Raw genomic sequence first — 57,671 nt, forward strand, 5'->3', positions numbered from 1 at the left:
TTCCTCCCCCCCCCCCCCCCCCCCCCAAGGCCCCGGTACAGCGAAGGACCCCCGGATCCCAGGGATCTCGGGGGTCCTTCTCCGTGCCGGCCGCCGGAGGGGCCGCGGTGCGGGTTCCGGTTTACAGGAACTCCGCGAGCTCCTTCTCCAGGAGACGCTTGGGCTTGGCGCCGATGATCTGCTTGACGACCTCGCCGTCCTTGTAGAGGTTCATCGTCGGCAGGGACAGCACGTTGTACGAGCGCGGCGTCTCCGGGTTCTGGTCGGTGTTGATCTTGACGACCTCGATCTTGTCGCCGTACTCATCGGCCAGCTTGTCCAGGACCGGGGCCATCTGCTTGCACGGGCCGCACCAGTCGGCCCAGAAGTCCACCAGGACGGGCTTGTCGCTGGAGAGGACCTCCTCCTTGAAGGTGGCGTCGGTGACGTGCTTGACAGCGGACATGGTTCTCCTTGGTTCGACGGATCCGGGACAGGGGGGCAGAGGGAGGGAGTCGGTGGCGGCGGGCCAAGGGCCCGCCCTCGGCCGGTGGCCGAGGGACGCCTCTAGTTGCCGCGCGCGGCGAGGTAGCGCTCGGCGTCCAGGGAGGCGGAGCAGCCGGTCCCCGCGGCGGTGATCGCCTGCCGGTACTGGTGGTCGACGACGTCGCCCGCGGCGAAGACACCCTCCAGGTTCGTCCGCGTGGACGGGAAGTCCACCTTGACGTAGCCCTCCTCGTCGAGCTCGACCTGCTTGTCGAACAGCTCCACGCGCGGGTCGTGGCCGATCGCGACGAACAGCCCGGTCACGTCCAGGGTGCTGGTCTCGCCGGTCTGGGTGTCGAGCACCTTGACGCCGGAGACGCGCTCCTCGCCCAGGACCTCGGTGACCGCCGAGTTCCAGAGGAAGGTGATCTTGTCGTTGGCGTGCGCGCGCTCGGCCATGATGCGGCTGGCGCGCAGCTGGTCGCGGCGGTGGATGACGGTCACCGACCTCGCGAACCGGGTGAGGAACAGGGCCTCCTCCATGGCGGTGTCGCCGCCGCCGACCACCGCGATGTCCTGGTCGCGGAAGAAGAAGCCGTCGCAGGTGGCGCACCAGGAGGTGCCGCGCCCGGACAGTTCCTTCTCGCCGGGGACGCCCAGCTCGCGGTAGCCGGAGCCGGTGGCGAGGATGACCGTGTGGGCGAGGAAGGTCTCACCGCCCGCGACGACCTCCTTGACCGGCTTGGTCAGGTCGACGGCGGTGACGTCCTCCGGCACCAGTTCGGCACCGAACCGCTCCGCCTGCTTGCGCATGTGGTCCATGAGGTCGGGGCCCATGACGCCGTCGGGGAAGCCGGGGAAGTTCTCGACCTCGGTGGTGTTCATCAGCGCGCCGCCGGCGGTGATGGAACCCTCGAACACCAGGGGTCGCAGTTCGGCACGGGCGGCGTACACAGCGGCGGTGTACCCCGCCGGTCCGGAACCGATGATGATGACATTGCGGACGTCACTCACGCTCGTTGGCCCTTCACACAGTCGCTGCCCTGGCCACGCCGTGTGACCTCAGGGGAAGATGGTTAGCACAACCGATGGTAGGCGCAGGGCATTCCCTTCGGGACATCGCCCCAGGTTACGGGGGCGGGGTATGCGCCACGGGGTCCGTCGCGCGCCTCCCGGGGCCCTCGGTGGAGGAGCCCGCCGACGGCCGGACGGCGTCCGCGCGGCGGCCGGGGATCCCCGGCCACCACGGGAGCGGTAGGGGTTGCCAGCGGCGGTCCCAGCGGCGGTCCCAGCGGCGCGACCCCGGGTACGGCCCGGAAGCCCTCAGGATCTTCGCTGGCGACCGTCCAGGGCCCAGCGCACCCCCAAGGGCGATCACACCCGCCACGAGCCCCCACAGGGCGTTCAGGGCCAAAGCGGCGACGAAGCCGAACGGGTGGGTGAGCGGCCCCCGGAGTTCGCCCAGCATGACCGGGGACAGGACCGCGCTCACCACGATCGAGAACACGGCGTGTGCCAGCCCCGTGCACACCAGCGTGAGCAGCGGTCGCGGAACACGGGTGACCACCACGGCGGCCACCCAGGTGACGGTGACGAGGACGGCCGTCGCCGGCCAGAGGAGGAAGGGCCGGTCCAGCGCCCCGGCGGCGCCGGTGATGTCGACCAGGGGACGCAGCAGGGCGAGCGCCCCGAGGCCCAGCACCAGCGACCACGCGATCCCGGAGAGCGGGCCGTCGGCGGCGGCGCTGTCGGCGGAGGATGGCTGATGGCGGTCCACGGCTACCTCACGGACTCGGGACACGGGCGAACACCCGGGACGGAGAAGAGATGTCCGACACTAGGAACCCGGACCCCGAACGCGCGTCCGCGCACGGTTCCGGGCGGCTACGCGCCGCGTCTCCGGCGGCCTACGTCCGGACGCGTAGCGGCGCGGTCCTCCGGTCCCGCGCCGATCCGGGGCCGGGTCCGTAGAATCGCCGCATGCCCAGTGACCGCCGGGGCGTCGTGGTCGACGCGCTCTTCGGGTTCGCCGTCTTCGCCGTGGTGGCGATCGCGGTCGCCTCCGACGTCAGCGACACGGGGAACCCGTCGCTGGGGTACGGGGTGGCCGCCGTGCTCGGCACGCTCATGCTGGTCCGGCGCCGCTGGCCGGTCGCGGTCCTGGTGGCCACCTCGGTCCTGGTCGTCGCCAACTACGTGCTCCAGCTGCCCATCATCGGCCTGGCCGTCCCGGTGGCCGCCGCGCTGTACTCGGCGGCGGAGGCGGGCCGCACCCTGTGGTCGGTGGTCCTGGCCTCCGCGCTGGTCCTGGTCTCCACCTTCACCCGGTTGCAGGAGGGGCAGGACCCCGCCTACCTCCTGGGGTACGAGCTGCCCACCACGGTGGCGGTCATGGGCGCGGCCACGGCCCTGGGCCACGTGCAGTGGCAGCGACGCCGGGCCGAGCACCAACGCGTGCGGATCGAGGTCCTCGACAGACAGGCGCGCGAGTCCGAGGCGGCCGAGCGCCTGGCGCTCGAACGCACCCGCATCGCCCGCGACCTGCACGACGCCGTGGGGCACCACCTCTCCGTGGTGTCCCTGCACGCGGCGGTGGCCGCGGAGGCCCTGGGGGACGACCCGGCGGACGTGTCCGTCGCGCGCGCCGAGCTGGACCACGTGGCGCGGGCGTCGCGGGCGGGCCTGAGCGAGCTGCGCGCCACCGTGCGCGCGCTGCGCGAGGCCGACCCGGGCGACGACCGGGTCTCCTCCCTCGCGCACCTGGACGAACTGGTGGCGACGGTGCGCGCGGCCGGGGTGGACGTGGAGGTGACCGGGGTCCCCGCTCCAGGCGAGGTGCCGGGGATGGTGGACGCGACCGCCTACCGGATCGTCCAGGAGGCGCTGACGAACACGTTGCGCCACGCGCGCGCCCCTCGGGCGCGGGTGGCCTTCTCCAGGAGGGACGGGATGCTCGACGTGACGGTGACCGATGACGGGACGGCCGCACCGGCCCGGTCCACGGGAGGCAGCGGGCTGGCGGGGATGCGCGAGCGGGTGCGCCTGGTCGGCGGGACGGTGGAGGCGGCGCCCCGCCCCTCCGGAGGGTTCGGAGTGCGCGCGCTGCTGCCGATCGGGGGCGACCGGTGATCCGGGTCCTGCTCGTGGACGACCAGCCCCTCGTGCGCACCGGGGTGCGCGCGCTGCTGGAGCGCGACGAGGGGATCGAGGTGGTGGCCGAGTCCGAGAACGGCCGCGAGGCGCTCGTGGACATCGACCGCCACCGCCCCGACGTGGTCCTGCTCGACCTCCAGATGCCCGCCATGGACGGTCTGGCGGTACTCCGCGAGCTGGAGCGCCGCGGCGACGGCCCCGCGCCCGGAGTCGACAGGTCCACAGGGGCACATGTCGACACGTCGACGGCCCGCGGGATCCGGGTGGTCGTGCTCACCACGTTCGGCGAGGACGACAACGTGTTCACGGCGCTGCGGCTGGGAGCCTCCGGTTTCCTGCTCAAGGACGCCGGTCCGCGGCAGTTGCGGGACGCGGTCCACACGGTGGCGGCGGGGGACGCGCTGCTCTCGCCGGGTGTCACCCGCAGGGTGATCGAGCGCCTCGCCGACACCGCGGTCGCCCCCGGGAGCGGCTCCCGACTGGACGTGCTCACCGACCGCGAGCGCGACGTGCTCGCCCTGGTCGGTCGCGGCATGTCGAACCAGGAGATCGGTGCCGAGCTGCACCTGAGCCCGGCGACCGCGCGCACCCACGTGGGCCGTGTCCTGGCCAAGCTCGGGGTCCGCGACCGGGTCGGCCTGGTGGTGGTCGCCTACGAGACGGGCCTGGTCCGCCCCGGCCGGTGAGCGCACACCCGTGGGCGGCGGGCGGACCCCGCCTCCGCCCCGTTCCGGCGACATGTCGACACGCCGCCAAGGAGACAAGGCGTCAAGGAGACACGGAGCCCAGGGGACGGGATCCCGGGGACGGGTGGCTCCGGAGCGCTCAGGGACCCGTCACGGTCTTCTGGACGAGGACGTTCTGCCCGGGGTCGCCGCCCCGCCCGCAGGCCGGGTCGACCACGTACACCTCGAACCGCTCACCCCGGGGGGAGAACATCACCCACGCGGGGGAGTCCCCGTCGCCGTAGTGGGCGTCGTCGACCAGGGTGAAGTGCCCTCCGAACTCCTCGCCGAGGAGCACCACGCACTCCTGCACGCCGTCGGGCGCCGCCTCGACGGCCAGGAGGCCGGTCTCCGCGCTCCCGTCGGCTTCGCCGTCGCCCCCGGTTCCGGGCGACCCGACCACGGGGGACAGGTCGAGCGTCCGGGCGGCCTGCTCGGCCAGGGTCGCCTCGGTGTAGACGGTCTCGCTCCGCACCACCTGCGGCATGTAGGACTGCGCCGTGTCCGGGGCGTTCTCCGGGCCGTTCTCCGCCAGCGGGGCCGCGACGCCGCTCTCCCCGTCCTGGCCGCCCGGCGTGAGCACACCGTTGAACAGGGCCGCGCCGCCGCCCCCCACGACGATCGCCGCGGCGGCGGCCAGCATCATCAGCCGGGGTGCGCTGAACCTCCGCCCGGTGCGGGGGCGGCGCGTGAGAGGGGTCACCGCGGCGCCGCCGGACGCGGGGCCGCCCCCGGCCGACGGCGGTTCGGCGCCCGGCGCGGCGCACGCGTCGGCGGGAGTGCCCGCAGCGCGCTCGCGCACCGCCTCCGCGACGCGCTGGTCGAGGAGGTCGGCCACGTCCCGGGGCAGGGCGGGAACCGGTGCGGCGGCCAGCGCCTCGGCCACCCCGGTGAGTTCCCCCAGGGTCGCCGCGCAGGTCGCGCAGGTGTCTATGTGGACTGCGACGGTGCGTTCCTCGTCGGGCTCCAGGAGCTCCTCGGCGAAGAAGGCGAGTGCCTCCGCGTCTGGATGGGACGTCACGATGGGTTGGCACCTCCTCTCCCAGTTGTGACGTCTCCGGCCTGTCGAGGGTTCCTCAGATGGGCCAGCGACGGGAGAAGTCTGGCGCGACCTCGCGCACACCTGCTCTTGACCGTGCCCGACGCCACGTCGAGGATCTGCGCGGCCTCCTCCACCCGGTAGCCGAGCATGTCCACGAGGGTCAGCGCCATGCGCTGGTCCAGCGGGAGCAGGTCCAGCGCGGCGTTGACGTCCAGGCGTGTCTCGGTCTGCGAGGCGTGGTCCGGCCCCCCTCCCGCGCGGCCGAGCCGATCGTTGGACATGACGTCCAGGGTCTCGTCCTCGGTCGGGGTGGCCGGGCGCACCTTGCGGCGGCGCAACCGGTCGTGGCAGGCGTTCACCACGATCCGGTGCAGCCACGTGCTCACCTGCGCCTCGCCGCGGAAGCGGTCGGCGGCGCGGAACGCGGACAGGAACGCGTCCTGGAGGGCGTCGGAGGCCTCCTCGCGGTCGCCCATCACGCGCACGGCGACAGCCCAAAGGCGCTCGCGGTGCCGACGCACCAGGACCGCGAAGGCCTGGTCGTCGCCCTGAGCGTGCCTCGTCAACAGCTCCCGGTCAGGGAGCTCCTGGACCGCGTCCATCAGTACCCGATCACGTATCCCGCTACTCGACGCCCCGTACCTCAGCCTCGTAGACCGTCCCCCTCCACTCGCCGGACCCGGCCAGCTCGGTGAACCAGACCACGACGTAGCGGGCCTCGACCGGTTCGTCGAGGGTGACGACCTGGGAGCCGCCCTCGCCCGACCCGACGACCTCGTAACCGTCCTCGCTGTCCGAGTCGGTCTCGCCGGCCAGGATCTGGAACTCGTAGCCGCTGCCGCCGAGGTTGAGGTCCACCTCGTGGACCTCGTGGACGGCGCCGAGGTCGAGCTGGAGTCCGACGCCGGGCTTGATGACGCTGAGCGGGTCCCTGTAGCCCTGGGTGTTCCACTCCGTGGAGGTGTCCCCGTCGTGGGCGCGGCCCGCCTTGTCCGAGTGCTCGTCGGTGTTGCCGTGCGGGTTGAGGCCGCGCGCCCCCTGGATCTCCAGCGGACTCGGCTCCACCTCCCCGCCGCCGTCCGAGGCCTGGTCGCCGCCGCCCTCGGGCGGGGTCTCCTCGCCCCCGCCGGAACTGAACATCGTCCCGACCGTCCAGGCGCCGACGACCACCCCGGCGAACAGCACCAGGGCCAGCACGCCGACCAGGATCTTCTGGAGCGAGGGCTGCGTGCGCGCGGTCCGCTGCTCTATCCGGGAGGGCCCCGACCGCTCACGGATCTCGGAGCCGCCCCGGACGGAGGCGCCGCTCCGCGAGGCGGAGCCCGTCCGTCCGACGGAACCGTGGCGGGACTCCTGGTCGTCCCGCGCGGACGTGCCGCCCCGGGAGTTCCGGGCGCTGCGGCGCGGGCCGGTGCTGTCGAACTCGCCGGTGCGCCGGGACGTCCCGGGCACGGGCGGGGCCGACTCGGCCTGGGTGACGGGCAGGGGGATGAGCCGGGGCACCTCGGCCATGGCCGCGCAGAAGTCGGCCGGCGAGGTGATGGGCGGTCCGGGCACCAGCTGCCCCGCGAGCTGCGGCAGGGCGGCGCGCGTGGTGATGGTGCCCAGGGGTTCGGTGACGCCCTGGCGGATGTGGTGGGGAGGGTAGGGGCCCGCGGGGCCCTCGGGTGCGGCGGGCAGGCCGCTCTGCGGGCCGCCGGGCCAGTGCCCGGTGAGCGCCGCGTAGAGCAGGTTGCCCAGCCCCTGGGCGTCGGTGGCCGCGGGGTCGGGGTTGCCGGCGCCCAGCAGGGCGGCGTCCACGCCGATGCCGGTCACCTTGACCGCGCCGCCGCTGCTCCACATGAGCTTGCTCGGGGTCAGACACAGGTGGTGCAGGCCCCCGGCGTGCGCGGCGGCGATCGCCTCGGCCGCCTCGGCGACCAGTCCGGCGGCGCGCTCGGGTTCCATGGGGCCCTGCGCGAGGAGGTCGGTCAGGGAGGAGCCGATGACCCACTCCTCGACCACGTAGGGGACGGGGGAGGAGTCGTCGGCGTCGAAGACCTGCGTGACGCGGGCGTCGGGGATGCGACTCGTCGCTCGGGCGGCGCGCACGACCTCGGAGGTGCGCGGGAAGCCCTCGGCGAAGGTCCACACGGCCACGGGACGCGCGAGCGTCTCGTCGGTGGCCTTCCAACGTGTGGCGCCGCCGGTCTCGCTCACCACTTGGTCGAGGCGGTAGCGGTTGGCCAGCTTCGCACCGGGTTCGATGAGGAAGGTGCTCATGATGGGAGTGACGGGTGCCAGTGCCGTGGTCTCGCGTGCGTCCGTGCTCCCTGGCCGTCTGCGGACCGGAGCGGTACGGGGTGCGCGCGAGGGGTCCGTCGGCCCTGCCTGCTGTCCCCAGCCTCCCTTCGGGCAGTTCGGTTGAACAATGCGGTAGCGGTAAAGCGATGCCTGTCCATGCTAGGACGCGTGAACAGCATCTTCGGAGGACAACGGATACTCGGCCACCTTCCGGTGCGTAACGGAGCGGGTCCGCCCAACCTCAGCTATTCCTGGTGATCAGCGGCGTCGCAACCGGGTTTTGAGCAAATCGAGGAATGATGTGACTTCTGTCGCATTCAGGAGCTTTGCGGTCACCACGAACAGCACGGCCCCGGCGACGCCTCCCGCCGCCATCGCCGCCAGACCCGGCCAGACCTCGCCCGGCAGGTCTCGGAAGAGGTAGATCATCGCCACCCCGAAGACCGCCGACGGGACGGCGGCCAGGTGCAGCCGGAGCAGGGCGGCCGCGGTCCGGCGCCCGTCCAGGCCGTTGAGCCGCCGGTGCAGCATGTACCACATGACGACGGAGCCGACGATGTAGTACAGGCCGTACGGTACGGGAAGCCACACCACGACGTGCTGCGGTTCCACAAGGAACAGCAGGCCGATCGCCGTGGTCGCGTGGGCGATCTCGGAGGGGATCGACACCAGGGCCGGGGTCCGGGTGTCGCCCAGAGCGTAGAACACGCGCATCTGGAGTTGGAAGAGCGTGAACGGGATCAGCATCACGCAGAAGACCATGAGGATGCGCCCGATCGCGGCCGCGTCCTCCGCGCTCGTGCTGCCCTGCGCGTAGATCAGCACGCAGAACGGGACCGCGAAGACGATCATCGCGACCGAGAGCGGCGCGATCAGCACCGAGGACAGCCGGAAGCCGCGCGAGAAGTCGCTGCGCACCTGGTCCTTGCGGCCCGCTGCGACGTGCTCGCTCATCCTGGGCAGCAGCGCGGTGATCACCGAGACCGCGATGACCGCGTACGGGAGCTGGAAGAGCATCGACGCGAACTTGTACGCCGCGATGCCCGCGCCGGAGTCGAAGCCCGCCTCGGCGGACAGGGCACCCGCGCGGGTGGCCACGTTGGTGGAGACCAGCGCCCCCACCTGCGCGACGACGATGTAGAGCATCATCCACGAGGCGGCTCCGGCCGCCTCGCCCAGGCCGGAGCCCCGCAGGTCCAGGCGCGGGCGCCAGCGGAAGCCCGCCGCGGCCAGCGCCCACACCAGGACGGCGGCCTGGACCACCTGCCCCAGGGCCGTGCCCAGCCCCAGCAGCATCAGCTGGCCGTCGGTGACGGTCTCGGGGGTGCGCCCCGGGCCGGCGAGGTTCAGGAACCACACACAGACGCCGATGATGACCAGGTTGTTCAGCACCGGCGCCCACATGGGCGCGCCGAACCTGTTGCGCGCGTTGAGCATCGCGCTGGCCAGCCCGCTCGCGCCGATGAAGAAGATCTGCGTGACCAGGTACCGGGCCAGGACGACCGAGACCTCGTACTGGGCCCCGGAGAAGCCGCCCGCGTAGATGCGGATGAACCACTCCGCGACCAGCACCGACACCAGGGTGAGGGCGAACAGCACCAGCAGCATCAGGGTGACCAGGCGCTGCTCGACGCCGTTGCCCCCGTCGGCGTCCAGCTTGCGCCGCTTGACCAGGAACGGCACGAACACGCTGGCCAGCAACCCGCCGATGAGCAGGTCGTAGATCATGTACGGGACCATGCCCGCCGTCTGGTAGGCGTCGCCCAGCAGCTGGGTGCCGATCGCCGCCGCCAGGATGATGGTGCGTACGAACCCCGTGACACGGGAGACGATGGTGCCCAGCGCCATGATCGCGCTCGACCGGGCGAGGTTGCCCGGCGCCGTGTGGGAGGTACCGCCGATCTCGTCGCCGTCCTCCAGACGGTCGGCGGTACCCACGTCACCGATGTCGCTCGGATCCCGGAGCGTGCGCAGCCCGGTCTCGGGCTCGGTGCCAGGCTCCTCGCGCTCGTAGGTGTCGAGCACGTCCTCCGGCATCACCATGGCGGGCCGTCGCCGGGGTCTGTCCCCGTCGGGCGGATCGGCGTCCCCGGGGAACGTCTGCTGCGGCAGGTCGCTGGACACCGTCGTGCTGTCCTTCACTCTCGTTCGGGCGGCTTCGGGGGCCTCGGCGGGTCAGAGCCGGGGGAGGGGGTCACGGCATCAACGACGCAGCCGGGCGCGGATCAGTTCCACGGCCCCGGTCAGCTCCGGGACGCGCAGCAGCCGCGCGCACCCCAGGAAGAGCAGCGCGCCCAGGACGCATCCGGCGGCCGGGGCACCGACGTAGGTGGCCAGACCGGGGCCCACGTAGGTGTCGAAGGCCCAGAGCACACCGAGGCCGGCCGCGATGCTCGGGACGGCGGCCAGGTGCAGGCGCAACAATGTGCCAATGACGTGCTTGCCGTCAAGCCCCCCGATGCGCCGGCTCAGCACGATTCCGGCGATGGTCAGCCCGGACAGGAACGAGACCATGAAGCCCGCGGCCACGCCCACGACCACCAGGTTCGGCGGAAGCACCAGGTAGGACGTCAGAGCCAGGGCGCTGTGCACGGCCAGGTTGGCGATGCCGATCATCGCGGGGGTGCGGGTGTCGCCCATGGCGAAGAACACGCGCAGCATGAGCTGGAACACGGTGAAGGGCACCAGGCCCAGCGACATGACCGCGAGGATCTGGCCGATGCTCTCCGCGTCGTCCACCGAGATGGACCCGCGCGCGAAGGCCAGGACGGACAGCGGCTCGGCGAACATCGCCACCGCGAAGGCGGTCGGCACCAGCACGAACGCGGAGACGCGCAGGGTGCGGGAGAAGTCCGCGCGGACGGCGGCCCAGTCGTGGTCGTCGGCGTGGGCGCTCATCCGGGGCAGCAGCACGGTGATGAGGGAGACCGCGATGATCGCGTACGGCAGCTGGAAGAGCTGGTACGCCAGGTTGTAGGCGCTGATGCCCGCGCCGACGTCCAGGCCCTCCCTGATGCTCGCCACGTTGGCGGCGTTGGCGATGTTGGTGGTGATCCACAGCCCGGCCTGGGTGAGCAGGGTGTAGAGCATCATCCACCCGGCGGTGCGCACGGCCTCGCCGAGCCCGGAGCCGCGCAGGTCCAGGCGGGGGCGCCAGCGGTAGCCGGTGCGGGACAGGGCCACGAACAGCACCACCGCCTGGAGCGCCATACCGGCCGCGGTGCCCGCGCCCAGCAGGGTCAGCTGGCCGTCGGTGACGGTCTCGGGCGTGCGGCCCGGACCGGCCACCCACAGGAACACGCCCGCCACGCTCATGATGACGAGGTTGTTCAGCACCGGGGCCCACACGGCCGCGCCGAACTTGCCCCGGGTGTTGAGCATGGCGCTCAGCAGGCCGCTCATGCCCACGAAGAAGATCTGCGCCAGCAGGTACCGCGCGAGGTAGACCGAGGCGTCGAACTGGACCGGCGTGAACCGGGAGCCGTACAGCCAGATGAGGAACTCGGCTGCCGCGATCGCGACCGCGGTGAGCAGCAGCAGCGCCAGCAGCGTGGTGGTGAACAGGCGGTCCTCGGTGGCCTTGCCGCCGTCCGCGTCACGCTTACGCCGCTTGACCAGGAACGGGATGATGACGCTGGCCATCAGCCCGCCGATGAGCAGGTCGTTGAGGATGAAGGGGATCGTGTGCGCCGTGTGGTAGGCGTCACCGAGCAGGTGGGTGCCGATGGCGGCGCCGAGCACGATGGTGCGGGCGAAGCCGGTGATCCGGGAGGCCAGGGTGCCCACGGCCATGATGGCGCTGGAGCGCATCATGCCGCCGCCGCCCGACCCTGTGTCCCCGCCCTGGTCGGAGCCGCCGCCGGAGTCCCCTCCGGACCCGTCCCCGGGGGCGGGTCCGGAGTCGGTGACGGGACCCGGCACCTCGCCCTCCTCGGAGGTGGGCGCGGGGCCGCTCCCGGGGCGGACCGCGCTCGGGAGCGGGGCTTGCGGCTGGGGGCGTCGGCGGTGCTTCCCGCCGCCGTTCGAAGAGTCGGTGACCACCGTGGATCAAGCTTCCTTTCGTCCGACTGGGGAATGTCCGGCCGCGGCGCCGTGGTCCGGCGTCCGCGGGTCGGCCACGCGGGTGCGGGCCGCGTGCGCCGACATGGAGACGTGCGGGTGTGTCGACATGGCGTCCTGTCGGTAGGGAGCCATGTCACCCTCTCCGGAACCGCTGGGTCACGTTCCCGTGCCCTCGCGGCCCCGTTCCGCGCCGCCCGGCGCCGCGGCTGGGGAGTCGGCTTCCTCGGGGCCGGAGGGGCCCTCCGGCCGTTCGGCGTCCTCGTCCCCGTCCGCTTCCTCGGACGGGGAAGCGTCCTCCGTCGGGGAGGGGCCCCCGGCCGTGTCGGAGGCGGTGTCCCGGTCCGCCGCGGAGGGGTCGCCCCCGGGCGGATCGCCCTCGGACGGGTCCTCGGAGGACGTTCCCTCGGAGTGTGGGACGTCCCCGGGGTCCGCGGTGTTCGCGCCGTCCCGGTCCGCCCCGGCGGCGGTTCCCGCGGACTCGGCGGTTCCGGCAGCGGCCTTGCGGCGGACCCACTTGCGCAGCGCGCGCGGGGCCAGGGCCGCGACGAGGATCAGCAGGCCGATACCGCTGATGGCCAGCGCCTGGGTGCCCAGACCGGTGGCGTTCACCGGGATCTCGACGTCCTGGCTGCTGATCGGCTCACCCTCGGAGTTCTGTAGGCCCACGTTGAGGACGGTGCGGCCGTTGACCCGTGCCGACAGCGGAATGTAGACCGTGGTCCTGGTGCCCGGCTCCAGCTCGAAGGAGTGGTTGTACTCGCCGACGCTCAGGCGGTCGGAGTTCTCGGAGAAGACCGACAGGTTCACGAAGACGGTCTCCTCCTCCAGGTCGTTGGCGACCAGGATGCCGGTGGTGCCGGTCCGGCTGGCCAGGGTGACCGGCTCGCCGGGGATGACCCGCACGTCGTTCATGCGGTCCTGCACGTCCTGGGCGACCAGGGAGCGGGTGGCGCCCGCCATGGCCTCCTCCTCCCGCCAGTACACCGACTCCAGGCGCAGCAGCGCCGGGCGGAACGGGTCGCTGTCGCCGACCAGGACGCTGTTGAACAGGCGCACGTCCCGGCTCACGTCCTCGACCAGCTCCAGGTAGGTGGAGCTGAGCTCCTCCCCGCGCGCGCTGTCGGGGTAGGTCAGGGACCGGCGGGTCCGCTCGCGCTCACCGGCGTCGGGCAGCCCGACCTCGTCCAGTCTCTGCGGGGACAGCCACGGCAGGTCCTCGGAGGCGGCCAGCACGCCCCGGGCGAACTCGGCGCCGGGGTTCCAGTCCGGCTCCGGCGAGGCGACGACCACCCGGTCGCCCCCGGCGTTCTCGCCCGCGATCATCGCGGTCTCGGCGGCGAAGCGCTGGAGCGCGAGCTCGGACTGGCCCGGCTCCCCGGTGGGCATGGACAGCACGTCGGTGACGCCCTCGTCGGCGACCAGCGCGAACGGCTCCTCCGAGGCCTCCTCCTCCGGCGCGGGCAGCGGGGCCTGCGCGGTGGGGGTCGTGGACATCCAGGACGCGGCGGGCAGGGCGTCCTCGTCCAGCAGGAAGCGGGTCGCGCCGTGCGAGGCGAGCAGCTGGTGGACACCCTGGTCCATCAGGCCGTTCGGGGGCAGGGCGAAGGTCTCGTCGGCCTCCGTCTCCAGCGCCCGCAGGACCGCCTCCTGGCCGACCCTCAGGGCCGCCTCGGCGTCGGAGCCCATGTCGTGCCGCAGCAGGGCGGCCAGGTCGGCCCGGGCGTAGGGGGTGGCCACGACGTTGTCGGCGGCCAGCACACGGCGGGCCTCGCGCAGCCACACCTGGGCCGCCTCGTTGGCCTCCGCGTCGTTCCGCACGGGTTCGGACTCGGCGGGCACGGCGAGGGGGTCCTCCACGACCGAGTGCCCGGAGGAGGCCATGCGCAGGATGTCGTCGAGAGTGCCGGGGTCCACGGCCCAGGTGACCGGCACCCCCTCGGTGCGCTCGGTGACCTCCTCGGCGGACCCGTCCTCGTCCTCCGCGTTCTCCGCGCCCTCGCCGGTGGCCTCCTCCGTGGGGAGGGCCTCCGCGGTCTCCTCGGCGGTGGCGGTGCCCTCGGAGGGCTCCTCGGACTCCTCGTTCAGGCCCAGCAGCTCGACCAGGTCCTCCTCACCGGCCTCGAAGGACACCGGTGTCTGCGCCCCCGCGGCCAGCAGGCGGCCCAGGCGGCCGTCGGCGGTGACCGACGAGTGCAGGTCGTCGTTGAGGAAGGTGTTCTCGTCCGCGCGCTGGGGCGGCGCCATCAGCGGCCACACCCAGGCGATGTCGACGGAGGGGACGTCGTCCCCCCCGCCCGTGTAGGGGAGGAAGGTGTACTGGGAGCCGATGACCTGGCCGTCCCCGTCCACGGCCTCGACGACCAGCGGGTACACGCCGTAGGAGTCCAGGCCCAGGTCCTCGACCGGCGCGCTCAGGGAGTACGCGGCGCTGGCCTCGGGGGCCAGCGCCGCGGTGACCTCCTCGTCGGGCCCCGACGCGTTGGGCTGCCAGCCCTCTCCCGAGGCGAACTCGTCCAGTTCGCCGCGGTCGCCGAAGGGGTGCCGCGAGTAGCTGAGCCGCACGCTGACGTCACTCAGGTCCTCGGAGGTGGTGTTGGTCACCTCGCCGGTGACCCGCAGGGTGCTGTCCTCGTCGGCCGCGTCCGGTGTGACGCGCTCGACGACGAGCGGATCGGCCGCCCCTTCGGGCTCCGCGTTCGCGGACGTGGCCGGTATCGGAAGCAGCGCGGTGGTGAAGGCCATGACCACCGTCGCGGAGGCAAATCGACGCAACGCTTGACCGGTTTCCTGACTCGGGTCCAGGTGGCCGTCCCACCGGTGACGCGGTGCGGGGGGACGGTCGGAAGTACCCGCACGGCGCACACGGCGTACGCGGGTCGGGTGGACGCGGGGCAACCGGGGCGTCCTACCACTCCCCCCGAAGATACCGCCTTCCCCGTGCGTGGAGTCGGGTCGCGGCCGCCGCGCGGCGTGTGCGGGGAACCGGGTTCCCCACCGAGCGGCGGCGGTCCGCCCAGACGGCCCTCGATCCGTGTACGGCCCGGTACCGGGGGGTGGAGACGATTCGCGGTTTGCTTCGGGCGCCGCCTAGTCTCGTGGTGTGCCGAACACAGAGTTTTCGCGGGAGAGCGACGCCGCCCAGCAGCCGGACGCCGGGGACGCACCGGGTTCGGGTGCGCTGACCGGCGCGCAGCGTGCGGCGATCACGGCGTTGGCGGACTCCTTCCCGACCGTCTCGGAAGAACTCGGCGACCGCTTCGCCGCGCACGGCCAGCAGCTCGCCCTCGTCGGCGGGCCGGTGCGCGACGCGCTCCTCGGCAGGGCCGCCAACGACGTGGACCTGACCACCGACGCGGTGCCCCAGCGCATCCTGGAACTCGTGGACGGCTGGGCCGACTCCGTGTGGACCGTCGGCATCGACTTCGGCACCGTGGGCCTGCGCAAGAAGGGTCTCCAGCTGGAGATCACCACCTACCGCAGCGAGTCCTACTCGCCCAAGTCCCGCAAGCCCGAGGTGGCCTACGGCACCGACATCCACGACGACCTGCTGCGCCGCGACTTCACCGTCAACGCCATGGCGGTGCGCCTGCCCGGCCTGGAGTTCGTCGACCCGTTCGGCGGCCTGTCCGACCTGCGGGACAAGGTGCTGCGCACCCCGGGCAGGCCCGAGGACTCCTTCAGCGACGACCCGCTGCGCATCATGCGCGCGGTCCGCTTCGCCGCCCAGCTCGGCTTCACCCTGGCGCCCGAGGTGGCCGAGGCCGCCCGGGACATGGCCGACCGACTCTCCATCGTCTCCGCCGAGCGCGTCCGCGACGAGCTGACCAAGCTCATGCTCAGCCCCGACCCGCACCGCGGCGTCGAGCTCATGGTGGAGCTGGGCATCGCCCAGTACGTGCTGCCGGAGATCCCCAAGCTGCGCCTGGAGATCGACGAGCACCACCGGCACAAGGACGTCTACGAGCACTCGCTCACCGTCCTGGACCAGGCGATCGAGCTGGAGGAGAAGCGGGGCCACGAGCCCGACCTGGTGCTGCGCCTGGCGGCGCTGCTGCACGACGTCGGCAAGCCCAGGACACGCGCCTTCGAGTCCGGGGGGCGGGTGACCTTCCACCACCACGAGGTGGTGGGCGCCTCGATGAGCCGCAAGAGGCTCACCGCGCTGCGCTTCCCCAAGGACGTGGTGTCCGACGTCAGCACCCTGGTCGAACTGCACCTGAGATTCCACGGCTACGGCAGGGGCGAGTGGACCGACTCCGCGGTCCGCCGGTACGCCCGCGACGCCGGTGCGCAGCTGGAGCGGCTGCACATCCTCACCCGCGCCGACTGCACCACCCGCAACCGTCGCAAGGCGGCGGCGTTGGCGCGCTCCTACGACGACATCGAGCGGCGCATCGAGCTGCTCGCCGAGCAGGAGGAGCTGGACCGCATCCGCCCGGACCTGGACGGCAACGAGATCCAGGAGATCCTGGGGGTCGGGCCGGGGCCCGTGGTCGGCCGCGCGTACCGCTTCCTGCTGGAGCTGCGCCTGGAGAACGGCCCGATGGGCAGGGAGGCCGCGACCGAGGAGCTGCGCGCCTGGGCGGCCGAGCACCTGTGAGGGTCAGCGGCCCGGCTTGACCGCCGTGACCGCCATGGCCATACCGAACACGCGCAGCGGGGTGCCCTCCAGGGTGTCGGACAGGGTCTGCAACGCCGTGGTGCGGCGGTCGAACGGCGGCATCAGGTAGTCGATGGCGCGCACGCGCAGCCCGGCACCCCGCAGCAGGCGCCCCATCTGCTGGGTGGTGAACGCGCGCGTGTCCGACATGCGCGCGTGCAGGGGCCCGATCCAGGGCAGGAAGGGCGCGGTCAGCGCCGAGCGGCGCCGACCGCGCCAGAGCACGCCGTGGGTCTCGAGGGGGAACCAGCGGTTGGGCGCGGTCAGGGAGAGCGCGCCGCCCGGCTTGAGGACGCGGTGGACCTCGCTGAGGGTGCCCTCCAGGTCATCGGCGTGCTCGACCACCTCGAACGCGGTCACGCGGTCGAAGGTGTTGGCGTCGAAGGCCAGCGCGTCGGCGGACATCTTGTGGATGCCGATCCGGTCCTCCAGCCCGGTGCCCGCGATGCGCTCGGCGAACGCGTCGAGCCGCCCGGGTTCGAGGTCGATCGCGTCCACGCGCACGTAGCCCCCGGCCAGTTCGACCGTGTGGACGCCGTCGCCGCAGCCCACGTCGAGCAGGCGGTCGCCGCGGACGGGCAGCTGCCGGGACACCGCCCCGACGCGCTTGACCACCCCACGCGGCCCGAAGGCGCTGGAGGCGTCGCCCAGTGCGTCACCGCTGTGCATGGAGAACCATCCCCGCTGTCGACAAGTCTCCCCGTGGACACTACAACACGTGACCACATGGTGACGTGTCGATGTGTCACCAGGTCGACAAGGCGTCAAGCGTGGTCAGAGCCTTGTCGGGCTCCAGAAAGTGGCTATATTATTGACTGTATAAGTAGCCACAGAGGAGCGAGTCATGAGACTTGGCATCAAAGAGCTGCGCGACGGCCTCAGCCGCCACCTCGCCGAGGTGCGCGAAGGGCACACCATCACCGTCACAGACCACGGCAGGGTCATCGCCAGGATCGTTCCCGCAGAGGGGCCCGGCACTCTGGACCAGCTCATCCTGGACGGACAGGTCAAGCCCGCCCGCCGGGCTAAGCGCAGCGTTCCCACACCCGTCAAGACCGACGGCACCGTCAGCGACCTGGTGGAGGAACAGCGCAGGTGATCTGTTACTTCGACACCTCGGCCTTCGTTCCCCTCCTGATCGAGGAGTCCGGCTCCGAGCGGTGCCTTCGGCTCTGGGAGGCGGCTGACTCGGTAGTCTCCTCCCGCCTCCTCTACGCCGAGGCGGCCGCGGCGCTGGCCCAGGCCGAGCGCATGAGCCGGATCACCAGCACCGCGTACACCCAGGCCATGGGACTCCTCGAAGGACTGTGGGAGGAGGTGAACGTCCTGGACGTGGACCAGGTGTTGGTGGAGCGCGCGGCGGAACTGGCACGGGAGTTCGGGCTGCGCGGTTATGACGCGGTCCACTGTGCTTCCGTCGAACGGCTCAAGAGTGGAGAGCTGGTCGTGGCCTGCGGGGACCGGCGCCTTCTCGACGCCTGTGAGGAGTTGGGCATGGCCACGGGTGACACCTCGGTCTGAGAGGTCGACCGCGGGGCGACAAGGCGACCTGTCACCAGGTCGACAAGGCGCTACGCGGCCTCGCGCTCCGCCTCGGCGGCGGTGGCGCGGCGCCCGCGCACGACCCAGGCGGCGCCCATCGCCAGGTAGGCCGCGGCCATCGCGACGACCACCGCGGGGCTGACCCCCGACGGTGGGACCAGCGCGGCGGCCAGCGCCGCGCCCAGGACGAACGTGGCGTTGAACAGCACGTCGTACACCGAGAACACCCGCCCCCGGAACGCGTCGTCGACATGTCGCTGAACCAACGTGTCGACGGTGACCTTGACCCCCTGCGAGACGAAGCCCAGCGCGAACGCGGCCACGGGGAAGAGCACGGGCGAGAAGGGCAGCCCGAACACCACCAGGACCACGGACGCCGCCGCCAGTTGCAGGGCGATCCACGTCCCCGGGGCCATCCGGGCGGTCGCCCACGGGGTGGCCACCGCGCCCACGAGGAACCCCGCCCCCGACAGGCCCATCGCCACCGAGAAACCGGCCAGCCCGGCCACGCCGCCGCCGGTGAAGGTGTTGTTGTACAGCAGCAGCGTCAGCAGCGTGGAGATCCCGAACAGCACCCGGTGGCCGCCGATCGTGATCAGCGCGTCGCGGGCCTCCGGGCGCGCCCAGAGGTGGCGCACTCCCGAGACCATGCCCCGCACCACGTTGCGCACGGCCGCCGCGACCTCGTCCGGCTCACGCTCCAGGTGCGGTCCCAGCTCGTCGTGGCCCAGGGTGAGGGAGACCAGCGCCGCCCCGGCGAAGCCGAGCGCGGCCACGAACAGGATGAGCCCGGTGCCCAGGGCGTCCTCGCCGCCAAACAGCCCGATCGCGGCGCCCGCCCCCGCGCCCAGGAAGCTCGCCGCGGTACCGCTGGTCGGCGTGACCGCGTTGGCCATCATCAGCTTGTCCCGGGCCACCACGTAGGGCAGCCCGGCGGACAGTCCGGACAGGAAGAAGCGGTTGACGCTCAGTACCAGGAGCGCGGCGAGGAGGAAGGCCGGGCTCTCGCCCTCCGACACCAGGAACGCGCTCGCCACCGCGAGCGCCGCCTTGGCCAGGGAGGACAGCAGCAGGATCTGGCGCCGGGGCCACCTGTCGATCAGCACCCCGGCGAACGGGGCCACCACCGAGAACGGCAGGAGCAGCACGGCGAAGGCCGCGGCGACGGCACCGGCGCTGGTGTGCTGCTCGGGGGTGAAGAAGACGAAGCCCGCCAGCCCGGCCTGGTACACCCCGTCGGAGAACTGCGCCACCAGCCGGGTGCCGAACAGGCGGCGGAACCGGGGCCCCCGCAGGACCACGCGCAGATCACCGAAGAAGGACACGGCACCAAGGGTAGGCCGTGCCCGGGGCCGGGGCGGCCCCGGGGAGGGACCGGCCCGGCCGGGCGCCGGGACCGCTCGCCTGAACGCTCTACTCGCCAGCGCTACCGTTCTGGTCGGACTGGTCGGAGATGAACTGCTCGACCTTGTCGTGGGCCTCGGCGTCGCTGTACTGCTCGGGCGGGGACTTCATGAAGTAGGAGGACGGGCCCAGGATCGGGCCGCCGATGCCGCGGTCCTTGGCGATCTTGGCGGCGCGGACCGCGTCGATGATGATGCCCGCGGAGTTGGGGGAGTCCCAGACCTCCAGCTTGTACTCCAGGTTCAGCGGCACGTCGCCGAACGCACGCCCCTCCAAACGGATGTAGGCCCACTTGCGGTCGTCCAGCCACGGCACGTGGTCCGACGGGCCGATGTGCACCGAGCCGGCCTTCAGCTCGTGGGGGATCTGCGAGGTGACGGACTGCGTCTTGGAGATCTTCTTGGACTCCAGGCGGTCGCGCTCCAACATGTTCTTGAAGTCCATGTTGCCGCCGAAGTTGAGCTGGTACGTGCGGTCCACGATCACACCGCGGTCCTCGAACAGCTTGGACAGCACCCGGTGGGTGATGGTCGCGCCGATCTGCGACTTGATGTCGTCGCCGATGATCGGCACACCGGCTCTGGTGAACCGCTCGGCCCACTCGGGGTCGGAGGCGATGAACACCGGCAGGGCGTTGACGAAGGCGACGCCCGCGTCGATCGCGCACTGGGCGTAGAACTTGCCGGCCTCCTCCGAACCCACCGGGAGGTAGGACACGAGCACGTCGGCCTTGCTGGCCTTGAGGGCCGCGACCACGTCCACCGCGTCCTCGGGGGACTCCTGGATGATCTCGCGGTAGTACTTGCCGAGTCCGTCGTAGGTCGGTCCGCGCATGACGGTGACGCCGGTCGGCGGCACGTCGCAGATCTTGACGGTGTTGTTCTCGCTGGCCGTGATGGCGTCGGCCAGGTCGTGACCGACCTTCTTGGCGTCCACGTCGAAGGCTGCGACGAACTCGATGTCGCGCACGTGGTACGGGCCGAACTGCACGTGCATCAGGCCTGGTACCCGGGACTCGGGGTTGGCGTCCTTGTAGTAGTGCACGCCCTGGACGAGCGACGCCGCACAGTTGCCGACGCCCACGACGGCTACACGTACCGAACCCATTGGTCCTTGCTCCTTCTTGTTCGCGAACATGGATTCCACGGCGCACGACGACGGGACCGCGCCGACGGCGGCTCCGGGTCCCGTCGTCCCGCGTTCGTTTCCCGTATGTGGTCAGCAGCGCACACGGCGTTTCTGTTCCCTCCCACCGTCCCGCACCGCCCTCGGCGGGCGGTGTCCGGCGCGCGGAGCCCCCCGTGCCCTCTCCGCCGTCCTCGGCGGACGGCCCGGGCGCGGTTCGCGTCCCGCGACGAGAACCGCAGGGGGAACATGCATGTCTGGCTGTTTTGTTCAGTTCTGACTCTATCCCCGCCCACCTGCGGGCCCGCATGCCGGACCTGTGACACGCGTCCGCGTCCGCGTGCGCGCGTCGGCCGCCGTCCGTGAACCCCCGGAATCCTGCGGGGAAAATCTCACACACCCATCCCTACCAGCGTCGACACCGAACACCTCTCGGGCGGGTTGTCGCCCGGTCGGCTCGTCGGCGTTCGGTTTGCCTGCCCTGAACTGGCACAACGGGCGTTTCCCGGCGAAACATGACCAGGTGTCCCAGGACGCGCGATAACCTCGCGCGTGGGTTGTGCTATACCGTTCGATCGCTCTAACGTGACCTGTGATTTGCGTGCGTAGCCGGTAGAGCCCCCGGACCCAGCCCCTGCCGCGGCGGCGTTTCCGTAGGCACCGAGCACCGAGGGCTGTCGCTCCCGCAGGCCAACGACCAGGAGGAAGAAGCGGCTTACGTCTTCGCGACCTGTGTGAAAACCCCCGCCCGCCTTCAGGCGTCCTTTATGAAGCCTTGAACGACAGGCACAGCGTTGGACACGGCCACGCCGGTCCGGTCCACGCCAGTCATCGCGAGAAGCAGGTCGCGGATCACCGATCCCCCAGGGGGACCGTCCCCCCGTTTCCACCAAGGAATCGTCAGGCCGACCGGCCGTGAGAGGCAATCGAGGACCACGTGAGTACCGAACGACGACGGAACGCCGATGGCGGCCGTCGCCGGGCCGACGGCCCGGCCGACGGCTCGCGCGGCGGCGGCGGACGGCGCCGGGCCGACGGCCCGCCCCGGGACGAACCCTCCGGAGGCCGCCGACGCCCGGACGCCGGTGACGGCTTCTGGGGAGACGACGCCGGGCCCGAGCGCCCGCGCCGCCGACGCCCTCCGGAGCAGGAGGCCCGTTCCGAGGGCCGCCGCCGTTCCGAGGGCGAGCGCCCGCGCCGCCCCGAGGGACAGCGACGCGCCCCCGCGGACGGCGACCGCCCCCGCCGCCGCTCCGAGGGCGAGCGTCCCCGGCGCCCCCAGGACGGCGAGCGCTCCGGCCGCCGTTCCGAGGGCGAGCGCCCGCGCCGTCCCGAGGGACAGCGCCGCCGCCCGGACGAGGACCCCCGCGGCCGCCGCAGGGCGGCCGGTTCCGGACCGCGCGACCCCCGAGACCCCCGTGACCGCGGCCGTGACCGCGAGAACGCCGCCCGCTCCGAGGGGCGGCGCGCCCCGGGCCGCGGCTCCCGCGCCGCCGCCGGAGGTGGAGGCCGAGGAGGCCGGGGAGGCGGTCGGCGCCGCGGCCGCGACGAGGAGCCGGACGACCGCCCCTGGTTCAAGCGCTTCCTGTCCAAGGCGTGGAAACCCGCCCTGGCCGTCTTCGGCCTGATGATCATCGGCGGCGTGGCGACCTTCGCGATCCTGTACGCCACCGCCCCCAACGTGGACGAGCTGGACGCCAAGGCGGACACCGAGCTGTCCGCCACCCAGATCATGTGGGCCCCGGAGGGCGACGCCGACCCCGAGGTCGCGGTCACCACGGGCGAGGTCAGGCGGGTCGAGGTCCAGAGCGAGGACATCCCGCAGACGGTCATCAACGGCGTGCTCGCCGCCGAGCAGCGCACCTTCTACACCGACCCCGGCATCAGCGTCTCCGGTATCGGTCGCGCCCTCCTCTCCGGCGGTGAGGCGGGCGGCGGTTCCACCATCACCCAGCAGATGGCCCGGAACTACTACAGCGACCTGGAGATCGACAACCAGTACATCCGCAAGATCCGCGAGATCTTCATCTCCATCAAGCTCAACCAGCAGATGGAGAAGGAGGAGATCCTCTCGACCTACCTCAACACCATCTACTTCGGCCGCAACTCCCTGGGTATCCAGATGGCCGCCCAGTCCTACTTCGGCAAGGACCTGGACGAGCTGACCGACGCCGAGGGCGCCTTCCTGGGCATCATCATCCAGATGCCCAGCAACTTCCAGGGCGAGATGGGCGACTGGACCAGGACCTACCTCACCGAGGAGCGCTGGCCCTACGTGCAGGACCAGCTGGCGCTCATGCACGAGGAGGACCCCAGCCTCGGCCTGCCCCGGGCGGAGGCCGAGGCCCTGGAGATCCCCGAACTCATCCCCTACGGCACCGAGGAGGGCGAGGAGGAGCAGGAGTACGACCCCAAGTTCGACTACGTCCGCCAGGCGGTCGTCCAGGAGATCGAGGAACGCTACTCCGAGCAGGGGATCAACGCCCAGGACATCGCCACCCAGGGCTTCGTCGTGCAGACCTCGCTGGACCCCGCGCTCATGGACGCCGCGCGCAGCTCCTTCGACGTCCTGCCGTCCACGCCCGAGGACACGATGATGGGTCTGACCGCGGTCGACCCCGCCACGGGGCAGATCGTCGCCTTCCACGGGGGCGACAACGTGGTCGAGGACGTCAACAACTCGCTGACCCACCGGACGCAGGCGGGTTCGTCCTACAAGCCCTACGTGCTCGCCACCGCGCTCAAGAACGACGTCAGCCTCAACAGCACGTTCGACGGCGACTCCCCCCAGGAGTTCCCGGGGCTGCAAAGCGAGGTCATCAACGCGGGCGACAGGAGCTGGGGGCCGGTCAACCTGATCCAGTCCACCGCCCAGTCGATCAACACCCCGTTCGTGGAGCTGGCGGTGCGGATGACCCCGGCCGCGGTGGACGAGCTCGCGGTCCAGGCCGGTGTGGCCGAGGAGCAGACCACGACCTCGGCTCAGGGGCCGCTCATCGCGCTGGGCACCCACCAGGTGAGCGCGCTGGACCAGGCCGAGGGCTACTCCACCTTCGCCGCGGGCGGCGTGCACCGCCCGGCGCACATGGTCACCGAGCTGCGCACCGCCGACGGCCAGGTCGTTCCGCCCGACGACGCGGACCTGCTGGCCGACGGCGAGCAGGTGGTCACCGAGGACGTCGCGGCCGACGTCACCTACGCCATGACCCAGGTGGTCGAGCCCGGCGGCGGTGGCGATCAAGCCGCGCTGCCCGACGGGCGCCCCGTCGCGGGCAAGACCGGTACCTCCAGCGACGCGGTCTCCGCGTGGTTCGTGGGCTACACGCCGCAGCTGGTCGCCGCGGTGGGCCTGAGCCGTGCGGACGCCAGCCAGCCCCTGGAGTTCGACGGCCAGACCGCGGGCGAGATCTTCGGTGGCACCACCTCGGCCAACGTGTGGCGCGAGTTCATGACCACGGCCATGGAGGGCGTCGAACCGGCGCAGTTCCCGCCGCCCGCCTACGTCGGTACGGAACAGAGCTTCGTGCCCACGCCGTCCCCGAGTGCCGAGCCGAGCGACGAGCCCACGGACGAGCCCTCGGTCGAGGAGTCCCCGAGCGAGAGCCCGCCGGAGTGCGACCCGGCGATGCCCGACTCCCCGGAGTGCCAGGACCAGCAGACCGACGAGCCCTGCGAACCCGGAATGGGCCGGGACTGCCCGGAGAGCCCCGGCACGGGAGGCCAGGATGAATGCGGCGTGTGGCCCCAACCCGCATGTGAGGACACCGAGCCGACCGGCGACGCCACGGACTCCGAGCAGGACGGCGAGGACCAGGGCGGCTGGCCCTTCCGGGCGAACGAGGCCGGGAGCGACGCCAACAGGATGATCATCCTCGGCCGGAACGACTGACCCGGTTCCGGATGAGCGAGGGGGCCGGTGCGCGTGGAGCGCACCGGCCCCCTTCGTGTGTACCCGGGGTCCGTCCACAGGCCGCACCGGGAGGTGTGCGGCTGCTGGTAATCTTGGGTCCCGTATGGCTCAGAGTCCGCGCGACGCCCGCCTCCGCGGCGCGGAACCCGTCCCGGACTCCTGCCCTCCTGCTATGGAGATTCCATGGCCGCGACAGTCCAGAGGAGGAACGTACGCCTATGCGTCGTTACGAACTCATGATCATCCTCGACCCCAACCTCGACGAGCGCACCGTCGCCCCGTCGTTGGAGAACTTCCTGGGTGTCGTCCGCAACGACGGCGGCTCGGTGGAGAAGGTCGACATCTGGGGCAAGCGCCGTCTCGCCTACGACATCGACAAGAACGCCGAGGGCATCTACGCGGTGATCGACCTCACCGCCGAGCCCGCCACGGTCAAGGAGCTGGACCGCCAGCTCGGTATCGCCGAGGCCGTGCTCCGCACCAAGGTGCTCCGCCCCGAGGTCCACTAGGCGGCACCCCGCCGCCGCCCCCCGCCCCGACTTCCGTCCCCGGCCCTGATCGTTATGTCAGTGGTGGCGCGGATGATCGGGGGAACAGGCGAAACCGCCTGATCCGACTACCTCGAACCGGAGCCCATCCATGGCAGGCGAAACCCAGATCACGCTCGTCGGCAACCTGGTCGACGACCCTGAACTGCGCTTCACTCCCAGTGGAGCCGCGGTCGCCAACTTCCGTGTGGCCTCGACGCCCCGCACCTTCGACCGCGCGTCGGGGGAGTGGAAGGACGGCGAGTCCATGTTCCTCACCTGCACCGTCTGGCGGCAGTACGCGGAGAACGTGGCCGAGAGCCTTCAGCGCGGCATGCGCGTCATCGTGCAGGGCCGACTGAAGCAGCGCTCGTACGAGACCCGCGAGGGTGAGAAGCGGACCGTCTTCGAGATCGACGTCGACGAGGTCGGCCCGGCCCTGCGCAGCGCCACCGCCAAGGTGACCAAGTCGCAGCGCCAGGGTGGCGGCGGCGGCTTCGGTGGCGGCGGTGGCGGCGGTTTCGGTGGCGGCCAGCCCCAGCAGGGCGGCGGCTACGGGAACCAGAGCGGCGGCTTCGGCGGGTCGCAGGGCGGCGGAGGCCGCAGCGGTCCCCCGGCCGACGACCCGTGGGCGACCAACGGCGGCGGTGGCGGCGGTGGCGGCGGTTTCGGTGGCGGAAGCGGGGGCTTCTCCGACGAGCCCCCGTTCTAGCCGCGGCAGTACCCCGTCCGGCGCCCCGAGGTGCCAGACCCCTTTCCACATCAGACCATCCCCGGGAGGACCCCGGGGCTCTTGCGAAGGAGCACCACGATGGCTAAGCCGGCAGCGCGCAAGCCCAAGAAGAAGGTTTGCCTCTTCTGCCAGGAGAAGCAGTCCTACATCGACTACAAGGACACCACGCTTCTCCGCAAGTTCATCTCCGAGCGCGGCAAGATCCGCGCCCGCCGCGTCACGGGTAACTGCACCCAGCACCAGCGCGACGTCGCGACCGCGATCAAGAACGCGCGCGAGGTGGCCCTGCTGCCCTACACCAGCACCGCCCGCTAACGGCGATACCCGAGGGAGGTTTTTGTCGTGAAGCTGATTTTGACCCACGAGGTCAACGGTCTCGGAGCCCCCGGCGATGTCGTCGAGGTGAAGAACGGCTACGGTCGCAACTACCTGCTGCCCCGTGGGTTCGCCATCCGGTGGACGCGCGGCGGTCAGAAGCAGATCGACCTGATCCAGCGCGCGCGCTCCGCGCGTGACATCCGCACGCTGGACGAGGCCCAGCAGGTCGCGGGCCGCGTCAACGCGCTCACCGTGCGCCTCAAGCAGCGCGCCGGCGAGGGTGGCCGCCTGTTCGGCTCGGTCACGCCCGCGGACATCGCCGACGCCGTCAAGGCGACCGGTGGTCCCGAGCTGGACAAGCGCCGGATCGAGATCAAGAACCCGATCAAGGCCGTCGGAAGCCACAAGGTCCAGGTCCGCCTGCACCCCGAGGTCTCCGCGACGATCAAGCTGGACGTCGTCGGTTCCTGACCGACGCCGTGCACGTCGGGCCCCGTCTCCCTCCGGGAGGCGGGGCCGCGCTGTTTCCGCGCCTTCGGACCCCCGTTGTGAGCCCGGCGTCAACGGAGACGGTCCGCGATCTCGCGGAGTTCTCCTGACACGCCTGGTCAACAGACAACCCTTTGATTACTCTTTGTAATCTATCGTGTTCTCTGTGTTGGTGTCGTACGTTGCACCACCCAGCACGGAGAGGACGCAGAGCCATGACCGTGGAAAGAAGAGACGAGCCGGGCCGACACACACGGGTGGACCGCAGGACCGTTCTGCGGGGAACCGCCCTCGCCGCCGGGGGAGTGCTCCTCGGCGGGATCACGGGGATCCCCGTCGCGGACCGGGCCTCCGCGGCCACACGACCCAAGGTGTACACGCGCGCCGACTGGGGGGCGCGCGCCCCGAAGAACAAGATCGAGGTCGTGGGCCGCGGGCCCACGCACATCGTCGTGCACCACACCGTCACGGCGAACGCGTCCGACACCTCGACCTCGCACGCCGCGTCGCTGTCCCGCTCCATCCAGCGGTACCACATGGACACCAACGGGTGGAGCGACATGGGGCAGCAGTTCACCATCAGCCGCGGCGGGCACATCATGGAGGGACGCGACCAGAGCCTCCGTGCCGTCAGCGCGGGGCACCACGTGCTCGGCGCGCACACCGCCAACCACAACGAGCACGCGATCGGCATCGAGAACGAGGGCACCTACACCTCGGCGGTCCCGCCCGCGGTCCTGCTGGCGTCCTTGGCGGACACCTGCGCCTGGCTGTGCCTGGCCTACCGGCTGGACCCCGACGAGGCCATCGTCGGCCACCGCGACTTCAACACGACGGGCTGCCCCGGTGACAAGCTCTACTCGGCGCTTCCCCAGCTCCGCTCCGACGTCAGGCGCATGATGCGGAAGCAGCTCGCCCACCCGGGCGGGGCGGCGGTCGCGGCACCGGAGCCCGACGAGCTGCCCACCTACCCCGACGTGCCGCGGGACGAGCAGGTGGTGCCCTACCGCCACGGACCCGCCGTCGGTGAGCGCGACACGTTCACGTGACCCGTTCGGTTCACCGAGGGGCACAGGCGCCGGGCCCGTCACGGCCACGCCGTGGCGGGCCCCTGGTCAGGGCCGGTACGCGCCGGTGACCAGCCAGGCCGTACTCCGGGTCCGGAACCCGAGGGTGACCGCGCGGGCGAGGATCCACACCCCGAAGGCGATCCACAGGCTCACCAGGGCCCACACGGGACCGTCCGCCAGCCGCGGCAGGACCAGGGCGAACGGCAGGAAGACCAGCATCGTCCACAGGGACGCCCACGCCAGGTAACGCTGGTCCCCGGCGCCCATCAGCACGCCGTCCAGCACCATGGTCACCCCGCTCAGCGGCTGCAACAGCGCGACCACCACCAGCGAGGCCGTGATCAGGACGCGCACCTCGGGGTCGGAGGTGAACGGGACCCACGCCCACGGCAGCACCAGGAACACCACCGCCGTGAAGACCAGGCCCAGCCCCACGCCCCACTCCACCATGCGCCGCGTGGCGTCCCGGGTGCCCTGGACGTCCCCCGCACCCAGGTAGCGGCCCACGATGGACTGCCCGGCGATGGCGATCGCGTCCATGGCGAACACCAGCAGCGCCCAGATGTTGTGGCTCACCTGGTGCGCGGCGATCGACGCGTCGCCCAGCCGGGCCGCCACAGCCGTGGTCACCAGAGCCACCACACGCATCGACACGCTGCGCAGGAACAGGGCGAACCCCGCCGAGGCCGAGGCCCGCAGGCCCGCCGTCGTGGGCATGAGCGACACGCCCTCGCGCCGGGCGGCGCGCGCGATCATCACCACGTACCAGAACGCGCCCCCGCCCTGGGCGAGCACCGTCGACCAGGCCGAACCCGCGACGCCCCAGTCCAGGACCAGCACGAACACCGCGCACAGCACCGCGTTGCCGACGTAGGAGCAGACCGCCACCACCAGCGGGGTCCGGGCGTCCTGGAGGCCGCGCAGTACGCCGGTGCCCGCCATGACGATGAGGAGGAACGGCGTGCTGAGCAGGCTGACGCGCAGGTAGGTCAGGGCGTAGGGCGCCACTCCGGGCGAGGCGCCCAGTGCCTCCACCAGCACCGGGCCGAGCGGCCAACCGATCGCGACGGCCGCGAGGCCCAGCAGGACCGCGAGCCACAGCCCGTCCACGCCGTCCCGCACGCCCCCGGGGACGTCGCCCGCGCCGAACCTGCGCGAGACGGCCGCGGTGGTGCCGTAGGCGAGGAAGACGCAGACGGCCACGAGCGTGAGCAGCACCTGCCCGGCCACGCCGAGGCCGCCCAACGCCTCGGTGCCCAGTGTGCCGACGATCGCCGAGTCGGTGAGCAGGAACAGGGGCTCACTGATGAGCGCGAAGAACGTCGGGACCGCCAAGGCGAGGATCTCGCGGTCGTGGCGGTGCCGGAAAGGGGCGGCCGAAAGCAGTTGTGGCATGACCAGCACACAGTATCGGACACGCGTTCTACGCGGGTGTGGAGTTGTCCACACCCCGGCCGAAGCCTGTGGATAACTTGTGGAAACACGCCCTGTGAGGCATCTTGCACCCCCTGACTGCATCCTGTGTTTTTGCAGGTCAAAGGCTGTATGTAGAGGTCGCGACAAAGTTATCCACAGGTGATGTGCACAACCTCGGTCCGGGATGTCCTGCGGGGCACCGGACATGGTGGTAAGGGACGTGTCCACAACCTCCGGCCGAGGCGCCTCCGGCGTCCGCCATGGGGCATCCTGGAAGGGTCGGCCCGTTCCCGGGTCGACGGAGGTACCGTCCCGGGGGAGCGTTCGTGAGTGTCGCTGAGCAGCCACCTGAAGAAGGCGGATACGAGCGCACCCCGCCCCACGACATCCAGGCCGAGCAGAGCGTGCTCGGCGGCATGCTGCTGTCCAAGGACGCCATCACCCAGGTCGTGGAGATCATCCGCTCCGCGGACTTCTACCGCCCCGCGCACCAGATCATCTACGAAAGCGTCGTCGACCTCTTCTCCCGCGGCGAGCCCGTGGACGCCATCTCGGTCAACGCCGAGCTGACCAAACGCGGCGAGGCCACCCGGGTCGGCGGCGCCCTCTACCTGCACACCCTCACCGAGGCCATCCCGACCGCCGCCAACGCGGGCTACTACGCCAAGATCGTCTCCGACCGCGCGGTCCTGCGCCGCCTGGTCGAGGTGGGCACCCGCATCGCCCAGATCGGCTACGCCGGCGACGGCGAGGTGGACGACCTGGTCGACCACGCCCAGGCCGAGATCTACAAGGTCGCGGAGAAGCGCACCGGCGAGGACTACGTCGCGCTGGCCGACATCATGCCGGGCGCCCTGGACGAGATCGAGGCGATCGGCGCCCACGACGGGACCATGACCGGCGTGCCCACCGGCTTCGCCGACTTCGACGCGCTCACCAACGGCCTCCACCCCGGCCAGATGGTCATCATCGCCGCCCGCCCCGCCGTGGGTAAGGCGCTGGCCCTGGACACCCCCCTCCCCACACCCGGCGGATGGACCACCATGGGAGAGGTGGAGGTCGGTGCCGAGCTGATCGCCGCCGACGGGACCCCCACCCGGGTGGTCGCAGCCACCGAGGTCATGACCGGGCGTCCCTGCTTCGAGGTCGTGTTCGACGACGGCACCACCGTGGTCGCCGACGGCGACCACCAGTGGCTGACCCACACGCGAGCCTCGCGGCGCGCGGCCCAGGAGGCCGGGGCCCGGGGCACCGTTCCCCGTGTGCTGCCCGAGGTGCGGACCACCAGGGAGATCGCCCGGACCCTGCGTACGGAGACCGCTGACCGCAGGTTGAACCACTCGGTGGTCAACGCGGCGGCGATCGAGCTGCCCGAACGCGATCTCCCCCTGCCGCCCTACTTCCTCGGCGCCTGGCTCGGTGACGGAGCCTCCGCCGCCGCCCGGGTCACCGGCACGGACCCCGAGGTCCTGCTCAACATCGAGGCCGAAGGACTCGTGACCAAGCCGGTCGGCTCCACCGGCATGACCTACGGTGTCTTCCTGCCGGAGGAGGACACCGCGCCCGCGGCCCGTGAGTGCGTCGGCGGCCACGGCAGTGTCCAGGCGCGGTTGCGCGCCCTCGGAGTCCTGGGCAACAAGCACATCCCCCAGGAGTACCTGCGCGCCTCGGCCGACCAACGGCGCGCCCTCCTCGCCGGTCTGCTGGACACGGACGGCACGGTGAACGCCACCGGCTCCGTGCGGTTCGCGGTCACCAGCCAGCGCCTGGCGAACGACTTCCGGGAGCTGGCGCACGGCCTGGGATACCGCACCGGGATGTCGACCAAGCGGGTCGACGGCCGGTCGGAGGAGTCCTCCACCCGCTACACGGTCACCTTCGGCTCCACGAGCGAGGTCTTCCGGCTCGAACACAAGAGGCGTGCGCACCGGGAGCGCGGCGCCGACCGCGGTTACGCGCGGATCGGCTCCCGGTTCGTCACCGAGGTGCGACCGGTGGAGAGCGTTCCGGTCCGCTGCGTCCAGGTAGACCACCCGGACCACCTGTTCCTGGCCACGCGGTCGATGGTCCCCACCCACAACTCGACGCTGGCCCTGGACTTCGCGCGTGCGGCGTCCATCAAGCACGACATGACCGCGGTCTTCTTCAGCCTGGAGATGGGGCGCAACGAGATCGTCATGCGCCTGCTGTCGGCGGAGGCCCGGGTGCCCCTGCACACCATGCGCTCGGGACTGATGACCGACGAGGACTGGACCCGCCTGGCCAGGCGCATGGGCGAGGTGGCCAACGCGCCCCTGTTCATCGACGACTCCCCGAACATGTCGATGATGGAGATCCGGGCCAAGTGCCGACGGCTCAAGCAGCAGCACGACCTCAAGCTGGTCATCGTCGACTACCTCCAGCTGATGAGCTCGCCCGGCCGGGTGGAGAGCCGCCAGCAGGAGGTCTCGGAGATGTCCCGGTCCCTCAAGCTCCTGGCCAAGGAGCTGGAGGTCCCGGTGGTGGCGCTCTCCCAGCTCAACCGAGGCCCCGAGCAGCGCACCGACAAACGCCCACAGGTATCCGACCTCCGTGAGTCGGGATGTCTGGTCGAGGAGACCCGGGTGCTGCGTGCGGACACGGGTGCCGAGGTGACCATGGGAGACCTCTTCCGGAGCGGAGAACGTGACGTTTCGGTCTGGTCGCTCGATGAGCGCCTTCACCTGGTTCCCCGTACCCTGACGAACGTCTTCTCCAGTGGGGTGAAGGAGGTGTTTCGTCTGCGGTTGGCTTCCGGGCGTGAGGTCACCGCCTCTGGGAACCATCCGTTCCTCACCATTGACGGGTGGGAGGCACTGGAGGATCTTCAGGTCGGCGGCAAGGTCGCTGTGGCACGAAGCGTCCCCGAACCGGAGCGCACCACCGAGTGGCCCGAAGCCGAAGTGGTCATGCTCGCCCATCTCATCGGTGACGGCTCCTTCGTGCGCCGTCAGCCGATCCGCTATGCCAACACCGACGAGGCGAACCTGTCTGTAGTGGAGGAGGCCGCCCGACACTTCGGTGTCACAGCTGTGCGGGATGACTACGCCGCCGCGCGGACGACCACGCTCAGGCTGCCGGCACCTTTCAGGCTGACCCATGGGAAGCGTAATCCCATCGCCGCCTGGCTCGACGAACTGGGGCTGTTCGGATTGCGCAGCCATGAGAAGTTCGTACCCGACGAGGTCTTCTCCCTCTCGGACCGGCAGGTCGCCCTGTTCCTTAGGCATCTTTGGGCTACTGACGGATGCGCGTACTGGAACCAGCGGGGAAACCAGGCTCGGATCTACTACGCCACCACGAGCCGTCGCCTGGTTGACGACGTCGCCAGGCTGCTCGCACGGCTCAACATCATGACCCGGATCAAGCAGAGCCGGAAGGGAACCTACCGCGTCTGCCACACCCTGGACATTTACGGTATCGACAACCAGCGGCGGTTCGCCGAGCTGGTCGGCTGCCACGGAGCACGGGCGGAGCAGTTGGCCGTCTGCATGGCCGGGCTCGCCGAAAGGAAGTCGAACCCCAATCTGGACACGATTCCGGTTCAGGTGTGGGACAGGGTTCGGAGGGGCATCCAGGCGCAGGAGATGACCCATCGGGAGTTCGCCTCCGCCATGGGGACGGAGTTCCGCGGGAGCACGTTGTGGAAACATGCTCCTAGCCGGACCCGCCTCTCCCGCGTCGCCGGTGTCCTGGAAGACGCCGAACTCGAACTCCTGGCCACCAACGACGTCTTCTGGGACGAGGTCGTGGAGATCGAGCCGTTGGGGGAGCGCGAGGTTTTCGACGCCACGGTCGCTGGCATGCACAACTTCGTGGCCAACGGAATCAACGTCCACAACTCGATCGAGCAGGACGCGGACATGGTCATCCTGCTCTACCGCGAGGACGTGCACGACAAGGAGTCGCCGCGTGCGGGCGAGGCGGACATCATCGTGGCCAAGCACCGCAACGGCCCCACGGCGGACGTGACCGTGGCCTTCCAGGGCCACTACAGCCGGTTCGTCGACATGGCGCCCGGATAGGCCACCGCGTCGGGGCCCGCCGCGTAGCGGGCCCCGAATATCGGCTAGTCGTAATAGCGTTTTATGGTCAAGCCGATTTGTCGACAAAGCGCTACGGTCGCTTCACGCGGAGTCGCTGACCACGATCCCCTCCCGTAGTTCCAGGTGCCGGCCGGTGAAGCGCTGCCGGGTCCTGCGGTCGTGGGTGACGACCACCAGCGTGCCCTCGTAGCGCGTCAGCGCCTCCTCCAGGTCCTCCACGAGACCGGGGGAGAGGTGGTTGGTCGGCTCGTCCAGCAGCAGCAGGTCGTAGGCCCCCGACGTCAGACGGGCGACCTCGATCCTCCGGCGCTGGCCCACCGACAGGGACGCCACCGGCTGGTCCAGCTCCCCGGGCCGGAACAGCCCGAGCGAGGCGAGCTCGTCGTGGTGGTCCTCGGAGAACCCGGGCCGCCCCGCGGCGTAGGCGCCGAGCACGGTCTGTCCGGCTGCGAAGGAGCCGTCCTCCTGACGCAGGTAACCGACCCGGCCGGGGACCGAAACCCGGCCCTCGTCGGGGACCGCGTCCCCGGACAGGATCCGGAGCAGGGTGGTCTTGCCCGCCCCGTTCGGCCCGGTGACCAGCACGCGCTCGCCCGGGGCCAGGTCCAGACAGGGCACCTCCAGGCGGTGGTCCACCCGGACCCCCTCCAGTGATGCGGTCGGAGTGCTCCCCCCGGCAGTGCTCCCCCCGGCAGGGGCCCCGGTGAACCCGGCGGTCATCCGCAGCGGTACCGGCGGCGGCGCCACCGGGTTGTCGGTCAGCCTCTCCATCCTCTCCTTGGCGTTGCGAATGCGGCCCATGGAACCGTGCGCGGCCCCCCGCATCCTGAACGCCCCGTGGCCGAACGCGGCCTTCTCCATCTTGCGCGGGATGGCTTGCAGGGCCGCGACGCTGTTCTCGGCCAGCCTGCGCTGCCTGGCCAGGTCGGCCCTCCACTCCTCGTACTCGCGGATCCACCGGGCCCTGGCCGAGGCCTTGGCGGCCAGGAACCCGTCGTAGCCGTTGCCGTACCGGTTGATCCGGCGCAGGTCGTGGTCGACCTCCAGGACGGTGTCGGTCACGTTGGCCAGGAACGCGCGGTCGTGGGTGACGGCCACGACCGTGCCCCGGTGGCGGCGGAGCCGGTCCTCCAACCAGGCGACCGCGCGGTCGTCCAGGTCGTTGGTGGGCTCGTCCAGCAGGAGCAGCTCGGGCGAGGCCGCCAGCATCGCGGCCAGGGCCAGGCGCGAGCGCTCCCCTCCGGAGAGGGTGCTCAGCGGGCGGCGCCGGTCCAGGCCGGGAAGGCCCAGCCCGTACAGCCCGGCGTCGACGCGCGCGTCGGCGTCGTAGCCGCCGCGCGCCTCGAACCGGACGAGCAGGTCGCCGTAGGCGTCCAGCTCCTCGGGGGTGGCGGAGCCGAGCGTGCTCTCCGCCGCGCGCAGGCGTGCCTCCATGTCGCGCAGGACGGCCAGGGCGGAGTCGATCGCGTCGCCGACGGTGCCGGTGGAGACCCCCACCGCCTCCAGGGTCTGCGGCAGGTAGCCGGTTCCTCCTGGGGCCCGGACCGTGAGGTCGCCGTTGGTGGGCTCCTCCTCCCCGGCGAGCAGGCGCAGCAGCGTGCTCTTGCCCGAGCCGTTGTCGCCGAGAATCCCGACGCGCTCGCCCGGGCTGATGGTGAGGGTGACACGGTCGAGCACGGTGTGGTCGCCGTAGCGGTGGGTGATGTCGTTGAGGGTGAGCTGGGACTGTGCTCGTACTGGGGCGGTGAGCATGCGCGCCTCCTGATCTGCGGTATGGCTGGGGAAGGAGCCGCGGATCGACGGTGGGGCGCTGGCGTTCCGGTTTTCGGACAGAGGGCGCGGCGGTGGCGCGTGTCCGAGGAGGGGAACGGTGAGGCCTTCCGTGGTCGACCGCGGTACGGCGACGCCTGAGAGCGTGGACAGCACCGCTGGGCAGCGCTGGGCGCTGGCGGTGGTGGCTCGGACGTCGGACGCGGGACTACAGGAAGTTCAGCCTCATGGGGAAGACGATACGTCTCGTTTCGGCAGGCGTCAAGCGGGTTTCCGTGAGACGGACATCACTGGATGCCGGATGGCAGGGGCCCTGTAAGGGCTATCCACATCACTCTTTATGGTCAAGCCGATTTGTCGACAAAGAGGCGTGGCGACAGGAGTGCGCTGGGGTGAGGTGCTGTGCGGAGGCCCCGCACACGACGAGGGGCCGCCCCGCGGGACGGCCCCTCTGCTCGCTTCGGTTCGTCTGTGCGCCCGTGCGCCGGGTCCGTCCGTCCGGACGGCCACGGGGACCGACGGCGAAGGCCTCCCCGGCCCGGAGAACCGGGCGGGGGAGGCCTTCGCGGCAGCCGCTGACTAGAGCCAGCGGACCTCGGGGCGGCTCCGACCGTTCTCGTCGGTGACCAGCACCCAGTGCATGATCGGGTGTCCCGACGTCGTCGCGTCGGCGTCCTCGCGGGGCTGTGGGACGTTGACCGGCTCGGTCGCAAGACCGGAGAGGCGCTTGGTCCCAGCCGAGAAGCGGATGCGCCGACGGGTCGTCGAGAACCGAGTGGGGTGGGGTGCACGGTCCGTCCTGCGCGCCATGGGACCCTCCTCGTTTCCGTTTCAGATGTCCCAAGTTAACCCTACGTTCACCTTAGAGTCAATTCGCGGGGTTCGGGGCTTGGTCCATCGGGGGTTGCGACCTCCGTATGAGGCCTGTTCGTAGAACTGCCCAGGTCGGGAAGTTCTATGCGTGATGTGGCGAGTGCCGTGCGTGACGATCCGCTGACCTGCGTCGAGGGAAGGGGTGTGTCACTCCGAGGCAAGGTGAACGGAAGGTGAACGAAACGCGAAGGAGGGTGCTCGACCCGGGCCGCGCCGTGGTTCCGCGCGGTGGCCCGCCTGCCGCGGGCTCGGCGCCGTGCTCGCCCCATCCGCCGGGAGGACGCCCGGCCGTGTGCGGCGGCCACGGCTCACCGAGACCCGTCCCCCACCTGCCCGGAGGGCGCCCGGAACACGGCAGGAGCACCCGCCGGGACGGCGGGTGCTCCGTGGTCCTACGGTTTCGAGGCGCGGAGTTCACTCCTTGAAGATGAGCCCCACGACCTCCAGGTAGAGCTGCTCCGGGTAGGGGATGAAGTCGATCCGGCTCAGGGCCTGGTCCTGACCGGCCGACTCCATCACGAAGGTCCCGTAGCCGAGGAAGCGGCCCAGCAGGGTCCGCTCGAACCTCATGTCGGTGACCTTGCCCAGCGGCATCATGTTCACCTGCCGGATGATCAGGCCGGTGGTCAGCAGGAGCCGCGCTGAGGTGATGACGAAGTAGTCCACCGACCACTCCGCGACCCGCCACACGAACCACACCAACACCAGCAGCCACACCCACCAGATGATCGCCAGCGTCGCGGCGCTGTCGGCGATGGAGGTGTTGCTGAGGATTCCGGCGAGGATCAACGCGCCGAGGACCGCCCCGACCGGACCGATCAGCACCGCGGGGTGCCGTCGGATGGTCACCACGTCCTGCTCGTGCGGCAGGAGATAGCGGTTGACCGACGCAGGAGCGCTGTTACTCGACGCTACGAGCCGCATGCCACCCGACCGTTCCGGTTACAGGAGCGCGTTGACGAAACGGGACATCGACTCCGCGCCCCCCATCAGACCGCCCAGAGCACTCTCGATGACCCCGGCAGCGCTTTCCGGCTGTGTGAACAGATAGAACGCCACGAAAGCGATGAGCGCGTAGCCGCCCCATTTTTTCAACTTCGCCACGACTGACTCCCCTTGGAATCCACCTGACCCACCAACCCAGCAGTGATTGTCGCACCGACCATCATGCCCGTAAAGCCTGGGGCGCACCCTCGGCGTGGCGGTATGTCGGACCTTCCTCGCTTGCGGGCTGTGTCCGGTTCCGGTGGTGTTGGTAACCCAGTGATTGATGGTCCGGAATGCGGTTCAGGTCCATCGAGGACTATGACATTAAGGACATCGCTGGATATAAGGGGGTAATTCATCGCCCCCTGTGCAGGTCACCCGAGTTCGGACAGGCCGAAAACCACGGACGGTCCTGCTCGGAACCGCTAGGCCTGCTCGGCGAAGGCCAGTGCGAGCACCTGGAGGTGCTGTCGGGCGATCCGTTCCACGAGGTCGGGGGTGGCCTTGCCGGTCACGTCCTCGGCGCCGTGCCGCGCCGCGTCCACGCACCGGGTGACGGTGGAGGTGTGGTGCACCTCGGAGAACTCGTCGGCCAACCGGCTCCGCACCGGTTCGAAGCGAGAGTCGCGGGCGGTCGAGGTGGAGGGGTTCTCGTTCATCTCACTCCTTGGGGGCTACGGGGGTCGCGCTGCGTGTTCTTTCGGGATCTTTCAGTAGCCGCTGGAGGGTGGACGAAGCGTCGCGCCGGAGGAGGCACGGGCGTGCGGTGTCAGCGGGCTGATGAGAGAGGGCTGGGGGTGAGGGGTGTTTCGGTCCGGCTGGTCTCCGCTTACGGGCGGGCGGGAACCATCATCGCTCCTCTCTGTTACATTCCCGTCTCGAAATGAATTCGGCTAATGCGAAGCCGTGTCGGCGCTTGCGCCGACTCGCCGTGTCCACCTGGGTGGACGAAGCAGTCGGCAGCAGGCATGCCCGATTTTCGGACGTTCATTCCTTCGGCCACAAAAAGAACCGAAAAAGCGCCCAACCGTGATCCGGCGGGCGCTGGGGACGGGGGCGGCGGGCCTCAGGCGCAGCCGTAGAGGCGGTCGCCCGCGTCGCCCAGGCCCGGCAGGATGAAGCCCTGCTGGTTCAGCCGCTCGTCCACCGCTGCCGTCACCACGCGCAGGGTCGCGCCGTGGTCGGGATCCAGGTCCTCGGTGAGCCTGTGCTCCACCGCGGTCAGGCCCTCGGGGGCGGCGAGCAGGCAGATCGCGGTGATGTGGTCGGCGCCCCGCTCCACCAGGAGCTTGAGCGCGGCGGCGAGGGTGCCGCCGGTGGCCAGCATCGGGTCCAGTACGTAGCACTGGCGGCCGGACAGGTCCTGCGGCAGCCGGTCGGCGTAGGTGGCGGGCTGGAGGGTGTCCTCGTCGCGGGCCATCCCCAGGAAGCCGACCTCGGCGGTGGGCAGCAGGCGGGTCATCCCGTCGAGCATGCCCAGGCCCGCGCGCAGGATCGGCACCACGAGCGGCGTGGGACGCGTCAGCTGCGTTCCGGTGGTCTCCACGAGCGGGGTCCGGATGGTGACGTCCGTCACTCGGACGTCCCGGGTCGCCTCGTAGGCGAGCAGGGTCACCAACTCGTCGGTCAGGCGCCGGAAGGTCGGGGAGTCGGTCCCCACGTCGCGCAGGGTGGTCAGTTTGTGCGCGACCAGGGGGTGGTCGACGACCAGGGTTTCCAAAGCGTTCTCCGGTTGAGCTGGGACAACAAGACGGTGGCTGGGGAGGAGGCCTGCCCGAGTCTAACCGCGCGCGTCCACCGGACCGGAGGCGCCGCGGTCCGCGCGGCACCCGCTCCGGACCGGCGCGGCCGGGCGACCGGGGCCGTTCTGGGGGCGCGGGTGCGGTGGAGGGGCAGCGGGGATCCGGTTCTCATGAGAACGTGGTCCGGAATGACGTGGACCAAGGGGGACGGTGGTACCGGAGTGATCGTTACCATGTCACTCGCACGGGCGATCCGGGATTCCTTCGTCCGCACCGATACACCGGCCGGGTTGGGGTGACGATGACAGTGCTCGATCATGGTGACGACGACTCGGGCGACTTCGCGGCCATCGCGTACAGGGAAGAGGAGTACTGGGACGTCGACCTGCTTCCCGTGACCCTGACGCACGACCTCAAGGGGCTGATCCACGCCCTGCGCCAGCAGCCGAGCATCAGCGGCTCCCTCGGGCTGGTCTCGGTCGGCGACGACTTCTTCGTCATCGTGCGGGTCTACGGTGAGGACGTCTCCCTCTTCCTCTCCGACGTGACCGCTTCCGTGGACTGGCAGGTGGCCAGGGACGTCCTGGACTACCTGGACATCGACCAGCCGGACGACGACGACCTCGACCAGGTGCTGCCCGCGGGCGACCTGTCCATCGTGGCCGACCTCGGCCTGGACGAGATGGAGCTGGGCGCCCTGGCGGGGGATCTGGACCTGTATCCCGACGAGGTGCTGGCCAGCGTGTCCGAACGACTGGGATTCGCCCAGTCCTTCCAGCGTGTACTGGACGGTATGGGGTAAGGACCTGCTGGAGAAGAGCATCCGGGCGGACAGGAGAGCACGCGGTGTCGACCTTCGCAGCGGTCTTCGCTCCCAACGGGAGGACGTGGCGGGGAACCGAGGTCGAACTCGGGGACGTGGACGTCATCGACGACGTCACCGAACTGATGCTCGACTTCGCGACCGACCGGGGGAGCGGGGTCTCGATCCTGCTCGTGGAGGCCGACGACGAGTGGTTCGCCATCGTGCGCGCCGATGACGACGGCGGGGAGCCGCGCGTGTACCTCTCCGACGCGCGGGTGGTGCACGACCACCCGCTGGCCTCGGTGCTCTCCGAGGCCGGGGGACTGGGCGCGCCGCCGCCCTCCGAGAGCGCCGGGGCCCGGCCCGACCCGCGGCCCGACGGCGACGGCGACCTGCTCACCGACCTGGGCCTGACCGAGGAGGAGCTGCGCTCCCTGTCGGTCGGCGGCGGGGTCCTGCCCAGCGACGTCCTTGCCGTGGTGGCCGAGCGCGCGGGCTTCGCCGAGATCCTCGACGGTATGAGGCTGTGATCGGACGGGACGTCCTCGACGCCGCGCTGCGCGCGGCGATCGCCGAGGGCGAGGCCGCCCTGGAGACGGGCGACGTGCCGGTGGGCGCGGTCGTGCTGGACGCGGACGGCGCCGTCCTGGGAACCGGGCGCAACGAGCGCGAGGCCACCGGGGACCCCACCGCCCACGCCGAGGTGCTGGCGCTGCGGGCCGCCGCACGTGCGCGCGGCGAGTGGCGGCTGGGCGGCTGCACCCTGGTGGTCACCCTCGAACCCTGCACGATGTGCGCGGGCGCGACGGTGCTCTCCCGCGTGGACCGGCTGGTCTACGGTGCGCGGGACACCAAGGCGGGCGCGGTCGGGTCGGTGTGGGACGCGGTCCGCGACCCCCGCCTCAACCACCGCCCGGAGGTCGTCCCGCCGGACCTGGTTCCGCGGGAGCTCGCGGACAGGTGTTCCGATCTCCTGAGCCGGTTTTTCGCACGGCGCCGTATCCGGTAGAGTGGCTCGCGGTGGAGTCGCCTAGTGGCCGATGGCGCCCGCCTCGAAAGCGGGTAAGGGGCAACCCTTCGAGGGTTCAAATCCCTCCTCCACCGCACGAGGTCCACGTTCGCCCAGGCGAACGCGGGGCCGGTAGAGGTAGCGAGGGCCGGTTGGTCCGAGCCGACGCACGGTGTGCGCGGCGCGGACCAACCGGCCTTTCGCGTTCCCGGGGCCCGGTCCCGCCGGCCGGAGTGCGGCCCCGGAACGACATGTCGGCCTGTCGACAGGTCGTCCCGTCGACAGACCGACAAGCTGGCAGACCGACAGGCCGCCATGGCGGCGGGCCGGTGCGGCTACTCCCCGGCGGGAGCCGGACCGGTGCTGCCCCGGGGCACGAAGTGCGCCGCCGGTGACCACCGCTCCGCGACGGGCGTTCCGTCGGCGCACTCCAGGGCCGACTCCGCGACCGCGACCCCGTACCGGTACACGTCCACGCTCATGGTGGTGAGCGCGGGCGTGGCCAGGCGGCACATGGTCGAGTCGTCCCAGGCCACCAGGCTCAGCTGCTCGGGGACCCGCACGCCCAGGCCGCGGGCGGCGTCCAGTCCGGCCACCGCCATCACGTCGTTGTCGTACAGGACCGCCGTCGGCGGGTCCTCCCTCCTGAGTAGCTCGCCGGTGATCCGGGCGCCCGCCTCGTAGGAGTAGTCGCCCTCCAGGACCACCGGGTCGGGCACCCCGGCCGCCCGGCAGCCCTCCACGAGGGCCTCCGTGCGGGCACGTGTGTGCAGCAGCTCCACCGGCCCGGTCACCCGGGCGACGCGCCGGTGGCCCAGCTCCAGCAGGCGTTCCAGTGCCGTCCGGACCGGGGACACGTGGTCGGTCAGGACGGTGGGCGCGGCGGGGTCCGGGACGGGGCTGCCCGCGACCACGGCGGGCAGGCCCAGCTCGCGCAGCGCGGCGGGGCGCTCGTCTCCCTCGGTCGGGTTGACCACCACGACCGCGTCCACCAGCCGTCGCTCCGCCCACCGGCGGTAGGCGGCCAGCTCGGCCTCCCGGTCGGTCACCAGGTGCAGCAGGACCGACATGTCGCGCTCGGCCATCCGCTCCTCGATCCCGGCGATGAACTCCATGAAGAAGGGCTCCGCGCTCAGCAGGCGGCGCGGTCTGGCCAGGACCAGCCCGACCGCGCCTCCGGTCCCGGACCCGTCCATCACACCCGCCGCGCGCGCAGGGAGTTGGCCGAGCGCAGGACGGGGGCGGCGGTCAGCGCCGCCGGGTCCACCTCCGCGTCCGTGCGCACCAGGAAGCCGTGCGTCTCCCCGGCCAGCAGGTCCACGAGCATGTCGTCCACCTCGGCGTCGGGGGCCAGCCGGTCGGCCAGCACGGAGACGTCCCTGGCGAAGGACGAGGCGCGCACCTCCACCCGGTAGCCGCCCTCCACGGGCGCGGCGACGGCGGTCAGCGCGTCGGGGTCGTAGGACAGGTGGACGTCCTCGCGGAAGGGCCGCACGAGGCGGGCGTCGCGGGTCGTGGCCACGAGCACCTCCTCCTTCGCGTTCCCGGCCGCGAGCAGCTCCCGCGCCAGGTCGAACTCCGCCGCGGACCGGGGCGGCACGGCCAGCTCGATCCTAGCGGTGTGCAGCACCTCGCCCCCGAAGGTCTGGCGCTCCGCGCTGACCGGCTCTGACCAGGCCTCGTCGGTGTCGTTGACGGCCACCAGCACGAGCCGCCCGTCCCGGGGCTGGACGGTGAGCAGGCGCGGCGCGTAGGCGCGGCGCAGCCCGTACCAGAGCGGCTTGGGACGCTCCTCGCCGTCCACGGCGGCCCAGGAGGTGACCGGCCAGCAGTCGTTGATCTGCCAGACCAGGGCGCCCGCGGTGCGCGGCCACCAGGACCGGAAGTGCTCGATGCCGAACGCCACCGCGCGGGCCTGGTTGAGCTGGGTGGCCCAGTGCCAGTCCTCGAAGTTCCTCGGCGTGGGCAGGTGGGCCGACAGGCCCCGGGCGAGCTTGCCGTTGCCGTCCTCGGCCTTCTGGTGCAGCAGGAAGGCGGGCGAGGTGGGCGTGAGCGGCTCGTCGTGCACCCAGTCGGTGAGGGTGGCCCAGGTGGGCGGCCCCTGGAAGCCGAACTCGGAGCAGAACCGGGGCACGTGGTCCTGGTAGGCCCGGTAGTCGGTCTGGTTCCACACGGTCCACTCGTGGCGGGTGCCGTGCGCCTCGTCGTTGGGGTGGACCTCCTTCGGGGCGAACCCCGGGGTGTAGGGGCTGCCGTCGGCGTAGAAGCGGGTGGGGTCGAGCTCGGCCACGACGCGGGGGAAGAGGTCGGTGTAGTAGCCGTAACCCCAGGTCCGGTCCCCGAGCCGCTCCTGCCAGCCCCAGTCCATGAAGCCCCAGAGGTTCTCGTTGCCGCCGTTCCACAGGGCCAGCGAGGCGTGCGAGGTCAGTCGCGCGACGTTCTCCCGGGCCTCGGCCTCGAACTCACTCCACAGCGGCTCCTCCTCGGCGTAGGCGGCGCAGGCCAGGAGGAAGTCCTGCCACACGAGGACGCCGCGCTCGTCGCAGACGTCGTAGAAGTCCTCGCTCTCGTAGACGCCGCCGCCCCACACGCGCAGCATGTTCATGTGCGCGCCGACGGTCTGGTCCACGCGCCGGGTCAGGCGCTCGCGCGTGATCCGGGTGAGGAAGTGGTCGTCGGGGATCCAGTTGGCGCCCTTGACGAAGATCGGCTTGCCGTTGACCACGACGGTGAAGGGGGTGCCGTGCTCGTCGGGCGCGGTGTCCACGGTGATGGTGCGGAACCCCACGCGGCGGTTCTCGGAGCCCAGCGGCTCGGCCTCCCCGTCCGCGGTCAGGGTGACGGACAGGTCGTACAGGGGCTGGTCGCCGTGGCCGACCGGCCACCACAGGCGGGCGTCGGGCACCTCGACCACGACGACGCCGCCGTCCGCGCCGGGCGCCACGGTGGCGGTGGCCCGTACACCGGCGACCTCGGCGGCCAGGACCAGGCCGGAGGCGGGAGCGCTCCCGGACCACTCGACGTCGGCGTGCACCTCCACCCGGCCGGTGCCGTCCTCGCCGACGGTGACCAGCGGGCGCACCTGGGACAGGCGGGCGGTCCGCCACCGCTCCAGGCGCACGGGCTTCCAGATCCCGGCGGTCTGGAGGTCGGGCCCCCAGTCCCAGCCGAAGGAGCAGGCCATCTTGCGGACCATGTTGTACGGGTGGGTGTTGGTGTGCGGCCGCTCGCCGAGTTCCTCGCGGACCTCCTCGGCGTACTCCAGAGCGGACCGGAAGGAGACCACGAGCTCGTTGGCCCCGGCGCGCAGCGCGTCGCGCACGTCGAAGCGGTACCCGCGGTGCATGTTGGCGGTGGTGCCGAGCACGGTGCCGTTGAGCTCCACGGTGGCCACCGTGTCCAGGCCGTCGAAGGCCAGGTCGACGCGCTCGTCGGGGGCGGGCGCGTCGGCCTCGAAGGTGAGGGAGTAGCGCCAGCCGGCGCGGTGCATCCAGGCCAGTTCGGTCTCGTTGGTGTCCAGGTAGGGCTCGGGGATCAGTCCGGCGGCCAGCAGGTCCAGGTGGGTGCTCCCCGGGACCTGGGCGGGGACGGTGCGGCCCGCGACGTTCTCCGGGACGGGCCCGCTCGTGGCGGACAGCCGCCAGCCGTCGTGAAGGGTGTGACGGATCATCTGTGCCTCTCGGGGCTTCGGGGTCGGGGACCGCTCGGTGCGTGTCCGAGGGGCACGCACCGTGGGGCGTCGCGGTCGTCGTCGGGTGCCGGCCCCTCTTGCGCGAACCGGCCACCTCGGGGATTCTTACTTTTCCGAACAAAGTAAGTCAACCCTGTTCCCCGACCACGAAGGACGTGGCGACCGTGGCATCGCACCGCCCCCTCTCCGGCGGCTCCGACCTCTCCCACCTGCGCGCCGCCGGGGTGAGCCTCCTACTGGACCTGACCGGCGAGACCCTGCCCCGGGTCCTGCACTGGGGCTCCGACCTGGGCGATCTCTCCCGCGAGGAGCTGGACGACCTGCGCCTGGCGCTGAGCCCCCAGCCCATCGGGTTCTCCGTGGACGGGCCGGTGGAGGTGGCCGTGCTCCCCGAGCAGTCCGCCGGCTGGCTCGGCACCCCAGGCCTCGTCGGCAACCGGGGCGGCGCCGACTTCTCCACCGCGTTCCGCGTGCGCGAGTCCGCGGTGGAGCACGGTTCCCCGGCGGGCGGACGCCTGACCGTCCGCGCCGAGGACGCCCGGGCCGGGCTCGGTCTGGACCTCGTGGTCGAGCTCACGCCCTCGGGCCTGGTCCGCCAGCGCGCCACCGTCACCAACGGGGACGCCGCCCCCTTCGCCGTGGACGCCGTCAACCTCGTCCTCCCCGTCCCGGCCGAGGCGGTCGAGCTGCTCGACTTCGGCGGCCGCCACATGCGCGAGCGCAGCCCGCAGCGGACCGCCTTCACCCAGGGCCTGCGGATGCGCGAGAACCGCACCGGGCGCACCGGCTACGACGCGGCCCACCTGCTGGCCGCGGGGACGCCCGGCTTCGGCAACCGCTCCGGCGAGGTGTGGGCCGTGCACACGGCCTGGTCGGGCAACCACCGCACCTTCGCCGAGCGCACCTACCACGCGGTGTCCCTGCTGGGCTCGGGCGAGCTGCTGCTCTCCGGAGAGGTCGTGCTGGCCGAGGGGGAGTCCTACACCACCCCGTGGCAGTACGGCTCGCACGGGCACGGGCTGGACGAAGTCTCCGCCCGCTTCCACCGGTACCTGCGCTCGCGCCCGCACCACCCCTCCACCCCGCGCCCGGTGGTCGTCAACACCTGGGAGGCCGTGTACTTCGACCACGACCTCGGCCGGCTGCGCGAGCTGGCCGACGCCGCCGCCCGCGTGGGCGCAGAGCGGTTCGTGCTCGACGACGGCTGGTTCGGCTCGCGCCGCGACGACCGGCGCGGCCTCGGCGACTGGTACGTCTCCGACGAGGTGTGGCCGGACGGTCTGGGCCCGCTCACCGACCACGTCACCGGGCTGGGCATGCAGTTCGGACTGTGGGTGGAGCCGGAGATGGTCAACGAGGACTCCGACCTGGCCCGCGCGCACCCGGACTGGATCATGGCCGCGGGCGACCGGCTGCCCCGCCCGGCGCGCTCCCAGCAGGTGCTCGACCTGGCCCGCCCGGAGGCGTTCGCGTACGTCCTGGAGCGCCTGGACGACCTGCTGTCCGCCTACCCGATCGCCTACCTCAAGTGGGACCACAACCGTGACCTGGTCGACGCCGGGCACCGGCCGACCGGACGGGCCGGGGTCCACGGCCAGACCCTGGCGGTGTACCGGCTGATGGACGAGCTGCGCCGCCGCCACCCGGGGGTGGAGATCGAGTCCTGCTCGTCCGGCGGCGGGCGGGTGGACCTGGGCGTGCTGGAGCGCACCGACCGCGTGTGGGTCTCCGACTGCATCGACGCCCTGGAGCGGCAGGACATCCAGCGGTGGACCAACGCGCTCGTCCCGCTGGAACTGATGGGCACCCACGTGGGGGCGGGCACCGCGCACACCACCGACCGCCGCCACACCGTCGACTTCCGGGCCGGGACCGCCCTGTTCGGGCACTTCGGGATCGAGTGGGACCTCACCCGCGCCGACCCCGCCGACCTGGCGCGCCTGCGGGAGTGGGTGGAGCTGTACAAGGAGCTGCGCGGGCTGCTGCACACGGGGACCGCCGTGCACGGCGACCACCCGGACCCGGCGGTCCGGGTGCACGGGGTGGTCGCCGAGGACCGGTCCGAGGCGCTCTACGCGGTCGTCGCCACGGGCACCTCGGAGCTGTACCCGACCGGGCCCGTCCGGCTGCCGGGCCTGCACCCCGAGGCGGTCTACCGGGTCCGTCCGCAGGCGCCTGGGGACGTGCCCGACGGCAACGCCCACCGGTGGGGGGTACCGCTGCCCTGGTGGACCCCCGAGGGCGTCCGCGTCAGGGGCGGGGCGCTGGCGGGGGCGGGCCTCCAGGCGCCGGTGCTCTTCCCGGAACGGCTGGTCCTGGTGCGCGCGACCCGGATCTGACCCGGACGCGTGTCGGTGCGGAGGAGGGCTGAGCGCGGTGCGCCGGTGCGGCCGGAGGGGTGTGGCGCTCCGCCGCGGGTGGCGGCTTCGGCGTGACAGGGGTGGCCGCGGTGCGGCGTGGCTGCTCCCGCGGTTCCTGGGCGGAGGCGTCCACCGGGTGGCCCAGGGGGCGAGCGGCCCGAGGGCGACCGGGTTGCCGTCCCCGCGAGCGAGCGCGACACTTGGCCCACACCTGCCCGCCGGACGCGGAGGGGGCACTCCCCGCGTGTGGGCGCGACGCCATCGGCGTGATCGTCCCCGGCGATCGTGGCCCCGGGCGGTCCGCGCCCGGGCGCGGCGCCTCAGGGGGCGGGGAGGGGACAGCGCGTGACCGCGGCCGGAAACCGGCCGTCGAGGTGGTGGAGGTGGCATTGGGCGGGCCGTCACGGGCGATTCCGCACACGACGAGCAGGGCGGCGGTCCTCGACGTCATCCGTGCCGCGGGCACGATCAGCCGCGTGGGGCTGGTCGAGGCCACCGGGTTCACCGGTGCCACCATCTCCACCGTCGTCCGCAGGCTCATCGACGACGGCCTGGTCCTGGAGACCGGGCGCGCCGAGTCCACCGGCGGCAAGCCGCGCGTCCTGCTCCGGCTCAACCGGGAGTCGCGCTACGCCGTGGGCGTCCACATCGACCCCGTCGGCATCACCTACGCCCTCATCGACCTCACCGGCGCCGTGGTCTCCCGGATGACCCGCGCCGGGGTGAACCGGGACGAGGACCCCGCCGAGACCACCTCCAGGATGTCCCGGCAGGTGAACGCCCTGGTGGAGGGTGCCGGAGTGGACCGCGAGCGGGTGCTCGGCGTCGGACTGGTCGCCCCGACCGGCGGGCTCCACCGGCATCCCTCCCTGTGGCACTGGGCCGACTACCCCGTGGCCGAGGAGCTGGAGGGCGCGGTCGGCCTGCCCGTGGTCCCCGGCAACGACGCGACCGCCGCCGCCCTCGGCGAGTACTGGTCCGGCGTGGTCGGCGGGTCGTCCATCTTCGCCGCCGTGTACATGGGCACCGGAGTCGGCGCCGGGGTTCTGGTCAACGGCATCCCCTACCACGGGGCCAGCGGCAACGCCGGGGAGATCGGGCACGTGTGCCTGGACGTGGACGGGCCGCTGTGCTGGTGCGGCGGACGCGGTTGCGCCGAGGTGGTCGCCGGTCCGGCCGCCGTCGTGGCGGCCGCCCGGGCCGACGAGGCCCTCGCCCGCACCGCCGACCTCACGCGGGAGGGCGGCCGGGTCTGGCCGTCGGTGGCCGCCGAGTTCACCGCCGTGGTCCGCGCGGCCCGCCGGGGACAGCCCACCGCCCGCGCCCTGCTGGACCGCTCCGCCCGCCACCTGGCCGTGGCGGTCCGCACGCTGGCCAACCTGATGGACCTGGACCTGCTGGTGCTGACCGGTTCGAGCCTGGCCGTGGCGGGGTCGGTCTACCTGCCCGTCATCCAGGAGGAGCTGGACCGGGCCTTCTTCGCCCGCGCCGCCCACCCGGTCGAGGTGCGCATGTCCACGTCGGCCGCGACCGCGCCCGCCATCGGCGCGGCGGCCATGGTCCTACAGACCCAGCTGGTTCCGCTGCGCCCCGGACTGCGTCTGCCCGAGAACCTGTCGGAGGCCGGGGCGGACTGGGACTGAGGAGCCCGCGGGGCGTCCCGCGGGTCCGTCCGAGGGAGTCCGGTGCCGATCGGGCCGACGCGGTCAGGCGCCCGGGGAACCCTCCCCGGCGCCCTCCAGCTCCTCGACGGCACGGGTCAGCCACGACACCCACCCGGCCTCCACGTCGATGCCGCCGAGCAGCACCAGGCGCTGGACCCGCTCCCGCTCGGTGGCGGGCCCGTCCGGGTAGTCGCGCCGCTCGAACCCGCGGTACTCCTCCAACCGCAGCAGGTGCAGGTCGCGGTGGCGGCGCAGTTCCGGCACCAGGCCGCGCACGCCCACCACCCCGGCGGCGCGCAGCCGCAGCGGCAGCGGGTCGCGGGAGGCCCTGGGGTCCTCGCGCACGTCCACCCAGCGCTCCAGCTCCTCCCGTCCCGCGGGCAGCACCTCGTACTCCTTGCGCCGTCCGCGGGTCGGCGCGTCCGCCTCCAGCGCCCGGATCAGCGCCGCCCGCTCCAGCTTGCCCAGCTCCCGGTAGATCTGCTGGTGGGTGGCCGACCAGAAGTACCCGATCGAGCGGTCGAAGCGCCGGGCCAGCTCCAGGCCGGACGAGGGCTTCTCCAACAGGGCGGTCAGGATGGCGTGGGGCAGGGACATGGGCGCATTCTAGGCAGCGCCGCGGGAGCCGCGTTCCCTCACGCGGCGGACTCGGGGAGGCGGACCATCACCCTTCCCTCCACGACCGACGCCTCCAGGACCTGCGGCGGGGCGGTCGCGGGTCCGTGGACCACCGTCCCGTCGTCCAGGCGGAACTCACTGCCGTGCCAGGGACAGCGCACGCACCCGTCCACCCGCTCGCCCTCGGCCAGGGGCGCTCCCATGTGGGGGCACGTGCCCAGCATCGCGGTCACGGAGCCGCCCGTCCGAGCCACCAGGACCGGGACGCCCGCCACGTCGCCCCCGCCGAGCCCGCCGTCGTCGAACCCGTCCAACGGGCCGAGGTCGTGCCAGCCCTGGGGCAGCAGGTCGACCAGGTGGTCGGCGCTGTTGGCGCCCGCCGAACGGTAGTAGGCCATGTGCCCGCCCAGGGAACCGCTCAGGCCGACCACGCCCACGCCGACCAGGGCCAGGAACCTCCCCCAGCCCTGGCGGCCGCGGGTCCGGGCCAGTGAGGAGGCGCCGAACAGCAGGGTGCCGACGCCGTTGGCCGCCGCGTGCACCACGCCCACGCGCTGCTGGCGCTCGTGCTGCTGCGACCAGTCCGCCAGGCCGCTCACCACCGCGGGCAGGGTCGTGACCAGCCCGGCGTTGACCAGTGCGTGCGCGCTGCGGCGGTGGTCTCCGGGCAGCGAGTCCAGCAGGACAGCCGCCATCCACGTGCCGATGGGCAGCTGCACCAGGATCGGATGGACGGGGTGCCCGAACTGCACCCCGTGCAGCATGTCGCGGACGGTGCCGGACGGGATCCGTTCGGCCAGGCTCTTCATGCTGGAGACCGCCGGGTCGAGCTGCTCGTCGCGTTCGATCCGGCGGATGCGTTCACCGATTCTCATGGTGGTGCGGCTACCCGGGGTACGCGCGTGTCACTCACGGGGCATGGAGCAGCGCGGATCCTTGAACCCGGCTTTCCCCGTCCCGCCCGACCCCCACGCCTCCCCGCTCTCCCCGGCCCTCCTTGCGGCGGCGGCCGGCCAGACCGGGGCAGGGGTCACAGCGCGGCGGCCAGGCGGGTGCCCTGGTCGATCGCCCGCTTGGCGTCGAGTTCGGCCGCCTCGTCGGCGCCGCCGATCAGGTGGACCGCGCGGCCCTTGGCGGTCAGCTCTTCGGCGAGGTCCCGGCGCGGCTCCTGACCCGCGCACACCACGACGGTGTCCACGTCGAGCACGCGCTTCTCCCCGTCGACGGTCAGGTGCAGGCCCTCGTCGTCGATCCGGTCGTACTCGGCCCCCGCGACCATCTCCACGCCGCGGTGGCGCAGCTCCAGCCGGTGGATCCATCCCGTGGTCTTCCCCAGGCCCGCGCCGACCTTGCCGCTCCTGCGCTGGACCAGGTGTACGGTGCGCGGCGACGCCGGGCGCTCGGGTTCGCTGAGGCCGCCGCGGGAGGCGGGGTCGGTGTCCACGCCCCACCTGCGCAGGAACTCCCCGGTGTCGACGCCGCCCCCGCCGTCGGTGAGGAAGGCGGCCACGTCGAAGCCGATGCCGCCCGCGCCGATGACCGCCACGCGCTCACCGACCTCGGCGTCTCCGCGCAGGACGTCCACGTAGCCCACCACCTTGGGGTGGTCCACGCCCGGGATCCCCGGCACGCGCGGGGTGACGCCCGTGGCGAGCACGACCTCGTCGTAGCCCTCCAGGTCGGCGGCCCCCACCCGGGTGTCCAGCCGCACGTCCACCCCGTGCCTGTCGAGCTGGACGCGGTAGTAGCGCAGGGTCTCGTCGAACTCCTGCTTGCCGGGCACGCGGCGGGCCAGGTTCAGCTGGCCGCCGATCTCCCCGGCCGCGTCGAACAGCGTGACCTCGTGCCCGCGCTCGGCGGCGGACACGGAGAAGGCGAGCCCGGCGGGTCCGGCGCCCACGACGGCCACCCTCCTGCGCAGGCGGGTGGGGGAGAGCACGAGTTCGGTCTCGTGGCAGGCGCGCGGGTTCACCAGGCAGGAGCTGGTCTTCAGGCTGAACGTGTGGTCCAGGCAGGCCTGGTTGCAGCCGATGCAGGTGTTGATCTGCTCGGGGACGCCCGCTGCGGCCTTGGCGACGAAGTCGGGGTCGGCCAGGAAGGGACGGGCCAGGGAGACCATGTCGGCGTCGCCTCCGGCCAGGACCGCCTCGGCGACCTCGGGGGTGTTGATGCGGTTGACCGCGACGAGCGGCACGGACACCTCGCCGCGGAGCCTGCGGGTCACCCAGCTGTAGGCGCCGCGCGGCACGGACGTGGCGATGGTGGGGATGCGCGCCTCGTGCCAGCCGATGCCGGTGTTGATGATGGTCGCCCCGGCCTCCTCCACGGCCTTCGCCAGCCGGACCACCTCGTCGAACGTGGAGCCGCCGGGCACCAGGTCGAGCATGGACAGCCGGTAGACCACGATGAAGTCGGCGCCGACGCGCTCGCGCACGCGCCGCACGATCTCCACGGGGAAGCGCATGCGGTTCTCGAAGGAGCCGCCCCAGCCGTCCTCGCGCCTGTTGGTGGCCTGGGCGATGAACTGGTTGATCAGGTACCCCTCGGAGCCCATGACCTCCACGCCGTCGTATCCGGCGTGCCTGGCCAGTTCGGCGGCGCGGGCGAAGTCCTCGATGGTGTGCTCGACCTCGTCACCGGTGAGCGCCCGGGGCGTGAAGGCGCTGATGGGGGCCTGGACCGCGCTCGGCGCGACCGCGTCCTCGTTGAAGGCGTAGCGGCCGGTGTGCAGGATCTGCATGGCGATGCGCCCGCCCTCGCGGTGCACGGCCCCGGTGACCACGCGGTGCTCCTCGGCCTCCGCCTCGGTGGTCATCTTCGCGGCGCCCTTGTAGGTGGCGCCCTCGGGGTTGGGGGCGATGCCGCCGGTGACGATGAGGCCGACGCCGCCCCGGGCGCGCTCGGCGTAGAAGGCGGCCATCCGCTCGAAGCCGCCCGGAGCCTCCTCCAGGCCCAGGTGCATGGAGCCCATGACCACGCGGTTGGCAAGGGTGGTGAAGCCCAGGTCCAGCGGTTCCAGCAGGTGGGGGTAGTCGCCCATGTCGTCTCCTCGCGCGGTGCCTCGCGGGCCGGTGTCCGGTCGACCCGCACTCATTATGCAACAAGTTGCAAAAGCGGTCGCGGGTGCCCTCGGTCGCCCCGGCCCGCCGTGCGCGGGCGCCCCGGAGGGCCCGCGCACGGCGAGGGAGGCCGTACCGGAGGCGGAGCGTCAGCCGAGGAAGGACTCCAGTGCGTCGATGACCGCCTCGGGCTGTTCCTCGGGGACGTAGTGGCCGCAGTCGTCGACCCTGACCACCCGCACGTCGGTGCCCTTGGCGGGCATCACCTCGCGGAGCGAGGCGTGGTTGCTCAGCTCGCCGCCGAGCACGAGGATCGGCGCCGACACGGGCGCGTAGGTCCGCTCGTCGGCGATGTCGGTGTTGAACGCCCGGTACCAGGCGTTGCCCGCACGGACGGCGTCGGCGGTGGAGAGGGCGCGGGCGTAGACCTCGCGGGACCGTTCGTCGATGGAGTCGGGGTCCTTGGTGATGTGTTCGGCGAGCCAGTCGACAAGTACACGGGTGCGCCCCTCCAGCAGCTCCTCCGGCAGTCCCAGGACCTGGTTGAAGGCGAACCACCACAGGAGGGGGTTTCCGCCGTCCCCCACCGGAGTGTTCACCGGCTGGCCGGGGTCGGGAAGCAGCCGGAACTCCGACCACCCGTCGTCCGGGTGTGCGACGTCCAGCATGCAGATCCTCCGCGTCGCCTCGGGGTGGTTGGCCGCGTACGCGTAGGCGACCATGGCGCCGATGTCGTGGCCGACGACGTCCACGGACTCCAGGCCCAGGTGTCGGACGAGCTCGCGGACGTCGTGCGCCATCGTCTTCTTGTCGTAGCCGTCGGCGGGCTTGGCGGAACCGCCCATGCCGCGCAGGTCCACGGCGATCACCCGGTGGCGGCGCGCCAGCGCGGGCATGACCCGGTGCCACTGCCACCAGGTCTGCGGCCAGCCGCCCAACAGCAGCAGCGGGGTTCCGGCGCCGCCCTCGACGTAGTGCAGGCGGACGCCGTTGACGTCGGCGTGGCGGCTGGAGAAACCGCCGTCGAGCGAACGTGCGAGTTCGACGTCGTCCAGCGGGTCGGCCTGGGGTGCGGGCATGGGGGGCTCCTCCTGGTGCGGGCGCCGTCCTGCGAGGGCGGCGCTTGAAGTTCGAATGTACGAGATAATCGTACTAACGAACAGTAGGTGTCAAGCCCCGTGCTCCCTGATCGATACGAAATCCGCGTACAGTGGCGCCATGGCCGTACTGCACCACCCCGACACCTCGGAGATCGAGCTCGTCGACGTGCTGGCCGCCCTGGGGCACCCTGTCCGACTGGACGTCGTGCGTGCGCTGGCCGACGGCGAGGAGAGGTTCTGCGGTGAGGTCCTCTCCGGCATCCCGAAGTCGAGCATGACCCACCACTGGAGGGCCCTCCGTGAGAGCGGGGTCATCCGCCAGCGCCGCGCCGGGCGCAGGCTCTACATCACGCTGCGCCGCGCCGAGCTCAACACCCGCTTCCCGGGGCTGCTGGACCTGGTCCTCGCGGACGGCGTTCCGACCGCGCCCTGACCACGGTGTGGCCGGATTCCGTCGTTGTCTGTCCTTCCAGCCACTTCCGCGGAGCGCGTCGCGCCTTTGGCGTGAGTCCCGTACGCGGGAAGGAAGACGACGAAGGCCCCGGCCGGTGTGGGGCGGGTTCAAGGGGCTTTCCGTATGCCCTGGTGGGCTTTTCGGGGGGTGCAGGGGGTCGCCCCCTGGGAAAGACTTCGGCCCGTGGGGAGGACGACCGAAGGTCGTCGACCACCACGGGCCGCTCGCGGAGGATAGGGGATTCGAACCCCTGAGGCGTTGCCACCAACACGCTTTCCAAGCGTGCGCCCTAGGCCACTAGGCGAATCCTCCGCGAACAACTCTACATGCCTTCAGGGGTGCTCTGGACAGGTTTTCGCGGCCCCTCCCGGGTGCGTCCGGGAGGCACCGGAACCGGGCTCCCCGGCACGGGATCACAGGGCCCGGCTGGACCTCACCGCGCTGATGGCGTTGTTGCGGAAGGCGTCCACGAACAGCGAGTAGTCGGCCCGGGTCTGGGCCGCGTACCGGTGCGCGAAGTCCACGCACCACCGCGTGAACTCCGCCTCGCGGCCGTCGAGCACCGCCATGACCGCCTCCTCGGTCTGGCCGCGCACGAGCGTGGCGTCCGCGTGCGAGTCGGACACGCAGTGCGCCTTGGCGGTGGCGCGCCCCAGGTAGTCCAGTACCGGCACGATCTCCGCGGGCTCGGTGAGGTCGTCCCAGTCCAGGTCGTTGGTGTAGGGGGAGACCTCGCTCACCACGAAGCCCACGCCGCCCATCTCGGTGTGGCCCAGCAGCGGGTCGGTGTGCGCCTGGAGCGCCCGCTGGGACACCGCGGTGCGGTGCCCGTGGTGCTGGAAGTAGTCCATGATGCGCCGGTCGGTCACCACCCGGGAGGGCGCGGCCACGTTGCCCTGCTTCATGGACAGCACGACGTCGTTGTCCCACGCCTCCGACTGGCCCTCGATGAGCAGGGTGTAGGCGGGCAGGCCCGCCGAGCCGATCCCGAAGCCGCCGCTGCCCACCACGTCCTTGACCGCGTAGTTGATCGACGCGTACCGCTGGTCCTCGGGGATGGTGTCCAGGTAGGCCTCGTAGGCGGCCAGGACCCGCTCCCGCTCGGCGTCGTCCAAGCGGCGCGCCCGGGGGCCCTCGGTGAAGCGGCGGGTGTACCCGTCGCGGGTCGTCATGGACGTCAGCATCTCGGCGCGGCTGTTGAGCCGCGTCTGCTGGAGCACGTCGTGCACGGTGCCGTCGGTGTTGCCCAGCTTGAGGGAGAACTCCGAGTCGTTGCCCGTCGTCGCGAACTCGCGCACCTGGGCGATGTAGGCGTCGATGTAGTACGGCAGGAGCGTGCTGATGTCCTCGTCGGACAGGGCCTTCTGCCAGCCCATGACCCCGATGCTGGCCGCGAACCTGAGCACGTCCCAGGTGAAGCGGCCGAGGTAGGCCTCGTCGAAGTCGTTGACGTCGAACACCAGCCGCCCGGTGGAGTCCATGTAGGTGCCGAAGTTCTCCGCGTGCAGATCGCCCTGGATCCACACCCGTGAGGTGCGTTCGTCGGCCCAGGGGTCGTCCATGCCCGAGACGTCGTTGTAGAAGAGCGCGGCGCTGCCCCGGTAGAAGGCGAACGGGTTGGCCGCCATCTTGCGGAACTTGACGCGGAACGCCGCCGGGTCGGCGGTCATCAGATCCGAGAAGGCGTTCTCCAGCGTGGCCACGATGAGGTCGCGGCGCTCCGTGGAGCTGTCGGTGGAATCGAGCTGGTCGAGCATGCCCATGTCGTCCATGATCTCTGAGAGGTTGTGTGGTGTGCCGGTCCGGGGCCCGTGGGCCCTCTGCCCGAGATGAGACGCCCGGTCCGGGAGGTGCGTTCCGTCCGAATGGCCGCGTTCCGGAGGTCGACGCGCTCCGGGGAGAGGGCCGTGAGGCGGGGTGTCCGAGCAGTCCGGGGTTCGGATACACTCGGGGCAGACCCCTCGTGCGGCGTCACCCTATGAACCTCCCCAGGGCCGGAAGGCAGCAAGGATAAATGGGCTCTGGCGGGTGCGCGGGGGGTCCTTTCTCTTTCTCCGGCCCGGTCGAACCCCTCCCGGTCCTCGTCAACCGGCGCGAGCTGTCACCGCTCGCGGGTTGAATGGACACGTGGCAGGGACCAGGGGAGGAATCACACCGTGAGCATCGCGCTGTACCGCAAGTACCGGCCCGCGACGTTCGGCGAGGTGCGTGGCCAGGAACACGTGACGGACCCGCTGCGCCAGGCGCTGCGCAGTGGACGGATCAACCACGCCTACCTGTTCAGCGGCCCGCGCGGCTGCGGCAAGACCACCAGCGCCCGCATCCTGGCCCGCTCCCTCAACTGCGCCGAGGGCCCCACCCCCGACCCCTGCGGCACCTGCGACTCCTGCGTGGCCCTGGCCCCCGACGGCGGCGGCAGCATCGACGTCATCGAGATCGACGCCGCCTCCCACGGCGGTGTGGACGACGCCCGCGACCTGCGCGAGCGCGCCTTCTTCTCCCCGGTCAGCTCGCGCTACAAGATCTACATCATCGACGAGGCGCACATGGTGACCCGGGAGGGCTTCAACGCCCTCCTCAAGCTGGTCGAGGAGCCCCCGCCGCACCTGAAGTTCGTGTTCGCGACCACCGAGCCCGAGAAGGTCATCGGCACGATCCGCTCGCGGACCCACCACTACCCGTTCCGCCTGATCCCGCCGAGCACCCTCAGGGAGCTCATGGAGGACCTGCTCAAGGAGGAGGGCGTCTCCTACGATCCGGCCGCGCTGCCGCTGGTCGTGCGCGCGGGCGCGGGCTCGGCGCGCGACACGCTCTCGGTGCTGGACCAGCTCATCGCCGGTTCGGACGAGGGCGGCATCACCCGTGAGGGCGCCGTCTCCCTGCTGGGCTACACCGATTCCAGCCTGCTCGGGGAGATGGTCGACGCGCTCGGCGCCCGCGACGGCGCCGCCGTGTTCGGCCTGGTCGACCGCGTGGTGGAGGGCGGGCTCGACCCGCGCCGGTTCACCACGGACCTGCTGGAGCGCTTCCGCGACCTGGTCGTCCTGGCCGCCGTGCCCGACGCCCTGGACAAGGGCCTGGTCAACGTCGACCCGGAGGCGACCGAGCGGATGAAGGACCAGGCCGCGCGCCTGGGACCGGCCGAGCTGAGCCGTGCGGCCGACATCCTCAACCAGGGCCTGACCGAGATGCGCGGCGCCACCGCGCCCCGGCTGCTGCTGGAACTCATGTGCTCGCGGGTGCTGCTTCCGGCCGCGGACGGAAACCAGGGCGCGGCCCTGCTGGCCCGCCTGGAGCAGATGGAGCGCCGGATCGCCTCGGGCGCCGTCGCCCCTCCCGCCACACCGGTCCAGCCCGCTCCCTCTCCCGCGCCGGTCGCCCCGGCCTCCCCGGTGGTGTCCGCCGAACCCGTGCGCGCCGCCGCGGCTCCGGCCCCGGCGGTCGCTCCGGCCCCTCCTGAGGCCCCCGCCGCCCCGGCCCAGCAGCGGTCCGAGCCCGCGGGCTGGGACGCCCCGGCCCGCCAGGCCGCCCCCGCGCGGAGCCAGGCGCCCGCGGCGTCCGGCGGTTCTCTGGACCTGGGGCGCGTGCAGGGCGCCTGGGCGCAGATCCTGGAGGCGGTCAAGGGCCTCCGCCGGTTCACCTGGATGGTGCTGAGCGGCAGCGACGTCCGTCCGGTCGGCGTGGAGGGCAACGCCGTCCTGCTCGGCTTCTCCCGGCCCAACGAGGCCAAGGGCTTCAGCAACAGCGGCAGCGACCAGGTGGTGGCCGCCGCGATCCAGCAGGTCCTGGGCATGGAGGTGCGCGTCGCCGCCGCGGGCAGCGCCGTCACGGCTTCCTCCGCCGCCGCGCGCAGGCCCGAGCCCGCGCGCCCGGCCGAGCCCGCCGGATGGGACGCGCCCGCCGCCGAGCCCGCGCGGTCCGTCGCGCCCGAACCCGCGCCGCAGGCGGCCTCCGGCCCGGAGCCCGCTTCGGCCCCGGAGCCCGCGCCGACCGGTCCGCCGCCGGACCGTATCGTCACCGGACTCCAGGAACCGCCGCCCGACCCCTACGAGGACGCGGCCGCCGCGCCGCCGCCCGAGTACGGCGACTCCTCGCCCGTGGCCGAGCCCGTCCGGGCCCCGGCGCCCCAACCTGCTCCGCCGCGGCCTGAGACCGCGGCACCGCCCGCCGGAGCCGCCTCCGCGGGTGGCCCCGGTGGCGCGGGGTCCTCCGCGCCCGCCAGTGCCTCGGGGGCGTCGGGCGCCGGGCTGATCGAGTCCGAGCTCGGCGGCCGGGTCATCGACGAGATCGAACACGAGGCCCCGGACCCGTCCCTCTAGCCCGGACCCGGCTCTCTCCCCGGGGCCAGGGGTCTTTGGACCCGCGCCTGACGGTGACGGGCGTCCTCGCGGCTAGTTCCGGGGGCGCAGCGCGCGCAGCACCGTGTCCACGAGCTCGTCCACGTACTCGTGCGTGAGCGGCCCGGTGCGCAGCAGCCAGCGGTGGTGGAACGGCCCGAGGAACAGCTCCGTGGCCAGCCGCAGGTCGACTCCCGGGTCCACATCGCCCGCC

General features: G+C 71.8%; 46 protein-coding genes, 2 tRNA genes and 1 other RNA gene (1 of these 49 running past the window's edge). 21 read left to right on the top strand and 28 right to left on the bottom strand.

Annotation, left to right across the window (positions count from 1 at the left end; translation table 11 throughout):
* Positions 1-121: 121 nt before the first annotated feature.
* From trxA to ACSIH6_RS23025, 3 genes are all read right to left on the bottom strand, one after another.
* On the bottom strand, positions 122-445 hold the full coding sequence (trxA, locus tag ACSIH6_RS23015; protein ID WP_435110389.1) for a thioredoxin: 324 nt from the start codon (positions 443-445) through the stop codon (positions 122-124).
* Positions 446-546: 101 nt separating this feature from the next.
* On the bottom strand, positions 547-1,479 hold the full coding sequence (gene trxB, locus ACSIH6_RS23020; RefSeq protein ID WP_061080800.1) for a thioredoxin-disulfide reductase: 933 nt from the start codon (positions 1,477-1,479) through the stop codon (positions 547-549).
* Positions 1,480-1,594: 115 nt separating this feature from the next.
* The gene (locus ACSIH6_RS23025) at positions 1,595-2,266 is read right to left on the bottom strand and encodes a hypothetical protein (protein WP_435110391.1); all 672 of its coding nucleotides are present in this window, start codon (positions 2,264-2,266) and stop codon (positions 1,595-1,597) included.
* Positions 2,267-2,445: 179 nt separating this feature from the next.
* On the opposite strand from ACSIH6_RS23025, the gene ACSIH6_RS23030 reads away from it, so the two are divergent.
* Positions 2,446-3,594: a sensor histidine kinase gene (locus ACSIH6_RS23030; protein WP_435110392.1), complete on the top strand. Its 1,149-nt coding sequence runs from the start codon at positions 2,446-2,448 to the stop codon at positions 3,592-3,594.
* Positions 3,591-4,304, top strand: a complete 714-nt coding sequence (locus ACSIH6_RS23035) for a response regulator (RefSeq protein WP_435110393.1) — start codon at positions 3,591-3,593, stop codon at positions 4,302-4,304. The genes ACSIH6_RS23030 and ACSIH6_RS23035 overlap by 4 nt, the downstream gene beginning before the upstream one ends.
* A 139-nt stretch (positions 4,305-4,443) precedes the next feature.
* On the opposite strand, the gene ACSIH6_RS23040 is transcribed toward ACSIH6_RS23035, so the two are convergent.
* The 6 genes from ACSIH6_RS23040 to ACSIH6_RS23065 all read right to left on the bottom strand — a co-directional run bounded on the left by ACSIH6_RS23040 (position 4,444) and on the right by ACSIH6_RS23065 (position 14,502).
* Positions 4,444-5,364 carry an RsmA family anti-sigma factor gene (locus ACSIH6_RS23040; protein WP_435110394.1) on the bottom strand — a complete coding sequence of 307 codons (921 nt, stop codon included), beginning with the start codon at positions 5,362-5,364 and terminating at the stop codon, positions 4,444-4,446.
* Entirely contained in the window at positions 5,361-5,987 is a 627-nt protein-coding gene (gene sigM, locus ACSIH6_RS23045) for an RNA polymerase sigma factor SigM (RefSeq protein WP_435110395.1), read from the bottom strand. The genes ACSIH6_RS23040 and sigM overlap by 4 nt, the downstream gene beginning before the upstream one ends.
* 22 nt (positions 5,988-6,009) lie before the next feature.
* Positions 6,010-7,647: a protein kinase family protein gene (locus ACSIH6_RS23050; RefSeq protein ID WP_435110396.1), complete on the bottom strand. Its 1,638-nt coding sequence runs from the start codon at positions 7,645-7,647 to the stop codon at positions 6,010-6,012.
* Between the two features lie 279 nt (positions 7,648-7,926).
* Positions 7,927-9,711 (bottom strand): murein biosynthesis integral membrane protein MurJ, encoded by a 1,785-nt coding sequence (murJ, locus tag ACSIH6_RS23055; RefSeq protein ID WP_435110434.1) that lies wholly within the window; start codon positions 9,709-9,711, stop codon positions 7,927-7,929.
* A 159-nt stretch (positions 9,712-9,870) separates the two neighbouring features.
* A complete protein-coding gene (gene murJ / locus ACSIH6_RS23060; RefSeq protein ID WP_435110397.1) occupies positions 9,871-11,709 on the bottom strand; it encodes a murein biosynthesis integral membrane protein MurJ in 1,839 nt (612 codons plus the stop codon).
* 177 nt (positions 11,710-11,886) lie between these two features.
* The gene (locus ACSIH6_RS23065) at positions 11,887-14,502 is read right to left on the bottom strand and encodes a DUF6049 family protein (protein WP_435110398.1); all 2,616 of its coding nucleotides are present in this window, start codon (positions 14,500-14,502) and stop codon (positions 11,887-11,889) included.
* 328 nt (positions 14,503-14,830) lie between these two features.
* Here ACSIH6_RS23065 and ACSIH6_RS23070 point away from each other — a divergent pair, with 328 nt between their 5' ends.
* A complete protein-coding gene (locus tag ACSIH6_RS23070; protein ID WP_435110399.1) occupies positions 14,831-16,330 on the top strand; it encodes a CCA tRNA nucleotidyltransferase in 1,500 nt (499 codons plus the stop codon).
* Between the two features lie 3 nt (positions 16,331-16,333).
* On the opposite strand, the gene ACSIH6_RS23075 is transcribed toward ACSIH6_RS23070, so the two are convergent.
* Positions 16,334-17,059 carry a class I SAM-dependent methyltransferase gene (locus ACSIH6_RS23075; protein ID WP_435110400.1) on the bottom strand — a complete coding sequence of 242 codons (726 nt, stop codon included), beginning with the start codon at positions 17,057-17,059 and terminating at the stop codon, positions 16,334-16,336.
* Positions 17,060-17,234: 175 nt separating this feature from the next.
* Between ACSIH6_RS23075 and ACSIH6_RS23080 the strand changes: the two genes are divergently transcribed.
* Both ACSIH6_RS23080 and ACSIH6_RS23085 read left to right on the top strand, forming a co-directional pair.
* Complete coding sequence (locus tag ACSIH6_RS23080; RefSeq protein WP_435110401.1) at positions 17,235-17,489, top strand: type II toxin-antitoxin system Phd/YefM family antitoxin; 255 nt, start codon at positions 17,235-17,237, stop codon at positions 17,487-17,489.
* Positions 17,486-17,911: a type II toxin-antitoxin system VapC family toxin gene (locus tag ACSIH6_RS23085; RefSeq protein ID WP_435110402.1), complete on the top strand. Its 426-nt coding sequence runs from the start codon at positions 17,486-17,488 to the stop codon at positions 17,909-17,911. Before ACSIH6_RS23080 ends, ACSIH6_RS23085 begins: the two co-directional genes overlap by 4 nt.
* Positions 17,912-17,961: 50 nt before the next feature.
* Here the strand turns inward: ACSIH6_RS23085 and ACSIH6_RS23090 are convergent, their stop codons facing one another.
* Together ACSIH6_RS23090 and ACSIH6_RS23095 are read right to left on the bottom strand one after the other, a co-directional pair.
* A complete protein-coding gene (locus ACSIH6_RS23090) occupies positions 17,962-19,257 on the bottom strand; it encodes an MFS transporter (protein WP_435110403.1) in 1,296 nt (431 codons plus the stop codon).
* Between the two features lie 88 nt (positions 19,258-19,345).
* Positions 19,346-20,443, bottom strand: a complete 1,098-nt coding sequence (locus ACSIH6_RS23095; protein WP_435110404.1) for an inositol-3-phosphate synthase — start codon at positions 20,441-20,443, stop codon at positions 19,346-19,348.
* A 955-nt stretch (positions 20,444-21,398) separates the two neighbouring features.
* Here ACSIH6_RS23095 and ACSIH6_RS23100 point away from each other — a divergent pair.
* The 6 genes from ACSIH6_RS23100 (at position 21,399) to ACSIH6_RS23125 (ending at position 27,487) form a co-directional block, all read left to right on the top strand.
* Positions 21,399-24,350, top strand: coding sequence for a transglycosylase domain-containing protein (locus tag ACSIH6_RS23100; RefSeq protein ID WP_435110405.1), 2,952 nt, complete (start codon positions 21,399-21,401; stop codon positions 24,348-24,350).
* Between the two features lie 239 nt (positions 24,351-24,589).
* The gene (gene rpsF / locus ACSIH6_RS23105) at positions 24,590-24,880 is read left to right on the top strand and encodes a 30S ribosomal protein S6 (protein ID WP_013155834.1); all 291 of its coding nucleotides are present in this window, start codon (positions 24,590-24,592) and stop codon (positions 24,878-24,880) included.
* A gap of 130 nt (positions 24,881-25,010) precedes the next feature.
* A complete protein-coding gene (locus tag ACSIH6_RS23110; protein WP_435110406.1) occupies positions 25,011-25,610 on the top strand; it encodes a single-stranded DNA-binding protein in 600 nt (199 codons plus the stop codon).
* Positions 25,611-25,709: 99 nt separating this feature from the next.
* Positions 25,710-25,946, top strand: coding sequence for a 30S ribosomal protein S18 (rpsR, locus tag ACSIH6_RS23115; RefSeq protein WP_013155832.1), 237 nt, complete (start codon positions 25,710-25,712; stop codon positions 25,944-25,946).
* 27 nt (positions 25,947-25,973) lie between these two features.
* On the top strand, positions 25,974-26,420 hold the full coding sequence (gene rplI, locus ACSIH6_RS23120; RefSeq protein ID WP_013155831.1) for a 50S ribosomal protein L9: 447 nt from the start codon (positions 25,974-25,976) through the stop codon (positions 26,418-26,420).
* Positions 26,421-26,653: 233 nt separating this feature from the next.
* On the top strand, positions 26,654-27,487 hold the full coding sequence (locus ACSIH6_RS23125) for a peptidoglycan recognition protein family protein (RefSeq protein ID WP_435110407.1): 834 nt from the start codon (positions 26,654-26,656) through the stop codon (positions 27,485-27,487).
* Between the two features lie 66 nt (positions 27,488-27,553).
* Here ACSIH6_RS23125 and ACSIH6_RS23130 read toward each other — a convergent pair whose 3' ends face one another.
* On the bottom strand, positions 27,554-28,903 hold the full coding sequence (locus tag ACSIH6_RS23130; protein WP_435110408.1) for an MATE family efflux transporter: 1,350 nt from the start codon (positions 28,901-28,903) through the stop codon (positions 27,554-27,556).
* Between the two features lie 347 nt (positions 28,904-29,250).
* On the opposite strand from ACSIH6_RS23130, the gene ACSIH6_RS23135 reads away from it, so the two are divergent.
* Complete coding sequence (locus tag ACSIH6_RS23135; protein ID WP_435110409.1) at positions 29,251-32,967, top strand: replicative DNA helicase; 3,717 nt, start codon at positions 29,251-29,253, stop codon at positions 32,965-32,967.
* Positions 32,968-33,069: 102 nt separating this feature from the next.
* Here the strand turns inward: ACSIH6_RS23135 and abc-f are convergent, their stop codons facing one another.
* The 6 genes from abc-f to upp all read right to left on the bottom strand — a co-directional run bounded on the left by abc-f (position 33,070) and on the right by upp (position 38,338).
* The gene (gene abc-f, locus ACSIH6_RS23140) at positions 33,070-34,740 is read right to left on the bottom strand and encodes a ribosomal protection-like ABC-F family protein (RefSeq protein WP_435110410.1); all 1,671 of its coding nucleotides are present in this window, start codon (positions 34,738-34,740) and stop codon (positions 33,070-33,072) included.
* Positions 34,741-35,337: 597 nt separating this feature from the next.
* Positions 35,338-35,568 carry a hypothetical protein gene (locus tag ACSIH6_RS23145; protein ID WP_435110411.1) on the bottom strand — a complete coding sequence of 77 codons (231 nt, stop codon included), beginning with the start codon at positions 35,566-35,568 and terminating at the stop codon, positions 35,338-35,340.
* 477 nt (positions 35,569-36,045) lie between these two features.
* On the bottom strand, positions 36,046-36,555 hold the full coding sequence (locus ACSIH6_RS23150; RefSeq protein ID WP_248772857.1) for a PH domain-containing protein: 510 nt from the start codon (positions 36,553-36,555) through the stop codon (positions 36,046-36,048).
* An 18-nt stretch (positions 36,556-36,573) separates the two neighbouring features.
* On the bottom strand, positions 36,574-36,735 hold the full coding sequence (locus ACSIH6_RS23155) for a hypothetical protein (RefSeq protein WP_013155824.1): 162 nt from the start codon (positions 36,733-36,735) through the stop codon (positions 36,574-36,576).
* 308 nt (positions 36,736-37,043) lie between these two features.
* Positions 37,044-37,277: a hypothetical protein gene (locus tag ACSIH6_RS23160; RefSeq protein WP_435110412.1), complete on the bottom strand. Its 234-nt coding sequence runs from the start codon at positions 37,275-37,277 to the stop codon at positions 37,044-37,046.
* 407 nt (positions 37,278-37,684) lie between these two features.
* On the bottom strand, positions 37,685-38,338 hold the full coding sequence (gene upp / locus ACSIH6_RS23165; protein WP_435110413.1) for a uracil phosphoribosyltransferase: 654 nt from the start codon (positions 38,336-38,338) through the stop codon (positions 37,685-37,687).
* A gap of 323 nt (positions 38,339-38,661) precedes the next feature.
* On the opposite strand from upp, the gene ACSIH6_RS23170 reads away from it, so the two are divergent.
* From ACSIH6_RS23170 to ACSIH6_RS23185, 4 genes are all read left to right on the top strand, one after another.
* Positions 38,662-39,162 (top strand): tRNA adenosine deaminase-associated protein, encoded by a 501-nt coding sequence (locus ACSIH6_RS23170; RefSeq protein WP_043705448.1) that lies wholly within the window; start codon positions 38,662-38,664, stop codon positions 39,160-39,162.
* A gap of 44 nt (positions 39,163-39,206) precedes the next feature.
* A complete protein-coding gene (locus tag ACSIH6_RS23175) occupies positions 39,207-39,695 on the top strand; it encodes a tRNA adenosine deaminase-associated protein (RefSeq protein ID WP_435110414.1) in 489 nt (162 codons plus the stop codon).
* Positions 39,692-40,174 (top strand): nucleoside deaminase, encoded by a 483-nt coding sequence (locus ACSIH6_RS23180; protein WP_435110415.1) that lies wholly within the window; start codon positions 39,692-39,694, stop codon positions 40,172-40,174. The genes ACSIH6_RS23175 and ACSIH6_RS23180 overlap by 4 nt, the downstream gene beginning before the upstream one ends.
* 10 nt (positions 40,175-40,184) lie before the next feature.
* Positions 40,185-40,269: transfer RNA gene (locus ACSIH6_RS23185), tRNA-Ser, on the top strand.
* A 240-nt stretch (positions 40,270-40,509) separates the two neighbouring features.
* On the opposite strand, the gene ACSIH6_RS23190 is transcribed toward ACSIH6_RS23185, so the two are convergent.
* A complete protein-coding gene (locus ACSIH6_RS23190; RefSeq protein ID WP_435110416.1) occupies positions 40,510-41,370 on the bottom strand; it encodes a LacI family DNA-binding transcriptional regulator in 861 nt (286 codons plus the stop codon).
* Complete coding sequence (locus ACSIH6_RS23195) at positions 41,370-43,844, bottom strand: glycoside hydrolase family 2 protein (protein ID WP_435110417.1); 2,475 nt, start codon at positions 43,842-43,844, stop codon at positions 41,370-41,372. The genes ACSIH6_RS23190 and ACSIH6_RS23195 overlap by 1 nt, the downstream gene beginning before the upstream one ends.
* Positions 43,845-44,020: 176 nt before the next feature.
* Here ACSIH6_RS23195 and ACSIH6_RS23200 point away from each other — a divergent pair, with 176 nt between their 5' ends.
* Both ACSIH6_RS23200 and ACSIH6_RS23205 read left to right on the top strand, forming a co-directional pair.
* Positions 44,021-46,204, top strand: a complete 2,184-nt coding sequence (locus ACSIH6_RS23200) for an alpha-galactosidase (RefSeq protein WP_435110418.1) — start codon at positions 44,021-44,023, stop codon at positions 46,202-46,204.
* 404 nt (positions 46,205-46,608) lie between these two features.
* Complete coding sequence (locus ACSIH6_RS23205) at positions 46,609-47,868, top strand: ROK family transcriptional regulator (protein ID WP_435110419.1); 1,260 nt, start codon at positions 46,609-46,611, stop codon at positions 47,866-47,868.
* A 63-nt stretch (positions 47,869-47,931) separates the two neighbouring features.
* Here the strand turns inward: ACSIH6_RS23205 and ACSIH6_RS23210 are convergent, their stop codons facing one another.
* The 4 genes from ACSIH6_RS23210 to ACSIH6_RS23225 all read right to left on the bottom strand — a co-directional run bounded on the left by ACSIH6_RS23210 (position 47,932) and on the right by ACSIH6_RS23225 (position 52,645).
* Positions 47,932-48,486, bottom strand: coding sequence for a PadR family transcriptional regulator (locus tag ACSIH6_RS23210; protein ID WP_435110420.1), 555 nt, complete (start codon positions 48,484-48,486; stop codon positions 47,932-47,934).
* A gap of 38 nt (positions 48,487-48,524) precedes the next feature.
* Entirely contained in the window at positions 48,525-49,382 is an 858-nt protein-coding gene (locus ACSIH6_RS23215) for a Rieske (2Fe-2S) protein (protein ID WP_435110421.1), read from the bottom strand.
* A 155-nt stretch (positions 49,383-49,537) separates the two neighbouring features.
* Positions 49,538-51,547 (bottom strand): oxidoreductase, encoded by a 2,010-nt coding sequence (locus ACSIH6_RS23220; protein WP_435110422.1) that lies wholly within the window; start codon positions 51,545-51,547, stop codon positions 49,538-49,540.
* Positions 51,548-51,715: 168 nt separating this feature from the next.
* Positions 51,716-52,645 (bottom strand): alpha/beta fold hydrolase, encoded by a 930-nt coding sequence (locus ACSIH6_RS23225; protein WP_435110423.1) that lies wholly within the window; start codon positions 52,643-52,645, stop codon positions 51,716-51,718.
* A 139-nt stretch (positions 52,646-52,784) separates the two neighbouring features.
* Between ACSIH6_RS23225 and ACSIH6_RS23230 the strand changes: the two genes are divergently transcribed.
* Positions 52,785-53,099: an ArsR/SmtB family transcription factor gene (locus ACSIH6_RS23230; protein WP_435110424.1), complete on the top strand. Its 315-nt coding sequence runs from the start codon at positions 52,785-52,787 to the stop codon at positions 53,097-53,099.
* A 248-nt stretch (positions 53,100-53,347) separates the two neighbouring features.
* On the opposite strand, the gene ACSIH6_RS23235 is transcribed toward ACSIH6_RS23230, so the two are convergent.
* Both ACSIH6_RS23235 and ACSIH6_RS23240 read right to left on the bottom strand, forming a co-directional pair.
* Positions 53,348-53,432: transfer RNA gene (locus ACSIH6_RS23235), tRNA-Ser, on the bottom strand.
* A gap of 101 nt (positions 53,433-53,533) precedes the next feature.
* Positions 53,534-54,892 carry a DUF2252 domain-containing protein gene (locus ACSIH6_RS23240; protein WP_435110425.1) on the bottom strand — a complete coding sequence of 453 codons (1,359 nt, stop codon included), beginning with the start codon at positions 54,890-54,892 and terminating at the stop codon, positions 53,534-53,536.
* Positions 54,893-55,072: 180 nt separating this feature from the next.
* Between ACSIH6_RS23240 and ffs the strand changes: the two genes are divergently transcribed.
* Together ffs and ACSIH6_RS23250 are read left to right on the top strand one after the other, a co-directional pair.
* An RNA gene (ffs, locus tag ACSIH6_RS23245) (signal recognition particle sRNA small type) lies at positions 55,073-55,168 on the top strand.
* Between the two features lie 108 nt (positions 55,169-55,276).
* The gene (locus ACSIH6_RS23250) at positions 55,277-57,439 is read left to right on the top strand and encodes a DNA polymerase III subunit gamma and tau (RefSeq protein ID WP_435110426.1); all 2,163 of its coding nucleotides are present in this window, start codon (positions 55,277-55,279) and stop codon (positions 57,437-57,439) included.
* Positions 57,440-57,511: 72 nt separating this feature from the next.
* Here ACSIH6_RS23250 and ACSIH6_RS23255 read toward each other — a convergent pair whose 3' ends face one another.
* Positions 57,512-57,671: the final stretch of a TetR/AcrR family transcriptional regulator gene (locus ACSIH6_RS23255; RefSeq protein WP_435110427.1), read on the bottom strand. 467 nt of this gene lie beyond the right edge of the window; 160 of the gene's 627 nt are visible here — the last part of the coding sequence; its start codon lies off the right edge, out of view; its stop codon occupies positions 57,512-57,514.

The sequence above is a fragment of the Nocardiopsis synnemataformans genome, from assembly GCF_965343085.1.
GTDB classification, from domain to species: Bacteria; Actinomycetota; Actinomycetes; order Streptosporangiales; family Streptosporangiaceae; genus Nocardiopsis; species Nocardiopsis alborubida.

What these genes read in the sequence shown, in the direction of transcription:
- trxA (WP_435110389.1), bottom strand. Translation starts at nt 445, where the DNA reads ATGTCCGCTGTCAAGCACGTCACCGACGCCACCTTCAAGGAGGAGGTC.
- ACSIH6_RS23145 (WP_435110411.1), bottom strand. Translation starts at nt 35,568, where the DNA reads ATGGCGCGCAGGACGGACCGTGCACCCCACCCCACTCGGTTCTCGACG.
- ACSIH6_RS23225 (WP_435110423.1), bottom strand. Translation starts at nt 52,645, where the DNA reads ATGCCCGCACCCCAGGCCGACCCGCTGGACGACGTCGAACTCGCACGT.
- ACSIH6_RS23195 (WP_435110417.1), bottom strand. Translation starts at nt 43,844, where the DNA reads ATGATCCGTCACACCCTTCACGACGGCTGGCGGCTGTCCGCCACGAGC.
- abc-f (WP_435110410.1), bottom strand. Translation starts at nt 34,740, where the DNA reads ATGCTCACCGCCCCAGTACGAGCACAGTCCCAGCTCACCCTCAACGAC.
- sigM (WP_435110395.1), bottom strand. Translation starts at nt 5,987, where the DNA reads ATGGACGCGGTCCAGGAGCTCCCTGACCGGGAGCTGTTGACGAGGCAC.
- ACSIH6_RS23050 (WP_435110396.1), bottom strand. Translation starts at nt 7,647, where the DNA reads ATGAGCACCTTCCTCATCGAACCCGGTGCGAAGCTGGCCAACCGCTAC.
- ACSIH6_RS23095 (WP_435110404.1), bottom strand. Translation starts at nt 20,443, where the DNA reads ATGGGTTCGGTACGTGTAGCCGTCGTGGGCGTCGGCAACTGTGCGGCG.
- ACSIH6_RS23240 (WP_435110425.1), bottom strand. Translation starts at nt 54,892, where the DNA reads ATGGACGACATGGGCATGCTCGACCAGCTCGATTCCACCGACAGCTCC.
- ACSIH6_RS23215 (WP_435110421.1), bottom strand. Translation starts at nt 49,382, where the DNA reads ATGAGAATCGGTGAACGCATCCGCCGGATCGAACGCGACGAGCAGCTC.
- ACSIH6_RS23130 (WP_435110408.1), bottom strand. Translation starts at nt 28,903, where the DNA reads ATGCCACAACTGCTTTCGGCCGCCCCTTTCCGGCACCGCCACGACCGC.
- ACSIH6_RS23160 (WP_435110412.1), bottom strand. Translation starts at nt 37,277, where the DNA reads ATGAACGAGAACCCCTCCACCTCGACCGCCCGCGACTCTCGCTTCGAA.
- ACSIH6_RS23150 (WP_248772857.1), bottom strand. Translation starts at nt 36,555, where the DNA reads ATGCGGCTCGTAGCGTCGAGTAACAGCGCTCCTGCGTCGGTCAACCGC.
- murJ (WP_435110434.1), bottom strand. Translation starts at nt 9,711, where the DNA reads ATGGTGATGCCGGAGGACGTGCTCGACACCTACGAGCGCGAGGAGCCT.
- ACSIH6_RS23080 (WP_435110401.1), top strand. Translation starts at nt 17,235, where the DNA reads ATGAGACTTGGCATCAAAGAGCTGCGCGACGGCCTCAGCCGCCACCTC.
- ACSIH6_RS23220 (WP_435110422.1), bottom strand. Translation starts at nt 51,547, where the DNA reads ATGGGCGACTACCCCCACCTGCTGGAACCGCTGGACCTGGGCTTCACC.
- ACSIH6_RS23030 (WP_435110392.1), top strand. Translation starts at nt 2,446, where the DNA reads ATGCCCAGTGACCGCCGGGGCGTCGTGGTCGACGCGCTCTTCGGGTTC.
- ACSIH6_RS23170 (WP_043705448.1), top strand. Translation starts at nt 38,662, where the DNA reads ATGACAGTGCTCGATCATGGTGACGACGACTCGGGCGACTTCGCGGCC.
- ACSIH6_RS23210 (WP_435110420.1), bottom strand. Translation starts at nt 48,486, where the DNA reads ATGTCCCTGCCCCACGCCATCCTGACCGCCCTGTTGGAGAAGCCCTCG.
- rpsF (WP_013155834.1), top strand. Translation starts at nt 24,590, where the DNA reads ATGCGTCGTTACGAACTCATGATCATCCTCGACCCCAACCTCGACGAG.
- ACSIH6_RS23075 (WP_435110400.1), bottom strand. Translation starts at nt 17,059, where the DNA reads ATGCACAGCGGTGACGCACTGGGCGACGCCTCCAGCGCCTTCGGGCCG.
- rpsR (WP_013155832.1), top strand. Translation starts at nt 25,710, where the DNA reads ATGGCTAAGCCGGCAGCGCGCAAGCCCAAGAAGAAGGTTTGCCTCTTC.
- ACSIH6_RS23125 (WP_435110407.1), top strand. Translation starts at nt 26,654, where the DNA reads ATGACCGTGGAAAGAAGAGACGAGCCGGGCCGACACACACGGGTGGAC.
- ACSIH6_RS23230 (WP_435110424.1), top strand. Translation starts at nt 52,785, where the DNA reads ATGGCCGTACTGCACCACCCCGACACCTCGGAGATCGAGCTCGTCGAC.
- ACSIH6_RS23190 (WP_435110416.1), bottom strand. Translation starts at nt 41,370, where the DNA reads ATGGACGGGTCCGGGACCGGAGGCGCGGTCGGGCTGGTCCTGGCCAGA.
- ACSIH6_RS23110 (WP_435110406.1), top strand. Translation starts at nt 25,011, where the DNA reads ATGGCAGGCGAAACCCAGATCACGCTCGTCGGCAACCTGGTCGACGAC.